Genomic DNA, 57671 nt, shown 5'->3' on the forward strand with positions numbered 1-57671 from the left:
TACAGTTCCTTGATATTAGCCACCTTAAGGTCTATACTTAAATAATCTCCTACTTCAATATCTCTATCATCAGCTTTTAAATATACTACCGGATGTAGTTTAGGTACAGTTAAGAACCTAAGTTTTGATTCTGATTCAGTATTAATTGAATTTAATTCTACTGCATAAGGTAATTCTCCATTAATGCCAACAACATCTATTTGCCAAGGAATCTCTACCTCTTCTTTTGCTTCTAAATACCCCAAGTACTTAATCCTTTTTTCTCCCTTAGCCAACTCTAACCCTGGTGGTAATACTATAGAAACTGTTGGATCATAAGCGGTAGATGCCCCTACATTCTTTACAGTTGCAACTATTTTAAACGGATTCGGATTTAATACCTTTTCTTTTACTTTTAATTTTTTAGGAGCCGTAATCGACAAATCTAATTTAGGAGCTCCAATAATTGTCACTGACCTACTAACTGAATTATCATCAGTATTATCAGCTGTTACATTTACATTATATTCTAACTTCTGGCCCGTTCCTTCTTTAGGAATAACTTGCCAAACTACTTGACCAGTAGATCCAGACTTTAAGTTACCTAATTTTTTCTTTAATGACTCATCTGATGCCAAGGTTAATTCCGGTGGTAGTTCAATATCTGCCACCACTTCTTTAGCAGTAATCTCAGCAGTATTCTGAATATAAGCAACTACTGGGAATGAATTAGTCTGCTCATCTAAAACAACTTTAGCCGGTGAGCTAACTCCTAAAGAAAGTAAACCCGGAACAATAGTAATTCCTCCTAATCCATAATTAGTAAGATAAGTTTTACTCCCACCAGGCGGTATAGAATTAGATTCCCAAAATAGAGCTAAAGCACTATCTAACTGAAATTCTCCTTTACGCATAAAATCCTCGTCAGGATTATAATCAAAGCTCCATACACCATCAGCTAAACTACCCCAATCAGCAAAATAAAGTTTATCTGGAGCAGTCACTTGATTCCCTTTGACTGTCCCTTGAGCAGTTACGTGTGGATTACTTAATTGATCAAATGCTTGCCAAAAAACCGGCAATTCTTGCTGAGTATACATTTTATCTGTTGTTACTGAATTAGCTCCTATTCTAAAAGGAGCACCATCATTACTACCTAACATAGTATCTAACATAATTCGCAAACCGACTTTATGACTTTTTTGATCATTATTTATTATCTTATACTTAATTTGAGCTGTATCTGGCAACCCTGTAGTATTACTCTTTACAAAAGTTAAACTTTGGATTACTTTTATCTTTCCATATCTATAAACCGTCTCAATTCCATTTTGATCAGTTATGTACGGTGCCTTTACTTTAGTTCCATACTTTCCAAATTGACCAGCTCTTTTATTTGTTTTACCACCAAAAACATAATTTTTACCATCAATTTGAATGGTGGTATATGAAGTCCATGGCTTAGGTCTTCCATAAATTAAAGGTTTACCATTATCACTAGTAAGAATTGGATTCCCACCGGTCACATCTACTGCAAACCTACCATTATTCTCTTTGTCTTGATTGACAATAATAGATATGTATTCATTTTTAATCTGTAAATTTCCATGCTCATCTACTGCTGCCCAGGCAATGGTACTTATAGACAAAACTAATAAAGCTATTATTATCATTACCAAAAAATTAGATTTCATACCTTAGTCACCTCTTAACTCACTTAATTATTATAAATCAAGCTTATCAAATTCTATTTTTACATCTCCAGATTTAAATTTAATGGTTAAGAAGACAGAGTAATCCGTAATAGCCGTATGAAAATTCCAGCCTCTCTCTACAGTTAATTTAGCAACTCCATCTAAATTACCATTCTTTGAAGATTTAAGAATTACTACATCTTCAATGCTGCCAGTAGAAGAAACATCCACTTTCAATTTAACCGTTCCTTCTATATTCTGATTCGCTGCATTCTTAGGATAAACAGGCATTACCTTTCTAGCAACCATCATCTGTGGTGTCTTTTTCTTAGGTTCTGCTTCTTTTTCATCCTTACCATTTTCACCTGTTGTCTGATCACCTTGACCCTTAGATTCAGTCTCTCCTTGACTTCCTTTGTCATTATCTTTTACTGAAGTTGATTCTTTTTGGTCCTGAGATGTCTTTTTATCTATCTGTTTCTTATTCTCTTCAAATTTCTTTAAGTCTTTTTGTTTTTCTTCTGTTTCTTGTTTTGGCTTTTCTTGTAATTTTTCTTGTGGCTTTGTTTCTTTCTCTTCCTTCTTAATTTTATTATTTTCTTTTTCAACTTCTATAACTTCTTTACCTTGTTTACTATCCATCACTTTTGATTTAAATTTTGGCTCATTCTTTTCTTTAATTTCAGTATTGTCTTGTTGTTTTGGTTTAGAACTATTTATATTTTGTTTTGTATCTGTTACATTGTTATCTTCAGTTTTAGGTGTTGATTCTTTTTCTTGATTAATATTTTTCTTTGGCTTATTTTGTGGGTTTGGATTATTCTTTTGTAATTTTTCTTGTGCTTCCTTTTGAACATTTTTTTCGACTTTCGTTTTATCTTTTGTCACTTTTTTACTTGTCTTTTCCTCTTCAGATTTATGATCTGTTTCCGCTTTCTCACGTTTAGATTTTTTATTTTTATTTTTAATTTTATCTTTTCTCTTCTGTTCATTTTTCTTTTGATCTTTTTTCTTTTTAGCTCCTTGCTGTTCTTTCTTCTCGTCCTCTTTACTCTTCTTAACCCCTTCTACTGTATTGATTACTTCAGAATCTCCTTCTTCAAATTCAACAAATTTGATCACTCCCTGCTGTTCTAAAGGATAGACTTTAAAAGCAGGTTTAGCTTGATACAAATTAGGAAACAAAATAAAGAGCAAAATGTGAAATAATATAGAAAGCAGAATATATTTTTTCATTAAATCAACCACCTTAAGTCTTAGGCATTATTATTTAATATTCTTTTCAGCATTCTCAGCTGCTAAAGCAATTTTATAAGCACCTACTTGCCGAACCGTATCCATAACCTCTACAATCTTATTATAAACTACTTTTTTATCAGCTTTAATGATAACTACTGTTTTAGGATTATTCTTTATTTTAGCAGCAACCTTATCCTTTAAATCTGGTTTAGTTAATAACTCATTATTTAAATAAATATGACCTTTTGATGATAAATTAACAATTAATTGTTGCTGCTGTTGTTTAGTCACAGTCTTAGCCTTTGGTAAGTTTATATTTAAGCCAGTTGGAGTAGTCTTAAAAGTAGTAAATAACATAAAGAAGACTAATAAAAAGAAGATGACATCTATCATAGGTAATATTTGAATATTAATCTTCTTTTTAGTACCTCGTTGAAACATATTTGTCACCTCTAATTTTACTTGTCGAGTCTCTTTTATTATCTCCAGATATAATTTCTACTAATTCTGTAGACCATTGATTCATTTCACTAATCTTGGCTTCTATTTTACTGTCTAGATATGTATAAAATAACATAGTTGGGATTGCTACCATCAAACCTGTAGCAGTACTGACTAATGCTTCTGCAATACCTACACTTAATGCACTAGGAGCAGCAATGCCCTGTGCTCCAGCTAATACATTGAAACTGTTTATGATTCCAAAGACTGTTCCTAATAACCCTAATAACGGAGATACAGTAGCAATAAACTCTAAAATCCTCAATCTTTTTTCCATATCCTTTATTTGCTTTTGACCAGTAGACTGAATAAATTCTTTTACAATCTGTCTCTTCTCACCATACTTCTCTAACCCTGCCAAAAACATAGCTGATACTGGCCCTTTAGCCTCTTTAGCCTCCTGTTTCGCTTTAGACACCTTTCCATTAGAGAGTAATAATCTTATTTTCTTTACTAATCTAAAATCATTATTCTTTAAACTTCTAAGGTAAAAATATCTTTCAAGCATAATAGCCAAACTTAGGATAGAAAAAATCAATAAGGGTAGCATTGTTGGTCCGCCTTTAAGTAAATACTTCAGCATCTAAAATTCCTCCTTGGGTTTAAATTAAATTAAATTTTGATTACATAAACATAATATAATTCTATTACCATTCACTACTAATAAAATTCGACATTACAATCCCTAATTCCTGCAATAAAAATAAAAATACCTCTAAGCTATATATATAGCTTAGAGGTATCAATTAAACTAATCATTTTTATTTTTATTATTCAGTTGACTTATTTGATTCAGTCTTGGCTTTATCTGACTTTTTAGCTTCACTTTTAGGAGCTTTAAAATCAACTAACTTCTTAATCTCACTTTTCTTATAAGCTTTATCCAAGTAAGTTTTTAGCTTACCCTGTTTCTTTTGTTTAACAAGGTAACTTTTAATCTGCCCTTTAATTTCTGCAAATTTCATCTTCTTACTTTTCTTTTGATCTGTTACCTTTATAATATGATATCCAAATTTAGTCTTTACTGGGTTACTGATTTTACCTACTTCAAGATTAAAAGCAGCTTTTTCAAATGCAGGTACCATCTGTCCTTTACCAAAATATCCTAGGCTACCTCCATTCTTGCCACTAGGTCCTGTAGAATACTTCTTAGCTAACTTAGCAAAATTTGCACCAGCTTCTAACTCAGACTTAACCTTTTCAGCTTTTTCTTTAGTCTTAACTAAAATATGACTAGCTTTAATCTGAGCCGGCTGTACAAATTTATCTTTATTCTTATTGAAATAATCCTTTAAATCTTTTTGAGTAACTTCAATGTCTTCTGTCATTTTATTACTAAATTTATCTAATAATAATTTATTCTTGATATTTAATTTAATATCATCAATAGTTACTCCTGCTTCTTTTAATCGTTTTTTAAATTCATCAGCAGATTTATATTTCTTCTTAACTTTATCGAACTCTGCTTGAATTTCTTTGTCAGTGACTTCTATACCCTCTTTAACAGCTTGTTGTATTAAGACCTCTTCTCGGATCATTTGTTCTAATACCTGCTCTTTAAGACGAGTTAACATTGCTGCTACCTTTGCATTAGAGAAATCTACTCCATACTGCTGTTGATATTGAGCTTTTACTTGTTCAACATTCTTATTAAATCTTGCTTTAGAGATTAACTTATCATTCACTTTAGCTACTGCTTGACTCTCATCAATCGCTTGACTATTACTTTTACTAGAACTATTACAACCTACTACTGCAATTGCTAATAATCCTAACACAAGTAGTGTGACCATCAATTTCTTATTCTTTCTTATTAACATATTATCTCTCCTTTATTATGTTATTCATTTCACTATACTACATAATTTCTAGATAAAAATATCTTCTCCTCCATTAAAACTCACCTTAAATAAATTTAACTTCAAACTAAAGCTAAACCATGTTTTCTCTGTAACTCTTTGATAGCTTTTTTTGGAACTTCAACAGTTCCTATTAAGGTTCTAACTTTATTTAGTCCATGACAATCAGAACCACCAGTCTTAATTAATTCATATTCTTCTGCTAAAGCAGAATAATATTGTTCATTATACTTGTCATGCTCAGAATGGTACACTTCTATCCCCTCTAGACCAAATTCAACTAACTTTGGAATTAAAGAATCTTTTTTAGCCAAAGCAGGATGAGCTAAAACTGGAATTCCACCAACTGATTTAATTAATTTTATAGCTTCTATTGGGGTTAATTTATAACGTTTTTTATAAGCAGGACAGCCCTTTCCTATATACTCTTCAAAAGCCTGACTTACCTTTTGTACATAACCAGATTCAATCATAGCTTTAGCTAGATGGACTCTACCTAAAGCACCTTTTCCAGCTATCTCACATACTCGATTAAAATTAATTAATATTCCAACGTTTCTTAATCGCTTTATCATTATTTTGATTCTATTATACCTAGCATTTCGTAATTCCTTTAATACATTTTTAAACTTTATATCCTTATAATCAATATAATAACCTAATATATGAACTTCAGCGTCAGGCAAATCAGTATTTAATTCAATACCAGAAATGATTTCCAAATCCTTATCTAATGCAGCTAATTTCGCCTCTTCTATTCCATTAATAGTGTCATGATCCGTAATTGCAATTACTTGTAAACCTAGTTCACTTGCCTTGTTAACGACTTCTTCAGGAGTAAAGCTACCATCAGAAGCAGTAGTATGCAAATGCAAATCAACTGTCATCGTACTTTGCCTCCATACTTAATATTTTATCTTTTACCAAATTAAGTTAAATTATTACTACTAATCATCCTACGTTAACTTGTCCATTTATCATTATATAATACTATCTTAGAAAATATCAAATTTATTTATTAATTCTTCAATAAATATTATTGAAGATTTGTTCTAAAATACCAATTTTGTAATGTAAATAGCAGCTAAAAAGCCAACAATATCCGCTATTAACCCTGCAATAATTGCATATCTTGTATTGCGAATTCCAACTGCTCCAAAGTAAACCGCTACTATGTAGAAAGTAGTCTCAGTACTACCTTGAACTGTAGAAGCAAGTCGACCTATAAACGAATCAGGACCGTACTGTTGTATTAATTCAGTAACTAATCCTAATGAACCTGTTCCAGAAAGCGGTCTAACTAATCCTAGGGGTACAATTTCTCTAGGAATGCCTAATGCCTCTAAGATGGGTTGAAGAAAGTTCAATAGTACTTCTAAAGCCCCAGAAGCTCTAAAAATACTAATAGCCATTAACATTGCTATTAAGTATGGAATAATCTTTATAACTGTAGTAAAACCTTCTACAGCACCATCAGTAAAAACTTCATAAACATTAACTTTTTTAAAATAAGCATAACCAATAATAGTCAAAACGATAACTGGAATTGCCCATTCAGAGATGTATTTTAAAAAGTTTATCATCATATTCCTACTTTCTTAAACCCAAATTCTTCTTAAAACTCTATCTGCTATTATTCCTGCTATAGTAGAACAGCTAGTAGCAAATAGGGTAGTTCCTACAATTTCCATAGGAGCCTGTGAACCTGCAGCTGCTCTTAAGCTAATTATTGTTGCCGGAATTAAAGTTACACTTGAAGTATTTATTACTAAAAAAGTACACATAGAGTTAGTTGCTGTCTTAGGGTTAGAATTTAGAGTCTGTAATTTCTGCATAGCATTAATTCCTAATGGTGTAGCAGAATTACCCAACCCTAATATATTTGCACTTATATTTAACATAATAGCCCCTAAAGCCGGATGATCTGATGGCACTTCCGGAAATAAACGCTTAGTTATTGGTTTAATAATTCGTGATAATAAATCAACAAAATTAGACTCTTCTGCTAATTTCATAATTCCTAACCACAATGACATGGGACCAATTAATTTAATTAAAATCATAGCACCATCTTCGGCAGATTTTAAAATAGCCTCTGAAATCTCTGCCATATTCCCATTAATCATTCCAGTAATTATTCCAATAACAATTAATGCAAACCAAATATGATTTATCACTTTAAATTCTCCTCCTTCTAATTAATCATATGCTTAATCAGAAAGAAGATATGCAAAAAAACACCTACCTATTTAAATAGGTAGGTGTTTAATAACTTATCGTGGTTCTACAATTAATTTAATGGCTGTTCTTTCTTCGCCATCAATCTCAATATCAATAAAAGCTGGAATACAAATCAAATCAAGACCACTTGGCGCTACAAAACCTCTAGCGATTGCTACTGCTTTAACTCCTTGATTAATTGCTCCGGCTCCTATGGCTTGGAGTTCTGCTCCACCTCTTTCTCTTAAAACTCCAGCTAACGCACCAGCTACTGAATTTGGACTGGATGTGGATGATACTTTTAGTACTTCCATGTTAAATACCTCCTCTTTTAGTTAAAATTACCTCTGCTTTATTATATATTATTTAGCGATTTAGAAAAAAATTCCTTCTTTTTTTAGAAAATTTAAAACTTTTCTAAAAATAGAAGGACGAGGAGAACAAAAGTGTTATATTAAGAGTAATAACGACTAATTCTGATATACTTCTCTTACTTTGATAATCGAATTAGCTAATCCATTTTCTAAATCTAAATCAACTACTGCTCCACAAAATTGAGTATCACCAGTAGCCACTGAAAACCTTTGAGGTAATTGAGTAGTCAATTTTTTTAAGACCCCTTCTTTTTTCATACCTAAAATCGAATCTACTGCTCCAGTCAGACCTAAATCAGTCATATAAGCCGTACCATTAGGTAAAACTTTTTCATCTGCAGTCTGTACATGAGTATGTGTTCCAAATACAGTTGCAACTTGACCATCAAAATATCTGCCTAAACCCACTTTTTCGGATGTTGCCTCAGCATGAAAATCAACAAAAACAAAATCAGCTTCTATTTCATTTAACAATTCTTCTAATTTTTCAAAAGGACAAGCAACATTATCCAAAAATATTCGTCCTAATAAATTAACTACAGCTACTTTAACTCCGGAATCAAGTTCATAAATTCCATATCCTCGACCAGGAGTTCCCGAAGGATAATTATAAGGCCTAATCAAATTTTGGTCATCCTCAATAAATTTAAATATACCTTTATTATCCCATGTATGATTTCCCATAGTCAATACATCAATTCCATAATTATAAAGTTCTTGTGCAACTTTTTTAGTAATACCAAATCCTCCAGCAGCATTCTCTCCATTGGCAATTACGAAATCTATCTCTTCTTCATCAATTATATCAGGTAATAACTCTCTAACTGCTCTTCTTCCAGCTCTACCTACTATATCCCCTATCAACAAGACCTTCATATTTCAATCCCCTTCCTACCATTACATCAATTTTAACTTATAAATTATTTGTAATTTTAATTAGCTAGTTGATCTATCAAAGACTAATACTTTATCTTCTTCTCTAAAACCAACTAATGCTCGTTTAGTTCCTTTCTGTTTCAAACTTGATAAAATATCATCAATAACTTCTTCGTGATAAGTTGGCTCCTGTGAAGAAACTACTTCAAATACATCACTTAACAAACTTTCTTTAAATTCGTTATAAATGAACTTAATAACGAACGATATTTTATCTTTAGTCAAAGATAATATCCCTGTAGTAACTTTAATTTTAGTCAAACCACCGTAATCTTTAAAGTTAATCTTAAAACTATCAGAGGACACATTCGCTAATCGACTAAATAGTTCTAAACTCTGTTTTAATTTATGATTGATTTTTTCTATTTCATCTTCTCTTAATTCCTTTTCTATTAAAAAGGTAAAAGATAATTCTTTTGAATTTGGTTCAATATCTACTTTATTAATTTGTGGATATCTAATTAAAATAGAAATAATTAATTCCATACTATCTGACATTTCACTATAATTGTCTATTGCAGCTTCCAATTTAGTTTCACCATCCTCAATAATTTTATAACTTAAATTCCATCTAGTTACTTACCTGAATATCTTCTAGATTAAATTATTAAAATCCTGCTTTATCATTAAAGTTAAATATAAACTATATTATATATACCAACCTAAATAAAGAAAATATACCATATTTATTCTATAATTCTTTTACACAATAATTCTTTATTGACAATTTTAATAAAATCAAAACAAATATAAGTAATTTCTAAAACTGAAAAAGCCCTAGTTCTATGCATAGAACTAGGGCTTTTAATTATATGATTATTAATTTATTTAGCATAATTTACTGCTCTAGTTTCTCGGATAATAGTTACTTTAATCTGACCTGGATATTCTAATTTCTTTTCAATCTGTTTAGAAACATCATGAGCTAATTTCGCTGCTTTATCATCAGACACTTGATCTGGGTGTACCATAATTCTTGCTTCTCGACCAGCCTGAATCGCATATGCTTTTTCTACTCCATTAAAGGAGCCAGCAATCTCTTCTAAATTCTCTAAACGTTTAATATAAGATTCTAATGTTTCACGCCTAGCTCCAGGTCTAGCAGCAGAAACCGCATCGGCTGCCGCCACTAATACTGCTTCTACAGATTTAGCCTCTATATCACCATGGTGTGCTGCAATAGCATGAGTTATTTTTTCTGATTCACCATATTTCTTAGCCAAATCAGCACCTATCTTAACATGTGGCCCTTCTACATCATGATCAACAGCTTTTCCTAAATCATGTAGTAACCCTGCTCTTTTAGCCAAAGTAACATCAACTTCTAATTCAGCAGCCATTACTCCTGCTAAATGAGCAACTTCAATTGAATGTTGAAGTACATTTTGACCATAGCTTGTACGATATTTAAGTCTACCTAATAACTTAATAACTTTATTATCTAATCCATGTACTCCTGTGTCAAAAGTAGCCTGTTCTCCTTCATCATAAATACGAGAGTCAATCTCATCTTTTGCTTTTTCTACCATTTCTTCTATTCGAGCTGGATGAATTCTCCCATCAGCAATTAACTTTTCTAAAGCAATACGAGCAATTTCTCTTCTAATTGGATCAAATCCAGATAAAATAACAGCTTCCGGAGTATCATCAATAATCAAATCAATACCCGTTAAATTTTCTAAAGCCCTAATATTTCGCCCTTCTCTTCCTATAATCCTACCTTTCATATCATCACTAGGTAAGGATACAACTGAAACCGTCGTCTCAGCTACATGATCAGCTGCGCATCTTTGAATTGCTGTAGAAACAATCTCTCTAGCTCGTTTATCAGCCTCTTCTCGAGCTTGAGTTTCTATTTCCTTAATCATACGTGCAGACTCATGTTCAACTTCATCTTCAATTCGCTTTAATAAGATATCTTTCGCTTCATCAGTAGTTAAACCTGACAATCTTTCTAATTCTTTTACATGTTTTTCATGTAATTCATCAATCTCATCTTTCTTTTCTTTAACTTCTTTTGCTTTTTCTTTTAAAAATCTTTCTTTATCTTCTGCTTTTTCCATCTTAGATTCTAAATTCTCTTCTTTCTTAACTAACCTTGCTTCTAAACGCTGTAATTCATTACGTCTTTCTCGACATTCACGTTCTACTTCTTCTTTTGTTTTATGCGCTTCTTCTTTAGCTTCTAGAAGAATTTCACGCTTTTCAGAATCAGCTTCACGATTTGCATCTTTTATAATCTGTTCTGCCCGTTTTTCAGCAGACTCAATCTTACTCTCTGCAATATGACGTCTAATCAAATAACCTACTCCAACGCCAATCGCTAAAGCAATTAAACTAAAAATAAATATTTGCATTATATTTCACCTCCATATTAAATTGTGCCTTTCTCTATTAATAAACTGATTATTACCTTTTTATGCTGAGAAGACGCTCTCCATTCATTGTATACTTTTCCTAAAGTTATGTCAAGGTTGAAAATCTGTTACTAAATTACTAATTCCCTTTTCTAACTCAATTCTAAATGCTTCATCTCCAATTTCACTAAGATGATTCTTATGAGTAACAATAATTACTTGCCTAGAAAACAACTGATTAACATGTTTCAAAAACTGTGCCACATTGACAAGATATTCATCACTAACATGCTTAGCCGGCTCATCAAGTACAATTGGACCTGCTACCTTAGGGTGATATGATTCTAAAATAGCTATCCGTAAAGCTAGAGAAACTACATCTACTATACCTCCCCCTCTAGCAGTCTGGGGATTATTCTTTAATCTTCTATCTTCATAACTAGAAACCACATAGAAATCTATATGTGGTCTACCTCGCTTTTCTTCAATCTCTATTTCAAAACTAAATTTAGGACCAAAAATATATTGTAATGCTTTAGTAACCAAACTCTCTATCTGTTGTCTAGCCTGTTCTCTTGCATACTTAGATGTTTTTTGTAATAAAATTCTAGTCTGCTCAAAAGTATCTATGCTTTCTGTTAAACTCTCTACCTTTATTTTTCGATCTTTCTTATCAGCTAATAATTGGTCTCTTTTACCCTTACGAGTATGATATTCTTTTTTTATTTTGGCTAAATTTTCCTCCAACTTATTTAATGTTTTTTTAACCTCCATATAATCCCTCCTTAGTCATTGAGAATATCCTGAGGGAGTAATTCCTTAGCTTGACTAATTGCTTTTTGTAATTTGGATTCTAGGCTATTAATTTCGTCATCCAACTCTTCTGGTTTTACTCCATTTTCCTCTAATTTATTTAATATTTTTTTGCGTTGTTTCTTTAACTCTTCCATTCTAGCTTCATAACGATATCTTTTACTTTTGGCTTTATCTAAATCATCTTTTAATTGTTTGATCTCTTCAGCAAAATCTGTCATTCTTTTATTCCTCCTAATCGATAATTATCTATTATCCTATCCAAAATATTATCTTCTATCTGACTCAGACAGACTGGACATCTATTTAATTCCTTTAATTTATTTTTATACTTCTTTAATTTTATTTCTAATTCCTCTTCTATATCTTTAATAAATACATTTCCTTTTTGTAGTTTCTCTTTATTTTCCTTCCAAGACATATTAAGCTTTTTTAAACTAACTAATTCTTCTTTAATCTGTTTGATTTTAGTAACTTTACTCTGTATTTGCTCTTCTTTAGGCAATTTGTTCATTATCTTTTGTTTTAAATTTAGTTCTTGATTAACTTTTTGAAATTCTTGATTAATCCTCTTCAAATTATAATAATCTTCTTTCGTGTCTGTAATATCCTCTATTAATTTCTTAACTTCAGGTAGCTTTTTTGTCTTATTTAAACCGGATTGATTAACCTTAAACCTTTTATTCACTTTTTTCAATTCATTATCCAGATTAGTTAAATCTTTTATTTGGTTATATAACTGTTGCATTTGTCGATAATGATCTTCTACTTTATTTAAGTTTTGTAATTCTTTTAATAGTTGGTTCAAATTCTTAATCTCTTGATTTACTTGTTTCCACTCTTTGTATAATTCTTTTAATTTAAATAACTCTTCTTGTTGATTATTAATCTCTGTATAAAGTGACTCTATTTTTTCCAATTGATTTAATTTATCTAAAATCTTCTGTATCTTCACTTTTTCTTTATTTAATTCTTCCCACTCTTTCTTTAATTGTTGATAAGTATTTAACTTTTCATTAACCATTTTAATTTCTTTGAATAATCTTTCTTTTCTTTCTATCTCTTCTTTTAATTGAGGTAAATCTTCATAATCAGTTATCTTTTCATCAATTTTATCTATTTCAGCCAATTCATTCTTCTTTTTACCTCGAGCTCTTCTCAAATCAATAGCTACATCCTTAATAGCAGAATCGATGATATGTACACCGGTTAATTGGCCTATAGCCTTCGCCTTAGTAAAACCACTATCATTTAATAAGAATGGGCCAGCTAATTGATAATCTAAGTTTAAAGTAGTTTCAGTATCATTATCTAATGCTACTTTTAACATCTGATGGGCTTCTATTACCTCTTGGGGCACATTAGTTCCAAACCCAGTATAAATCTCTTTCTCACCATTATTATCTATAACTATATATCTATTAACTTTATTAGAACGTTCTCTAATTACTCGATAACCATTATCTAATAAGATACCTACTCGACACTGATTAGTACCTACCTGAATAAAGTCATCACCTAACGGTTCATTATACAGAACCCATCTTAATGCTCGAATAATAGAAGACTTCCCACTATCCGATGGCCCTGTAATTACATTTAAACCTGGGGATAGATTTAAAGTTGTACTATTATGTGATTGAAAATTTTCTATCTGAATTTCTTTAATTAGTTGCAATTAATTCACCTCAACTTTCACAATTAAGACAATTTTTCTCTGGCTTTAGCAATTCGTTCCCTCGCTTGCTCTTTTATCTCTTTACCTAAATTCTGATTTTCAGCTAATTCTTCTAAAATTTTATCTATCTCCATAAAATTAAATTCACCAGCTGACTCTATATCCTGCACAAATCCTGCCAGTTTCTTTTGCCGATATTCATTTAGCTCTATTTGACTACGGTCTAATACTTCGTTACCATCTCGAGCTGAAGTCAACTTATACAACTGAATATCTATCTCTTCTGGAGTTAATTCAATAATTGCTACTTGTGGACATCTTTCTAATTCACTACTATATGCACCTATCCTTACCAAACTACCAGGATTTAAACAATATTTATCATCAGTTAGCTCTTTAATCCCAAAACCAGTATGGTAATGACCAGTAATTGTAATATCAGCTTCAGTTTCTTTAATATTATCAATTAATGTATAATCTAAATCTATTGGAAAAGGTCTAGGTAATAACATACCATGAACTATATTAATAGCATAATCCACTTCTTCTTGCTTCTTTATTAAATATTCATCTAACCTATTAGGACCATCTAAATCATAATGATAGGCTGAACCGCTTAATTGTAACTTAATCTCGTTTAATTCAATTAACTCATCTTGTTCTATTGATAATAGATTAACGATTCCTGAAGCATTTAAAAGTCCCAACATAGTTCGCGATATAGTATTAGGATTATGTCCATAAAGATCATGATTACCAGCAACTATATAAATTGGTACTTTAAATTCTCTCAATATCTGTATAAAATCACTTACCACTGAAGGAGCAGTATCTGGACGATCAAATAAGTCCCCTCCATGTAAAACTAAATCTATTTTCTGTTTTTGAATTATTTGTTTAACCTCTAACAACTTTTCTTTTAATGTGCTAGGAAAATCATCTAAACGATTTCGAGGTGTAGTACCACGAATATGAGTATCAGTTAAAACTAAAATTTTCAACTATAATCCCTCCTTGATACTATTTATCTAATTCTTGAAAAGAAGAGTCAATCCCTGCTTTTAAACCTTTATTAGAGACTAGCTTCTTTAGATTTTATTTTTTAATAATTTAGGTGCAAAATAATCTATACCGATGGCACCTAAAGGGGCAGTCAACATAATAGACATTACTGCTAAAGCTAAAATTAATTCTCCATTTGGGACTCCTGCCGCTAAAGGAACAGCCCCAATAGCTGCCTGTACCGTAGCTTTTGGCAAATAAGCTATAGCACAAAATATTCTTTCTGAGAAGTTAAGATTACTTTTAATAGTAGAAATTAACACACCAAAAATGCGAGCAATCAATCCTATAATAATAATTAATATACCAACCTTACTGACTTGGTAAGCAACATCTATTTGAACTGCTGCTCCAATTAAAACAAAAAGAAAAACTTTTGCTGGAATCCATAATTTATTTAACACTCCTGAAAATTCATTTGCTAATTTTTTATTTTCCTCTAATAATAAATAACCAATTGTCATGACTGCTAATAGACTAGCTACTTTTAAATAATCTCCTAAAACTGTTGTAAAAATGGCAATAGCGAATAGAATAACTGTTTGATATGTTAAATCTAAATTAGAATATCGATTATAAAATTTAATAAGTAAATAGCCTATAATTAATCCCAAAACTATTCCACCAATAACTTTAATAGGAATTTGAGCTATTGCTGAAACAACTGATAAACTCCCCCCTTCAAATACTCCTAAAAAGATACTAAAAAAAGTAATAGCTAAAACATCATCAATTGAAGCACTAGCTAAAATTAAAGTGGGAATCTCTTTTTCCTCACCTAATCTTTCTTCTTTTAATTTTAACATAGAAGGGACTACAACCGCTGGAGAAACTGCTGCTATAATAAAAGCTAACAATCCAGCTTCTACCCACGAAAATTCCAAAATATAAATTGCTAAAAATAAAATAGTAACACCTTCAAACATAACAGGAATCAAACTTAATTTAAAGGCAGTATTTCCTATTTTCTTTAAAATCTCTTTACTAATTCCTAAACCAGCTCTGAGCAATATAATAATTAAAGCCAATTTTCTAATTTCTTCAGAAATACTTAATAAATTTTTATCCAATAGATTAAAACCGGATCTTCCTAATAAAACCCCTGCTAATAACATCCCTAATAGACTAGGTAAATTTAACTGTTCAAAAAGAAAGCCTAAAATTAATCCAACAATTAAAATTGATGCTATACTGAATAACAAAATAATCAACTCCTGAAATTTTAAATTAAATTTAATATAAAAAAAGCTTCTACTCTCATTAGAAAGTAGAAGCCATTAGCCTATATAGACAGTTTCTTAACTGATTTTAAAATATAAACTTAATAATTTATATTTGTTTTTCAGTTATAGAGGTGAGCTTCATCACCTATTTTTTTAATTTTATTATCTCTATTATACCATACTTTAATTAAAATACAACTTTAGTTATCTTCTTTTGCTTTTTCTTCATTTTCTTCTGTTTTTGTATCTTCATCAGCTTCTACTTCATCATCAATTAGTCCCAATTCTCTTTGTACCTGCTGTTCGATTTCAGCCAGCAATTCTGGATTATCTTCTAACTCTTCTTTTGAATTTTCACGTCCTTGACCTAAAGTCATATCATCTCCATAAGAATACCATGCTCCAGCCCGTTGGATAATATCATATTCAAGAGCTATATCTAATATGCAACCTATTTTAGAAATTCCTTCCCCATAAATGATATCAAATTCTGCTTTTTTAAATGGAGGAGCCACCTTATTTTTAACCACTTTTACTTTTGTCTTATTTCCTTTAAAATCATCGCCATCTTTAATAGCTTGTCTCCTTCGAATATCTAATCTAATAGAAGAATAGAATTTCAATGCTCTTCCTCCAGAAGTAGTTTCTGGATTCCCATACATAACTCCTACTTTTTCTCGAATCTGATTAATAAAAATACAAGAAGCATTCGTCTTACTAATAGTTCCTGATAATTTTCGCATAGCCTGTGACATTAAACGAGCTTGTAATCCAACATGAGTGTCACCCATCTCACCTTCAATTTCAGCCTGTGGTACTAAAGCAGCAACAGAGTCAACAACTATAATATCAACAGCCGCACTACGCACTAATGCTTCACAAATTTCTAATGCTTCTTCACCGGTATTTGGTTGGGAAATCAATAATTCATCAGTGTTAACACCTAAATTTTTAGAATACTTAGGATCAAGGGCATGTTCCGCATCAATAAAAGCGGCTACACCACCCAGTTTTTGTGCTTCAGCAATCATATGCAAGGCCACTGTTGTCTTACCCGAAGCTTCTGGTCCAAATATCTCAATTATTCTACCGCGTGGAATACCTCCTACTCCTAAAGCTACATCTAGAGATAAAGCCCCTGTAGGAATTACTTCAACATCTAAAGCCTTTGCTTCTCCTAAACGCATAATAGAACCTTTTCCGTAATCCTTTTCAATCTTTTTTATAGTTCTTTCTAAGGCCTTTTTCTTTTCACCTTTCATTTTATCAACTCCTTAATTATGAAAATCAACTCTATATTTTAATTCTCTAATATTTTTATAAACACAGTATGTATATTATAGAACAAATGTTCTTTAAACACAATTGCTAAAAACAGTTAAAAATAACACGTTTATTGATTTATAGTCGATCTATCCATTTTAAAACATTAAAACATAATAATACTACCATATACTCAATTATAAATTTAGCATATATTAAATTAGATTTGACATAATAGCATTACACCACCATCCTTATTGTTAATTATTTACTGTAATTTATTTCAATAAAAGAATTGAATCCCCTTTATATTTGTTGATTTTTAATAATTCTTTATCAAGTTTGCTGATTTCTTGACACTTTTTGCATTCAAACATATAATAATATTACATATTATTATAAATTATTTAAATACTTCTTAAAAATAAATTTAAAACTTAATCTGATTGGAGTGAAAATTGTGAAAAGAAAGATTATCGGTCTCGTTATTGTTAGTTCTTTAACTCTTTTTAGTGGATATAACCTTTACTTTAAGTCTAATACTACTAAATCAATAAAAAAATCTAATATTTCTAATGTAGCTACTTTAGATAAAATAAATACTCAGCAAAAAGGAATTAATTACTCATCCTATACCCTAGAATCTAATTCAAAAAGATTCAACTTACAAACCGACCAAAAATTGTTATCAAATAAATTTAGTAATCAAAATAATAATTTCTCCAATATACTTAAAAATAAAATAACTTTAAAAATAAATCAAGATATTAATAAATTCAAGAAAAAAGAGACTAAAACCTTTAAAACTAAAAAAGAACCAAAATTAATTAATCAAATCCAAGAACATACAGTTAAAAAAGGAGAAAATTTATCTATAATAGCTAATCAATATGGAATCAATATTGATACTTTGTTAGGTGCTAATGATATAACCAATATGAATAACATCAAACCAGGAATGAAACTGAAGGTTTTGCCTATTAATAGCCTTTTATATAAAGTGAATCCTGGGGAGAGTTTATGGGAGATTGCTCGCAAATTTGATATTCAATTAGACAAAATTATTGAAGCAAATAAGATTAGAAATCCTAACCGAGTTCAATTAAATAAATTACTAATTTTACCTGAAGCTAAACCGCAATTTGGTTACCAAGATCGTTTAAAGCAAAAATTCATTTCTCCAGTTACTGCCAGAATTTCTTCACCATTTGGTCGCAGATGGGGTCGAATGCATGAGGGATTAGATTATGGTGTTTCTCGCGGTACTACAATAAGAGCTGCTCGTAGTGGAAAAGTAGTCTATAGTGGTTGGGCAAGAGGTTATGGTAAAGTAGTTATCATCGAACATCGTGAAGGAGTAAGAACTCTATATGCCCATAATTCTAAATTATTAGTTAGTAGTGGAGAAAGAGTTTATCGAGGACAAACCATATCAAAATCTGGTAATACTGGACGAAGTACTGGACCTCATCTGCATTTTGAGATTCAAATTAATGGACGACCAGTTAATCCACTTAATTATTTAGAGTAAATAGTTTAGTAACATGGTGGCTAATCCTAATAGAAAGAAAAATCCGAGAATATCAGTTAAAGTAGTTAAGAATATTGAAGATGCTAAAGCAGGATCTACTTTTAAATATTTTAAAGTTAATGGGATTAAAACTCCTAAGAGATTAGCTACCATCATATTAAAGACTGTAGTTACTCCTACAATCATTCCTAAAGTCATATTCCCTTTCCAAATAAAAGCTATACTAGCAGTAACTAATCCTAAAATGGCACCATTAATTAACCCTAAGGCTACTTCCCTAATAACTACATCCTTAGCTGTTTCTAAATCTATCTCATTTAGCGCTATATTTCTAACCATAATCGTTAAAGCTTGGTTCCCTGAATTCCCTCCTAAACTAGCAACTATAGGTAAAAAACTCGTCAAAGCTACCACTTTAGAAATTATTCCTTCGAATTGAGAGATTACTGCTGCAGCCAAAAATGCTGCCCCTAGGTTAATAAATAACCAAGGTACCCGCTCTTTCATAGAAGTCAATATAGAACCTAATGGCTTCTCTACTTTATTAATTCCTGCTAGTTTATACATATCTTCTGTATTTTCAGCTTCAATAACATCTATAATATCATCGACAGTAATTACACCTATTAATTGCTGATGATCAGTAGTAACTGGAATCGCCGTTAAATCATATTTAGCAATTAACATTGCTACATCTTCTTGGTCTACTCTTGCTTGAGTACTAATTACATTTGGATAATATAGTTCATCTAAAGTTAAATCATTTTGGGAAGCCAATATTTCTCTTAATAAAGCATATCCTACTAATTCTTTAGCATCATTCACAATATAAATATATTTAATGACTTCTTGTTGCCCTGAGACCTTTCTAATCGTTCTAATAGCCTCTTTAACCGTTAAATTCTTTTTCAAAGCTATATATTCTGTAGTCATTAAACTTCCTGCTGTTTCTTCTGCATAACCTAAAAAACTTTTGACTAAATCAGCATATTCTCTTCTTAATAAAGCCAATAATTCTTTTGACTTGCCCACAGGTAGATTCCCTAAAAGATCTACTATTTCATCAGTGGACATATACTCTAAAATTAATTTTAATCTTTCTTTATCTAATTTTATTAATACCTTATACTTAACTTCAGGTGCTAAATTTTCAATTATTCGTGCTAGTTTCTCATCACTAATTATTTCTAATAAATCATCTTGTTTATCTGATGGTATCCCAACTAAAAATTCTGCTAAATCAACAGGATATATCTTTTCAACTTGAAAAGAGGCTTTTGTCAATTCATCCTTTTTTAACGCTTCTCTCAGCTTCCTTAACATCATTTCACTTCCTATTTAAAATTAAAATCAATTTGAAATAATCTTTTGTTGTTGATTATCTATTCCTCTTCTTTCTAAAATAAAACTACTTTCACGGCTATAAATCTTAATAATATCTACAGCCTTTAATTTAACCTTTCCTTTATCACTAAAGTGTAACAAGTTAACTGTATATGGAATTCCCTTTTCACTCTGTAACCCTCTAATCCCTGCTGCTCCACTAGTTCCAGCATCAATAATAGTAGTTCCTTTCTCTTGCCTAATCTTAAAATCATGATCATGACCATGTAATATCACTGGCACTTTTCCCACTATATTAGAAGCAATCAAGAAGTTATGAGTTACTACAATCTGCGGCGGATTTACTAGTTGACCTATTAACTTCTTTAACCCTGCTTGATACTCTTTAATCATCTCAGTTTGAGGTGGTTTTATATTCTTAGTTGTAGAAGCAGGATCAGCAATACCTGTAATAATTACACCTTTAACATTAATAGTATTAGCATTTAATAAAATTACATTATCAAAATTCTTCATCTTCTGGATGATAGTTGGTGAATCATGATTCCCAGGCACAAAAATATAAGGAATAGATAAATTATCAATTCTTTCTACTAACTTTGCTTCAATAGGAGTTCCATAATCACTAATATCCCCTGAATCTATAATTAAATCTACATTAAAACTCTTAACCGCTTTTTCAATAAAATCTAAAGCTACTGGATTGTTATGAATATCACTTACATGTAAAACTTTAATTTGACCACTTATCTCACCTAAAGGTCGTAAGGCTTCTACTTCAGCAAATAAATTAGAAACATTGGTAGCTATTTTTTCCATCTCTTTGCCTATTTGATCAATATTATTTAGTCCTTCTTCTATTAATCCGATCATCCACGGAGCAGCAGCTAACATCCCTTTATAATTAGGATCATCAAACCTATCAAAATCATAAGTATAGTAAGTACCAGCAAATAAAATAACTAATAATAATATACCTACTAAACCACCGATAAATAACTCCTTCCAATGCCTATTTCCTAAAATAAAGACTCCAAAGGCACCTCCGGTAAAAGCAAGAAATACGACGCGTAATATAAAGAATTGTAGAATATCTCTACCTCTTAATCTGATAGAAGAAATAAACTCTTCTTTATCCTCTATATTATTCACTACCCTTCTTAAACGGTCAGGATTTATATTTAAAACAGTTAATTCTAAATTCAAGGGAAAAGTATGAGTGTCAGCAATTAACTTTCCTACTGGAGGAAAGTTAATTTCAGTAAAATTATTACCTGAAATCTGGGCTGATAATCTAATTTCAAAAGCACTTAATCTATATATAGTCCCACTCATCAAATTCACAGCAACTACTGCACCTAAAATTGCAATAAATATTATAATCACTAATTCATTCTTCATTTTTATATCACCTAGAGTTATAATTTATTTTTATCTATTATAACTCTAAATTACCTTCTAAATACCTACGCAATTTATCTAATGCATATTGAGAAGTAAGATATTTAATTTGTTGCCGTCTACCATGGAATTTAAACCTAAAACTCTGAGTTTTATTTCCCACTGCTAATCCCATATAAACCAATCCTATTGGTTTTTCTTCACTACCCCCGCCTGGTCCAGCTATTCCGGTTACAGATATTCCTAAACCCGTTTTAGCTAATTCTTTAACACCTTTAGCCATCTCTTTAGCTGTTTCTCTACTAACAGCCCCATGTTCTTTTAAGGTTTGAGCACTAACTTGTAATAACTCTTGTTTAGCTTGATTACTATAGGAAACTACTCCCCGCTCAAAATAACTAGAGCTACCAGGAATATTAGTTAATCTATGTCCAATTAACCCACCGGTACATGATTCAGCTATAGCTATCTGTAAGCCTTTCTTATTTAGTCTTTTAGCTACTACTTCTTCCATACTTTCTTCATTCACTCCAAAAATATTATCTTGTAACCGCTCTCTTAATTCAACTTCTACTTGATTAATTAAATAGCTAGCTTCTTTTTCTACATCTGCTTTAGCTGTAATACGTAAATGAACTTCTGCTTTACTAGCTAAAAGAGCAATAGTAGGATTAGTCTGATTATCTAAAATATCTTTAATTTCTGTTTCTAAAGAAGATTCACCATAGCCACAGACTTTTAAAACTTTAGATTTTATTAATTGTTTGTTACCGATTTGTCCTTTTAAATATGGAATCACTTCCTTTCGCATCATCTGTTTCATCTCTGTTGGTACCCCAGGCATTGAAATAATAATTTTATCATCCTTCTCTAGAATTATCCCTGCTGCTGTTCCTTCTTCATTAATAATAGGTTCTGCTCCAACAGGTAAATAAGCCTGTGTAAGATTATTCTCTGTCATTTCTCTACCTAATTTCTCAAAGAAACTTTCTATCTGCTTAACTAGCTTTTCATCTTTAACTAAATCCACGCCCATTACTTCAGCAATTATTTCTCTAGTCAAGTCATCATCAGTTGGCCCTAAGCCACCAGTAGTGATTACTACATCTGCTCTTTCTAGACTTCTTTGTAATACTTGCAATAATCGCTCTTTATTATCACCTACTGTTGTTCTATGGTATAAATTAATTCCTAATTCAGCTAATCTTTCGGCTATATAAGCTGCATTAGTGTCTACAATCTGTCCTAATAACAGCTCAGTACCTATGGAAACTATTTCAGCATTCATTATTCTCCACCTCCATGTTATGCATAGACTGTTATTATTTATCATATCATAGATAATAAAGTTTTAACAAGTCTATATTTATAAGTTTAACAAACCTTTAATAACCACTCACTAATTGATGATATTTACCAAATCTGATATAATTAACTAAAGGGGTTGATTTCATATGTCATTATCAGAAAGTCAAGAACCTAAAGCTTATAAACCAGCAATGAATAAAGCACGTAACCGTTTAGCTAGAACTGAAGTAGAAGATATAATTAATCAAACAGACATATCATTTGAAAATAACCATTTTATTATACCAGGCTTGAATCAAGAATATTATGTAGAATATCCAAGTGGTGAAGTTAGTAATTCCCAGCAGGATATACCTGTAGCTATCGGTATGAAGATTGTTATTTTACATTTCTTAACTAGAGGTAATAACTGGTCACCTACTAACAAGCTAGTCTCTTATAAAGAGCTTCCTAACGGGAATGTTTATGAGGATGCTTTTCAACGTGAAGCAGTACAACCGATTATAGACAGCTTTAGTTATAATCTAACCCAATTACAAAAAGTAGCTCAAAAATTAGGAGCCAGCTTTATAAATAAAGGAGATTTAGGATTTAAGATTAATGCTTTACCTACTGTTCCTGTTACTTATATCCTCTGGTCTGGTGATGATGAACTTACTGGTGGGGCTAATATATTATTTGATTCTTCAGTAATAACTAAATTACATACTGAAGATTTAGCATTCCTAGGGGAGTATATAACAAGTTTATTATTAAAGTTTAAAGAATAAACTCATATTTCACAAATATAAAGTCCCATTCGCTTATTTAGTTTGATTATTTCATAAGTAGGGAAGACTTGATTTAGTTGCTTATCAATATCATTTACAAAATCATGATAGAAACTTCCTTCTAAAGCCTCAACTGCCCTGATAATCAAACTATTATTCTTGATAAATTCAAAAAAAATCACTCTATCTTCAGCAATTCGATGCATTTCTTGTAAGACTTTTAATCTATACTGGTTATCCATATCATGTAATGAGTAAGCAGCAGTTACTAAATTAAATTGATTATTAGAAAACCTCTCTAATTCATGAGCTGGCATTTCAATAAAATTAATTTGGTCTCCAAACTTCTTTTTTGCTTCTTTTATCATCTCGGGAGATAAGTCAATGCCTGTTATATGAGAAGTATAATCTAAAAATAAACTAGCTAATCCTCCGGTTCCAGTACCTACGTCTAATACCGTAGTCTTTTTACTAAGATTTACTTTCTTTTCAATAATCGGAAACCCCGACTGATAACCTTTTCTCATTCTTTTACTAATAAATTTAAATGCAGGCATAACTATTTTATAGAATTTTTTTAACCGTTCCATATATTCTCTTTCCATTATCATAATTCTCCTTATTGAGTCTTTAAATTAGTATTAATATTTATAGTATATAATATAATACCAGAAATAACCACACCTTGTAAAGAAAGTATTCTTAACTTTACCTAGTAATAATTTATATAAATAATCATTATTCAGCTAAAAACCCGCCATTGCAATGACGGGTTTAACTTTTAAAAATCTATTTTATTGTAATAATTTAGTTGAAGCTGAATCTTCAAAATCATCAAAGCTATACCAAGTATCTATTGACACATCACCTTCACCTGTATTAGTTCTAAACTCTAATGCCAATTCTCCATTTGAACTACAATATATAAAAGTGCAATCTCTCCAGCAACCATCACACTTTTTAAATATCTGTTCAGAACTAAATTTAAATCTTCTCTCTCTTCTATCATCCCCACTTTTACAGATAACTAAACTAATACCAGGATCGATATTTTCATGTAATAGAATCATTTAGTCCCCTCCTTTATAATATAACCCCCTACTACTTATATTACTCCACTTATCAACTACAGCCTTAATTTGAACTCCTATCAAAGCCCCTATTATATATTATTACTAGATTAATATATTTTATCTATTACTCTTACCATCTCCCTCTACTGTTTAGTTTAGATATTAAATAAGGTTTTAGTTATTCTTATATTTAAATGTCACACTATTCTTAATTTATATTTCTACATTTTCGTGCAATTTCCTGCATAATACAAAAATGATATTTGTCACATGCAAGTTCTTTTATGAACAAAATCAATTTATCTCTTTTACTTACACCACTAAATAAGTTATAAAATCTTAAATAATAAAAACAGGTAATAGATCTGATGTCAGACCTATTACCTGTTTAATATTCTATCCTCCAGCCACCTGTGGGAAGATAGTTACTTTATCATCCTTATTTAGTTTAGTCTTCAATTCATCTAAATATAAAATATTTCTACCATTGATTAAAATAGTAATTGTTTCATTTAATCTTCCATCTTCCAGTAATGCTTCTTCCATATCTCTACCATATAAATCAATTAATTTTTCTATAACTTCTTGTACGTTAGATACTTGAGGGAATAATAAAAAAAAGCAGGCTGTAAACTTTACAACCTACTCTAATCAGTTAAGCTACATCTTCAACTTTTATTCCTAATTTTTTTCTAAAATCTTCTCCTTCAATACTTTCTTCTGCTAATAATTCAGCTACTACTTCATCCATTAAATTTTGATTAGAAAGAATAATATCGTGTACTCTTTCTTCTTCTTCTTCTATAATCTTTCCTATCTCTTTATGGACCTTGCTTTTTGGTAAGTCATCTTTACTTACGATTCCTAATTCAGACATACCAGAATAAATGATTTTTTTAGCTAACTTAGTAGCCTTTTCAAAATCATTTGCAGCACCAGTACTTCTATTACCTAAAATAATTTCTTCAGTAATAGCCCCTGCAATACAGACTGCTATCTGACCTTTCAAATAATCTAATGTTTGTAGATAGAAATCATCTTCAGGATTATGACGTACATATCCTAATGCTTTCCCACGAGAAGTAATCGTAATTGTAGAAACAGAACCTGGTCTTGCTTTTTCAGCTATTAAAGCATGTCCTGTTTCATGATAAGCTACTCTTTTTAACTCTTCTTCTTTAGGACGACGATTTAATTTTTCACCCATCATCACTTTGTCAATAGCTTCTTTAAAGTGTTTCCCTTTAATCATATCTGAATCTTCTCGCATAGCCATAATCGCTGCCTCATTAGCTAGACTTTCTAAATGAGCACCAGAAAACCTAAAGGTCTCTCGAGCAATCTTTTCTAAATCTACATCTGAAGCTAAGGGCTTATTACGAGTATGAATATTTAATATCTTATTTCGTCCTTCTTTATCTGGTAAATCTACTTTTACTACCCGATCAAAACGACCTGGACGTAAAATTGCACTATCCAAGATATCAATCCGATTAGTAGCACCAATTACTAAAACATTAATATCATCATCAATAGACATACCGTCTAACTCTACTAATAATTGGTTTAATGTTTGATCATATTCTAAATGACCAGAATTTTGTCCACGTTTTCCACCTAAGATTTCAATTTCATCAATAAAGATAACTGCATTTGATTTATTAGCCTTTTTAGCTTGGTCTTTAGCTTTCTTAAATAGCTCTCTTACCCTCTTTGCTCCTACCCCAGCATACATTTCAATAAATTCACTTCCTGAAGTAGAAATAAAAACAGAATCTATATAACGAGCAGTAGCTTTAGCCATTAAAGTCTTTCCAGTTCCTGGAGGTCCACTAAGCATAATCCCTTTTAACGGTCTAATTCCTAAGCCTTTAACCATTTCTTTATCACGCACAAATCTCAATGCTTCTAATAGTTCATTCTTAGCTGAATCCTGTCCCCCAATATCATCAAAAGTTATACCTGGAATCTTACTGCCGTTTGCTCCTCCATAAGTGTTAAACTTCTGTTTGCTGCCTAATCCTTGTTTATTTAAAACTTGAAAAAGCACATAACCTAAAATACCAAAAAAGAAAAGAGGAGCTACATTAATTCCTTGAAAAGCCAAAAAGATAGACAAAGCCAAAACTAGTCCTAAACTAACTTCTTTAAGCATTAGCTCCACCTCCTTGGAAAGCAAATCTATTCATACCATGTTCACGACTAATTACTTTATAAAAATTAGCATTTTTATCTTCTAATTCTAAATAAATATTCTCTTCATCAACACTTACCTCTGCTTTATGAATATCTAAGTCTTCTTTTATTTTCTTTAATCTTGCATCCATCTTTGTAAATTCACCAGTTATAATAGACTCATAAACAGATAGATGTACTCTTTGATAAGCAGTCATTAGTTTTTGATTCGGTGAATTATTCAATTTAATTGTATAGTTCTTGCTTCCAAATTTATCTATTAATCTTCTATCTGCTTTCTGGTAAATTTCCTTTAACATCTTAACATTAGTTAAAGTCAATTTAACCTCTTTAATCTCATTAACATTCTTAATCTCTACTTTCTCTATACCCTCGATCTGCATTAGACTGTTAGTTAACGAATTCTCTAATCGATAATTGTTATAATAGTATTGGCCACCAAAGAAAAGTCCTAAAGCGATAATTAATACAATAGCTACTAATTCTATTCTAATTCCTTTAATCTTCATCTCTTTCCACTCCTTTCTTGCGAAATTATTTAGGATTTAGTTTGTTTTATAGTACTTTATCAACGACAATGACTATTATAACACACCATTCATTAGGTAACAACTGTTAAATTAATGTAAATATTGGTAGAAGATTTATATCTTAATAAAAAAAGAGACCCGGTAAAAACCGAATCTCCTTAATATCTAAACAAAAGCTAATATTAATCTAATTAACAAATTAGCCATAATTCCCGCTAATATATCATCTAACATAATTCCTATACCACCATGAAATTCTTGTAAATTTCTAATCGGTGACGGCTTAGTAATATCAAAAATTCTAAATAAAATGAAAGCAGGAATTAACATATTGATTCCTAATCCAAACATTGCTACAAAATAGCCAGCCCACTCATCGATTACAATCTTTTGGCAATCCTTTTCACCATATAGTTCTTCTGCCCAATGAGAAATAACTATTCCCACAAGTGTTAAAACTAATATTAATGGTAGATTTATAGTATATTTCTGCAACCAAACTCCTGCTAAAACTGCAGCAACTACTGTTCCCGCCGTCCCTGGAGCTATAGGACTTAAACCACTGTAAAATCCACTGGCTAAAAATTTAATTAAATTTTTATTATGCATCTGTCTTAATCACCTTCTTAGATTTCCATAAATAATCTACTCCTGAGATTATAGTCAATAGAACCGCTAGCCAAATTAATATTATGCTATAAGGCAAGTTAATAATCATAGCAATAATAGCAATAATCTGTAAAGTAGTCTTATACTTACCTAATTTACTAGCTGCTATTACAATTCCTTCTGAAGCAGCAACCACTCTTAAACCGGTAATAGCAAACTCCCGACCGATAATAATAATTGCCGGCCAAGCTGTAATCTCTCCCATATCTACTAAAGCAATTAACGCTGCAGAAATTAATAATTTATCTGCTAATGGGTCAATAAACTTACCTAGCTTAGTGATTAACCCCTGTTTGCGAGCAATATAACCATCTAAACCATCAGTAATTGCTGCCAAAATAAAAGTTCCCACAGCAAAATAACGAGTATAAACTGAATACTCTCCTCCTGGTGTAAATAACAAGAAAAACATAAAAATAGGTACTAATATAATTCTTAAAACTGTTAACTTATTAGGTAAATTCATTCTATTTCCTCTCCTATTAAGTCATATTCATAAGCATCTACCACTCGAACCTTAATAAAACTTGCCGGCTTTACTTTAGCCCCCTTAACATAAATTAAGCCATCTATCTCTGGGGCATCTCTTTCAGTCCTACCGATTACTAACCTTTCTCCAGCTTCTTCTTCCACCTCTTCTACTAACATATCAACCTCTTTACCAATCCACTCCTGATTTCTTTCTAAAGAAATTGTCTTCTGTAAATTCATAACTTCTTCATAACGTTCTTCTTTAATCTCACCTGGAATCTGTTCCGGCATATTAGCTGCTGGGGTACCTTCTTCTTGTGAATAAGTAAATACACCTAATCGATCAAATTTAGCTCTTTGAATAAAATCCAATAAATTATTAAATTCCTTTAAAGTTTCACCAGGAAATCCTACAATTAAAGATGTACGAATAGTCATATCAGGAATTCTATTTCTTAGCTTCTCAATTAAAGCTAATATATCCTCTTTACTACCTTGACGTCCCATCTTTTTTCTAATCTCTTCATCAGCATGTTGTATCGGAAGATCTATATAATTACAAATACGCTTATGCTTGGCAATCATCTCTATTAAATCATCACTAAAATCTGCAGGATAAGCATATAATAGTCTAAACCATTCAATCTCTTCTATTTTAATTAGCTCAGTCAGTAATTCAACTAATTTTGATTCATCATATAGATCCCTACCATACTTGGTAATATCTTGAGCAACTATATTTACCTCTTTAACACCCTGCTTTGCCAGTTCAGTAACTTCTTTAACTATATCTTCGATTTTCCTACTTCTTAGTTCTCCTCTTAAATCTGGAATAACACAATAACTACAACGATTATTACAGCCTTCAGCTATTTTAACATATGCAGTATATCCTATATCCGATTTTTTACGCGGTAACTCTTTTTGATAATCGAAATTAGGATCTGTAATTTCAAACCTTTTTTCTCCTTCTAGGCCTTTATTAATAACTTTTACTATCTCATCAAAATTACCTGTACCTAAAATAGCATCTATTTCTGGAATCTCTTCCTTTAATTCTTCAGGATAACGCTGTGATAGGCATCCAGTTACAATTAATACCTGACAATTATCTTTTTTATATTTTGCTAATCCCAAAATAGTGTCAATGGATTCCTCTTTAGCATCCCCTATAAATCCACAGGTGTTTACAATTAAAACCTCTGCTTGATTATAATCATCTATTATTTTTAGACCGGCTTCTTCTATTAAGCCTGTCATAATCTCTGAATCAACTTGGTTCTTAGGACAACCTAGACTAACTAAACCTATTTCTATCATTAAATACTTTCTCTCCTTTCACAAATCCTAAATAACTTAAACTATATTAATTCCTATGATAACTAGCTATTATCAATCTTATTATGCTCTAAATTTAGTAGTTTCATTCTTGTATAAGTACTTCAAGATTTTAATTAAAAAATCCTTTACTGAAAATAAAAAAGACTAATATATTTCTATCATCCACCACTTAAATTCTATTATGATTTATTCTAAAAATATAATACAGAGCAATAAATCTAAACTTATTCTCACCTAGCCTATAATTATCTTTAGATGAATCAACTTTCTATTTATGAATATTAACTTTAATTAGATATAAAAGAATAGCCAATATGTCAAATGACATATTGGCTATTCTAAATTAAAGTATTAAGTAATTTTATAATTAGTCAACCTTAATTAATTCATAATCCCTACTACCCAACCCAATAGTTTCTCCGTGAGCTAACTGTGCAGTCCAATCAACCTCCGGATGAATACCTTTGAATTTATCTTCACCTGCTCCATGATTATGCTTAAGAGCACTATCTTTTCTACCTGGTTGTTTATTGATTAAATCTGCAGATGCTTGATCAATAGCAACTGGATCTTTAGAAGCTAAAATCCCAATATCATCAACTATTGGTCTATCACTCCAACCAACACAATCACAAAGAGGGCTAACATCCATAACAAAGTTAATATATCCTGTTTTATCCTCTTTATCTTTAATGACTCCTAAAGCATATTCAGTCATTCTTTCCTGCATATCTTCCTGAGATTCACCAACTAACTCAATCCCGATAGCATCTGTTGGACAAGTAACCATACATTCACCACAACCAACACATTTTTCAGTATTTAACTCACTAACATCATCAATCTCAAAAGCGTCCTCTGGACACCATTCAGCACACTTTCCACAGGCTATACAATCTTCAACAGTTATCTCTGAAGTAACTACAGCATGCATCTGCTGTTTACCACTTCTACTACCTAATCCCATACCTACATTCTTGATCGAACCACCGAATCCAGTTAATTCATGTCCTTTGAAATGAGCCACACTTAATATTCCATCGGCATCACAGATTTCACTACCAATTCTAACTCTATCAAAATGCTTTTGATTAATCTCTACTTCTCTATAATTTTTCCCATTTAATCCATCGGCAATAACTAAAGGTGCTTGTACAGTAGAATACCCAAAACCATTAGCAATAGCAGTATTTAAATGGTCTATAGAATTAGCTCTTGTTCCAACATAAAGAGTATTAGCATCAGTCAAAAACGGCTTACCCTGAGATTTCTTGATTTCTTCTACTAACCGCCTAATAAAAACCGGTCTAATAAACCCTGTATTTCCTTCCTCTCCAAAATGAAGCTTAATTCCAAATAAATCATCTTTTTCAATTAATTCATCAAAACCTGCTTTGTAGAAAAGTTGAGATAACTTATTAATTAAGTTATTATTCTTATCCTTTGCTTTCATATCCACATAATAAACTTTACTTTTAGCCATTACCAATTCCTCCCTAATTAATTAGTTATTTTAAATTCCTAAAACTAATTAATCATCACTACTTCATAATGTTAAGTTAATCAACTTACACTTTCATCCCTTTAAAACCTAACCCTTAATTAACTTTAATGCTTCAGCTCTAACAGCTTGATCTTGATATAATACCCCTCGAACAGCCGAAGTAGTGGTAAATGAACCTGGCTTTCTAACTCCTCGCATAGTCATACACATATGTTCCGCCTCAATAACTACAATCACTCCACGAGCATCTATGTTTTCCATAATAAGATCAGCTATTTGACTTGTTAATCGTTCTTGTAACTGAGGTCGTTTAGCAAAAGAATCGACTACCCTTGCTAGCTTACTCAATCCAGTTACCTTCCCACTCTTTGGAATATAACCTACGTGAGCCTTCCCATAAAAAGGTAATAGATGATGTTCGCACATAGAATAAAAAGAAATATCTTTGACTAAAACTAATTCCTCATGCTCTTCAGAAAAATATATTTGTAAATCATCAGAAGGATCTTTATGCAATCCGCTAAAGATATCCTCATACATTCTAGCTACTCTATCCGGAGTTTCTAATAATCCTTCACGATCCGGGTCCTCACCAATTGCTTCTAGAATCATTTCCACTGCTTCTCTTATCTTCTCTTTATCTACCATTGCTGTCCCCCCAAAATATACTCCTAATTTATTTATTATATTACAATTTGATACTCTTAATATTATATTTCCCTATAAACGCAAAATTTCCTGCTAAAAAAATCATAATTATTATTAAATTTTTAAAATATTCTGTTTCTTTCTTGCAGAATCTTCTTCCTTTTCATTTTGATTATAAACTTTATTTATAATTATTGCAAATATAATTATTATAATTAGGCCTTTTGAAGCAAATATCCTAAAAAGATTCCAACTTATATACTTCCCTCTTTTTACAATCTCCTAACTTATGATACATAAATATTCTATGTAGTATGATGAAATTTCCAGAACTTATTAAATATTTCACAAATTAACCGAGCTTTAAAATAGATTTTAATAAAGGATATTTTACATTAATGGTTAAATATAAGAATATAAATAGTTATTGGAATCTAAATAAATTTAAGGAGTGGTTTCAATGCGAAAAATGAAAGAATTTAAAACTGACTATGAACAAGATAATGATATTATCTCTTATCAAAAAGCACAAAAAAAGTTAAGTGCTTTAGATCCTCAAGTAATAGTAAACAACACCGATGCTCTCTTTGATCCAGATAATAATAGATTCAAATTAAAAATTTTAGGTAAAGAACATTTTGTAAGTTATCCTGAAGGCAAAGTAACGACAGTTGAAGGAAAAAAAATCCATTTTCCATTAAATGTATTAATACTTCATTATCTTACTCAAGCTAGTGGTAGACCTTTAAAAGGTAAATTGATTTCTTATCGAGAAGTCCCCGAAGGAGGCGAAGTCTATTACGGAGCTTTTAAGCGAGCTGCCATTGATCCTTTAGTACAAAACTTTGGACATAAACCTGAACTCCTACTTAAAGCAAGTAAACATTTGAATGGAAAGCAGGTTAGTATTGGTGACTATAGTATTACTCTACCATTCTTCCCTAAAATTCCGATTACTTTTGTTATTTGGCAAGGAGATGACGAATTTGCTCCATCAGGCAATATTCTTTTTGATGGATCAGCAATTTCATACTTATCAGTTAAAGATTTGGCTTTTGTTGGTAATATCTCAATTAGAAAATTAATTAATATTACTGAAAATATTAAAGACTAATTATATTAAAATGTATTAATTTTATAAACTATAAAATAATAGATACTATAAAGAATAAACTTATACAGGGAGGCAATAAATATTGAATAAACACCGCAAACTTTATCTTACCGAAGCCACTAATCTATTACAAAAAATAAAAGAAAGCCATGTTAAAAATCTAGATACAACAGACTGCGGATTAGATAATATCGTTGCTGGATTTTACTTATTAATTGGTAGAATGAAAAAAGCAGAATAAGCCCGTAATATTACGGGCTTATTAAATTTCTATTTCTATATTTTAAATCTTTTTTAGGGGAATTAAATAGTTGTTCCTTACCCAAACCATTGAAACTCCTCAAAGACTTAATAATCACTTCAACCTCAGGTAATTTTCTAACATAAATTAAAGGAAACGAAATATAATCATTAGGCTGAATTGTAACGGGAATTACTACCTGAATCTGATGTTTCTTAGATATTGATTCATCTAGAGGATCAATAATATTGACATGATATGTAAGTTGAATATGAGAAATTAATCTCCTACCAGAATTAAAAAGATTAATATATATATAAGAATTATCTGGAGCAGTAATTAAAGAATCGTCATCTACGTTACCTACCAATAGTTTATCATTAATTACAAACTCTTCATCTAATTTATCTTCCTGTTCTTTAACAAACATGAATTTTATATCTTCCTCATATTCTTTTTCAAATGATTCTTTCATAAATTCTAATGTCTTTTCTCCCATCTTTACATACTGCCATGTAGCATAAGCCAATATTAAGCTAGTCCAAATTGATAATAAACCAGCATACTGATTTCCAACCTTCATAGCAGTAATTAAACCTGCCTTAAGATTACTTATTTCAGAAATACCTATTATTAATATGCCTAAAAGCAGAATAACTACTTCTATAATTCTTATTCACCTCTTTAAAAGTTTCTCTAAATAATAATATTTACAATTAAAATTATGATTATACCAAAATCTTAATAAAGAATTTATATACATGATAAGATTTGAACCCGGAAAGAATAAGTTCAAATAAATTTGATATCTATACCTCTAAAGGAGGGACAATATGGAATATAAGGATGAACTAAAGACTAGAATTCATAAGGTTAAAAACAGACTATCAAATGACGAAATTAGTGAACATACCAAAAAAAAGTTAAAAGAGGAATTACAGACTCTAATGATTGACTATAATGAATTAAAAACACCACAAAAAGTTACTATTGAAGACACTAACCAAGCTCCATATGCAGTTTTTGATGTTGAAGATGTTAATAAACATTATGATTAAACTTAAATTTAACACATTATTTGCACAAGATTGGGTATATTATTTATAAAATCTAAACTAAAGAGGTGAATAATTATGTCCGTATTAGATTCTTTTAGTCATTTTCGAAAAATTCTCTCTAAGCAAGTTAATATGGCAGAAAGTGTCGGTATGTCTGATGATTCTTTAACTAAAATTACTAATCGACTTGCTGATTTTTTAGCTGATAATGTTGAACCTAGAAATAAAGAAGAAGAGCTTTTAGGAGAAATGTGGCAGGTAGCTTCTGAAGATGAGCAGATGGTTTTATCTAAACTTATTTTAAGATTAATAGAAAAGAGTGATAAAAAACATTAAAACTAAAGGGTGAATATTAGCTAATATTCACCCTTTAGTTTTAATATCCTATTATATTTTCATCTAATTTTTTGCTTAAATTAATTATCTTTTTCTACAGGTTCTATATGCTTATCTCTTTCATAAAATAACATACTATATTATATAAGTAATTATATGGCAAAAAATTAAAATAAAACTGTGATATTTATCACAATAGATTCAATAATTCAAAATAAAATAAACTAAAATCACTTTTAAGCAGGGGTTTGTAAACTCAATCTTTAATTTTATTATTAGGATAAAATTAAATTAAAGAATTGGAGTGAAGAAAGAAATGAACTTACTAACATTAATATTAATAACTTTTTTAATCAATCTACCTTTTGGTGCTTACAGAACTACAACAAAAAAATTCTCATTAGCGTGGTTTTTATCAATTCACTTACCCATCCCTTTAATCTATTGGTTAAGAATCTCGTCTGGATATACTATCAAAATAATCCCTATAATGGTATTGATTGCTATTGGAAGTCAGTTATCCGGAGGAAAAATTAAAGAACATATGAATCAATAAAGATTGTCCTCATATCTCTTATTGGTTAACTGCACACTTAAAATATCTTCTAAATTAAAAATCTGTGGTTGATTCTTCACATGACAATATCCATACAGTTTTTTATCATTCATTTTATAGGGATCAACTTGGCGATAGCGAATATCTCCTTGTGGGTTCTTATAGACTATCTTTACCATTCGCTTCTCCTGAATGCCAGTTTGCAAGGTCTGTATCATAATACCCCTCCTATTTTACACTACAAGTGCATATTGTCATCTAAACTGAATCTATCTTACTAATTTTTCCTCCTTTAACAATTCTATAGTCTTATCAGGATAATCAGTTACCACAAATATTTCTTGAATAGATGAACTAGTTTTAGCCAAAATTTTTATACCTGTTTGAGTATTATATTTTAATTGCAGATAAGGTTGCATACCACTACCACTCCGTCGATTAATACGCCCAGGGATAATACTTTTAACCGTCTTTAAATCTGCTAAATTTTCTAATAAAGGTAATATATCTTCAATTATAGTATGCTCTTGTTTTATCTTATTAATACGATACTTACCTCCCATATTTCTCACTCCTCTCTATTATATAGTCTTTCTTCATTTTCACCAAATTAATACATGAATAAATGGACATATTAACTACCTTTCTAGAAAAAATTAATAATCCCCTCCTCAAGTCTAATTAAAATTTCCAGTATTATTATCATCTTTACTTCAAATACTACTATTACTACTAAAAAAGGAGTTGTATATTATATGTTTAATCATGATAAGCAATTACTACATGAAGTAAAAGTAGATCAACCAAATCCAGCTTATGCTGCTATGTTACAGGAACAACTAGGTGGGGCAAATGGTGAATTAAAAGCTGGGCTTCAGTATTTTAGTCAAAGTTTTCGTATCCAAGATCAAGAAATTAAAGACCTCTTCTTAGACATTGCAGCCGAGGAATTTGGGCACGCAGAAATGGTAGCTCAAATGATCACTATGTTAAATGGACATGATGTGGCTAATACTAATGATACTATTGGTTCAATTGAACCTCAAGTTCTCGGAGGTCTTTCTCCAATGTTAGCTAACGCTTCTGGATCTCCTTTCACTGGGAACTTTATTAATGTTACTGGTGATGTTGCTGCAGATATTCTATCTGATATCGCAGCAGAACAACGGGCTAAAGTAGTCTATGAATATCTCTACCGCCAAATAGATGATCAAGGTGTTAAAGAAACTATTGATTTTTTATTAAATAGAGAGGAAGCTCACAATGCTTTATTTAGAGAAGCATTAAATAAAGTACAAAAGAATGATAAATCCTCTAATTATGACTTTGGAGTTACTGAAGACTCTCGATTATACTTTGATTTATCTACTCCTGGTCGATATTTTGATAATCCTAACCCTACTCCTCCATCTTTTGATGACCCTCGAGGTGATGCCCAAACCCATACTTTTAATGACCCTAACACTCATTAAAAAATTATAAAAAAAGATTGATATGAAATATTTCATATCAATCTTTTTTTAATTCTTCTTTTTCAGTTTTAATTACTCTTAAAACCTCTTTTTTAGCTGGACCTCCAATTATATTCCTAGTGTCTACTGCTGTTTTTATATCTATCTTTTTATAGATATCATCTTCAAATTTATTAGAAAATTCCTTCCATTCTTTTAACTTTAAATCTGATAATTTCTTTTCTTCTTTAACACAATGTAAGACTGTCTTACCGACTACCTCATGTGCTTCTCTAAATGGAACTCCTTTTTCTACTAAATAATCAGCCACCTCTGTAGCATTAGTAAATCCATCTTCAGCCGTTTCTTCTAATTTCTGTTGTTTAAAGGTAGTCTTAGCTAACATACGAGCAAATAGTTCTATAGCACCTTTTAAAGTGCTTACAGTGTCAAATAAACCTTCCTTATCCTCTTGCATATCCTTATTATAAGCTAGAGGTAGGCCTTTCATTACTGTCAATATCTGCATTAAATGACCATAAACTCGTCCAGTCTTTCCTCGAATTAATTCTGGAACATCAGGATTTTTCTTTTGAGGCATAATACTGCTTCCAGTACAGAATGCATCATCTATATTAATAAAATCAAACTCTTGAGAAGTCCATAAAACTAATTCTTCACTAAATCTACTTAAATGCATCATTAAAGTAGAAGCTGCTGCTAAAAACTCTATTACAAAGTCCCGGTCACTAACTGTATCTAAACTATTTTGACTCACTTTATTAAAACCAAGTTCATCAGCCACAAACTCTCTATCAATATTAAACGTAGTTCCTGCTAAAGCTCCTGCACCTAATGGTAAAACATTGGTGCGTTTATAGCAGTCAATCAATCGGTCATAATCTCGTTTCAATTTAGCATAATAGGCTAATAAATGGTGGGATACTCTCACTGGTTGGGCTCTTTGTAAATGAGTATATCCTGGCATAATAATATCAATATTCTCTTCAGCTGATTCTAATAATACTTTTTGTAACTTCTGAATTAATGCTTTGATATCATTAATCTGATCTTTAAGATAAAGTCGCATATCTAAAGCTACTTGATCATTCCTACTACGTGCAGTATGAAGTTTACCACCAACACTCCCTATTTTGTCGATTAATTTTTTTTCTATATTCATATGAATATCTTCTAAACCAATTTCAAATTCAAATTCATCATTTTCAATCTCTTCTAATATTTCTTCTAAACCACTAATAATCTTATCTCTTTCATCTAAAGTTAAAATTTCACTATGGGCTAACATCTTAACGTGAGCAATACTACCTTCTATATCATATTTATATAACCGCTGATCAAATCCGATAGATGCAGTATATTCTTCAACTAACTGATCTGTTTCAGCTTCAAATCTACCTCCCCATAACTTCATAATTGTCTTCCTCCCTATCATCTTTATTACTTTCGTTATCTAAATTCTTACTAATAATAGCTCTAGTATAATCAGAGTCATCTTTAGTACCTATAATCTCATAACCTAAACTTTGATAGAAAGCTAGTAACTCTTTTAGTCTATATGCTGAATAAAGAGTAATCCTTTCTCCCCCTTGATCTTTCACCCTAGCTTCTACTTCAGAGATTAATTTCTTCCCAACTCCTTGGCTTTGGTATTTATTTAATACTCCTAACCTAAACAAGTAAAATTCTTTTCCGTTATCTGAATAAAAACGAACAGACCCTACAGGCTTATCATTCACATAAGCGATTAGAACTTCTTTATTCTTAATATCACTTATAACCTCTTCTTTACTTTCTAATAAACCTGGAGTAGTTGGGAAGAGATTTGGATCATTATAATCTTGAAAAGCACGCTTAGTTAGATTAAATACTAACCCACAATCCACTATCTTTGCTCTTCTAACCTTAACTTCCATTCTCTCTTCCCCCTTTATATAATCCTAATCGTTATGTACCTTCCCGTGAACTTTTAACGGCAAACCAAATAACTCAATAAATCCTATAGCGGATTCATGATTAAATATATCAGACTTTTCATAAGTAGCTAAATTCTCTTGGTACAATGAATCATCAGACTTTCTAGCAACCACTGTAGAATTTCCTTTATATAATTTCACTTTCACAGTACCATTGACATATTGTTGAGTACTTTCAATAAATGCATCTAATGCCTCTCTTAATGGAGAAAACCATTGACCATAATATACTAATTCAGAATATTTTTCTGAAATTAATTCTTTATAATGATAAGTTTCTCTATCTAATACTAGATCCTCTAAATGTCTATGAGCATCTAAAAGTAAAGTCGCTGCTGGTGCTTCATAGATTTCTCTTGACTTAATTCCTACTAATCTATTCTCAACCATATCTACTCTACCAATGCCATGCTTGCCAGCAACCTCATTTAACTTTTCTACTAGTTCTACTGGTTCATACTCTTCACCATTAATAGCTACTGGTTCACCACCTACAAAAGTAACTTCTAAATATTCTGGTTCATCAGGAGCCTCTTCTGGAGCTGTAGTTATCTGATAAACCTCTGCTGGTGGTTCTGCCCATGGGTCTTCTAAGATTCCACATTCAATACTGATTCCCCATAAATTTCGATCAATACTATAAGGGTTTTCTTTAGTAGCATCTACTGGAATATCATGTTTACTTGCATAATCTATCTCTTCTTCTCTAGAACCAAATTCCCATTCTCTTAATGGAGCAACAATCTCAATCCCTGGTGCTAAAGCCTGGAAAGAAACATCAAATCTTACTTGGTCATTACCTTTTCCAGTACATCCATGAGCTACAGCGTCTGCCCCTTCCTTTTTAGCAACCTCAATCATCTTCTTCGCAATTAAAGGTCTAGAATAAGCAGTAGCTAAAGGATATTTAGCTTCATATTTAGCACCTGCCTTTAAACCTTTAAATACATATTCTTTCATAAATTCATCTTGTAAATCTTCAATATATATATTACTAGCACCTGTCTCTATTGCTTTTTCCTCTAAAGGAGATAAATCTTCATTCTGCCCTACATCAGCAGCAAAAGCAATAACCTCCGCATCATATTCATCTTTAAGCCATTTTATAGCAACTGAAGTGTCTAATCCTCCTGAATAAGCTAAAACTATTTTATTAATATCTTTTTTACTCATTACTATTCCTCCTTGAATATTTTTTCTACCATATCCTAACTTATATTCTGTTTATATTCATTACTCTCCTGCATGTTTTGTGAATTCTCTTCCATTAACTTAACCATTATGGCCTTTTGGATATGCATTCTATTTTCAGCTTCATCAAATACTACAGATTGTGGCCCATCGATTACTTCGGCAGTCATCTCTTGACCTCTATATGCTGGTAAACAATGTAAGAAGATAACATCATCTTTAGCTTTATTCATTAATTCTGTAGTCACTTGAAAACCTTCAAAAGCTTTTAATCTTTCTGCTTTTTCTGCTTCATCCCCCATACTAGCCCAAGTATCAGTATAAATTGCATCAGCACCTTCTACAGCAACCACTGGATCATCAAGAATTTCAACCTGACTACCACTCATTTCTGCTTGAGTTTTAGCTTCTTTGATTATCTCAGAATCTGGTTCATAACCTGCAGGTGTACATATAGTAATATCCATACCTACTTTAGTCGTACCCAATAATAATGAATTAGCAATATTATTTCCATCACCGATATAAGTGAGTTTCTTTCCTTTTAAATTGCCCTTCTTTTCTTGAATAGTATATAAATCAGCTAAGATCTGACAAGGATGCAATAAATCAGTCAGCCCATTAATTACCGGAATAGAACCTGCTTCTGCTAATTCCTCTACATCACTATGGTCATAAGTTCTAATCATTATTCCATCTACATACCTAGACAATGTCTTAGCAGTATCACTAACAGTTTCCCCTCGACCTAACTGAATATCATTAGAACTTAAAAATAACGCGTGTCCACCTAATTGAAACGTTCCAGTTTCAAACGAAACTCTAGTTCTTGTTGATGATTTCTGAAAAATCATCCCTAAAGTCTTCCCAGCTAATATTGGATGTTTAATACCATCTTCTACTTCTCTTTTTAATTTGTCCGTCAAATCAAATAGTCCCTCAATCTCCTCTACCCCTAAATCAGCAACCGTTAATAAATGTCTCATAATTATTTTCACCCCTCGCTTCTAACTTCTTTTTATAATTATACAACTTATAGCATAAATATGCAAGGGGTTATCAGGAATTTTTCGTAAAAATATACGATTTTATTTGTATATATTCATAAAATACCGCTTTTATCTGGTCATAACGGTATAAATATTACTTAAAATTAAAAAATATAATATTTATCTATTTACTTGGGTTTACTAATATTTTAATATTTTCATCTTTATTAACTACTAATTCATTAAAGCCTTCTTCTACTGCTTCCTCTAATCCTATTTGTTTAGTAATCATTTTTTCTGGCTTTATACTTCCTTCTGCAATTAAAGTCATGGTAACTGGAAAGACATCTCTATAAGCTATACTGCCTATCACTTCTTTTTCAGTTAAAACTAAGTCATTCAAATTTATTTCAATTTCTTTGCCCCAAAGGCTGACTACTACTATCTTTCCAGAATTAATTGTTGCTGTAACTGCATTATTATAACTTACTTCTACACCTGTGGTTTCAAAAGCAATATCTACTCCTTGACCATCAGTTAACTTAGTTATTTCTGCTATAACATCTTCCTCATTGGAATTTAATACAATATCAGCTCCAAACTCTTTAGCAATTTTTCTTCTTTTTTCCGCAATTTCAACTGCAATTATTTTCTTAGCACCAGCTACTTTAACAGCTGAAATAAGAGCTAACCCAATTGGACCTGTACCAAATATTGCTGCTGTTTGTCCTTGTGCAAAACGTCCTCTTCTAATTGCATGTATAGCTGCTGCCAGAGGTTCAACTAGGGCCGCCTGTTCCATAGACATCTTTTTAGGTAATTTATGAACCATATCAGCATTACAAGTAGTATATTCAGCTAAGCCTCCACCTCCACCATCAAAACCATGAAATCCTCTATTTGAACAAAGGTTATAATATCCCTCATTACACTGAACACAAGTTCCACAGCTCCTAATTGGTTCAACTGTTACTCTATCTCCAACTTGAATCTCTTTCACATCATGAGCTACTTCTACTACTTCTCCTGCAATTTCATGTCCTAAAATTACTGGTGCTTTTCTTCCGGTCAATGGATGTGACTTGCTTTCTGGAATAAAAAGTGGTCCTGATTTATATTCATATAAATCTGACCCACAGATCCCACACCATTCTATTTTAATCTTTACCTCTCCTGAGTTTACTTTTGGTATAGCAACTTCATCAATTCTAATATCATTTCTCCCATGCCATCTTAATGCATTCATTTTATCTATCACTTCTATCTCCTCCCTATAATCTTTCTATAAAATATAAATTACAGCATTATGATAGTAAGCTGAGTCACATGCTGAAGATGATACTAGTTTATCTATTTACTCATATAAGTTACTATAATGTTAGTGATAAATATCACATACTCATGTAAAGATATTAAACATTCCTACTTAAATTATAACAATTTTCAACAATCTTATCAACTATTCTATGTTTTAACCCCCTCTTCAAATTAAAAGTTAAAATCCTACAATTTATTACAAATTATCTAATTAAGTTGAAAAAATTATTAAATTAATGTAAAATAAATATGAGTGCCTTATTAATGAATATAAATAATATAATATCACATAATTTATGTGAATTTTATATAAAGCAGTAATCTAAACAAAAAGGGGGACTATATTATTGCAGTATAAAAAATTACAATTAATCTCAATACTAGTTATACTCATCACTTCTCTATTAGTAAGTCAAGTTCATGCAGAATCAAGGGTTTTACAACAAGGTATGAAAGGAAATGATGTACGAGAATTACAAGAAAGTTTAGTAATGTTAGGTGAAAAATTAATTATTGATGGGATTTTTGGACCTAGTACTAAAGAAGCAATAATTAATTTTCAAAGAGATGCAGAGCTTCCTGCTGATGGAATAGTCGGTGCAACAACCCGAAAACATTTAAAGGAAGCTAATAGTTTTAATAAACATACAGTAAAATCCGGTGATACACTATCAGAGTTAGCTTCTACATATGATGTATCAGTTGAAGTCATTAAAAAAGCTAATGATTTAAATTCTAATGTTATTCGTATTGGACAAGAATTAGTCATCCCTAAAACAGCTTTAGGTGGGGGAATCAATACTGACTTTTATGAAATTGTCTCCTATAAAGTTGAAAGAGGGGACACATTAGAAAGAATATCCAAAAAATTCAATACTACAGTTGGAACTATTAAGAAATTAAATGATTTTCAAGGCGATAGTATTACATCTGGACAGACAATTAAAGTTTCTAAATTAACACTTGACCTATCAAATACTTCTAAAAATGTTACTAAAGTTAAACCTGATTTCGTATGGCCAACTAAAAGTGGTAGAATTAGTTCTGATTACGGATGGAGAGTTCATCCTATTTTAAATAAAAAACAATTCCATAAAGGAATAGATATAGCACTTAGAACGGGAACCCCAATTAAAGCAACTAAGGCTGGTAAAGTAATAAGTAGCGGTTGGATTTCAGGCTTTGGCAAAACCATAACTATTGATCACGGCAATGGAGTAATCTCACTTTATGGCCATAACTCTAGACTATTGGTGCGTAAAGGGCAACGAGTCAAACAAGGACAAATTATTGCTAAATCAGGGAATACAGGTAGAAGCACTGGACCTCATTTAGAATTTAGAATAATGATTGATGGTAATCATGTGAATCCTCATAAATATATAAATTAATTTACTTTAAATTTAAAAAAGACCTTCTATATTTTAATAGAAGGTCTTGATTATCTATTTTATGCAATTATAATTACCATCTACCTTTACCTCTTCTTCTACCATGACCCATACCACCATGACCCATGCCAGGTCCATTACCATTTGACATGCCAGAGTTATTCCTCATCATGTTCTGTCCATATCTATTCATCATACCTGGTCCATACATCATAGAACCAAAACCAGGATTGTAATTATTACCATTTTGTTCATAATGACTTTTCATTGCATTCAATCTATCTAGCATATAATCCGCTTGCTGTTCAGTAATTAATCCTTCTTCTAACTGTTCTTTAATATAATTCTTTCTAAGTTCATAATTCTTTTTAAATAAGCTGTCCTGTGATTTAGTTGTCACTTCGGACACATTTTTATTATTACTTACTCTCTCTTGACTTACTTGGGATTGTTGCATTCTATTTTGACTATTATTATGCATCGTTCCTTGTTGACTTCCAGTATCCCTCATCATCCCTTGGTTATTTCTATTACCTGTCATCTTACTATAACCATTTCCATTACCTCTCATCATGCCTTGACCATACATCATTGGACCAAAACCATAACCATAATTATTAATATTATTCTCTTTATAGTAATCTCTCTTTACATCTAATTGCTTTGACATATAATTTGCCTGTTCTTTAGTAATTAATCCTCTATTTAACTGCTGCTTTATATAATCTTGTTGAAACTTATACCAATCATTAGTTCCGTAATTATTCGTATTATTTTGATAATAATCTTTCATAGTCTCTAGTCGATTTAACATGTAATCGGCTTGTTGTTGAGTGATTAAACCTTGATTTAATTGTTCTTTAATATTATTTTTTTGTAAGTTATAATTAGTTTCAAATCCATAATCATTACCATTTTGTTCATAGTACTCTCGCATGGTCTCTAGTCTATTTAACCTATAATCAGCTTCTTGTTTGCTAATTAATCCTCGTTCTAATTGTTCTTTAACATAATTTTTTCTAAGTTCATAATTCTTTTTAAATAAGTTATCCTGTGAATCATTTGCCAAAGCTAATAAACTCAATGACAGCAATAATGCTATTACTGTTATACTTGCTACTACTTTCTTCATCAAATCCCTCCTATTATTTTTAAAGTTATATAGACTAAATTTGTCTTATCTGCAATTTAATATAAAATTCAACTTATAACTGATTTATTCCCTCCTCATTATCCCCTAAAAAATAATAATTTAATATTTATTCTAATTTAATTTTAAAAGTCAAATGTGAAGATTCAATGAACTAAACTAAGAAACCACTTGGTAATTGTATACTTCTTTATAATATATAACTAATTTTCACAAGCAAAAAACCCCTATAATAATTATAGGGGCTAAACAATAATATCAATCACAATATTGCTAATATTAATAACCTAAATCTTTCTTCTTTTCTTCAAACTCTTGTTTATTTATCTCACCTCGTGCATACCTTTCCTTTAATATTTCTAATGAACTAGAAGTATTAGAACTACTCTGTAAAACCTTTTGATTACCATTAGACTTTATTGCTTTTACAATCAAAACTATAGCAACTATTATTAATCCCCAAAATAGAATATTTGTAAATCCCATACCAAAACCACCAAATCCATAACGACCAAAGCCTCTCCATCCAAAACCACATCCAAACATATCTTATTGCCTCCTTTATTCTTAATTAAGTAGATTATTTTTTCTTTCAATGAATTCTTCCTTATCAATTTCACCACGTGCATATCTTTCTTCTAAAATTTCTAAGGAAGTCTTAGATTTTGTTACATTTCTAGAACTACAATTTTTACCTCGAAAATTATTATTGTTGAACATGAAGAAAGCACCAATAATAATTATAATCCAAATTAATCCTCCGCCTCCCATCATCATAATTATCCCTCCTTAAATTTCTCAGTAATTATTTTAATTAATAAATTTCATTCATTGCTTTTCTCTTAACTTAATTTAATTATAAAAGATAAATATGAAAATATAATGAATTGAATTAATTTAATTATGAAAAATTTATAGATTAATAAAAATCATAATTTAAAAATAAAAAAGCACCAACTAAATAGCTGGTACTTTCCAAATATTTTAAGATAAATATTTATCTAACGATAACACTTGAAAGTCTTCTAAATTTTCCTTTAAAACTGCAAGTAAAGCTTCTGTAGTTCCAATAGAAGTTAAGCAAAGCACGTTATATTCAACAGCGGTTCTCCTAATTTGAAAACCGATTCTAGTAGCAATCTTTCCTCTAGTAGGGGTATTTACTACTAAATCAACTTCATTCTTCTTAATTAAATCAAATACATCTTGCTCTTTACTTTCTTTTGGTATTGATTTTATTTCAATCCCAACTTCATTTAGCTTCTCAGCTGTATTTGTAGTTCCTACTAAATCAAACCCTAAATCTATAAATTGCTCTGCAATCTCAATAGCAGCTTCTTTATCTCGATCTGCTATAGATAATAAAACTTTACCACCTTGCGGTAGATTAAATCCTGCAGATAAAACTGATTTATATAACGCCTTAGAGAAAGTAGTGTCCGTACCCATTACCTCTCCTGTAGACTTCATCTCTGGTCCTAAAAAGATATCTACATCTGATAGTTTTTCAAAAGAAAATACCGGTGATTTAACTGTAATTAATTCTGATTCTGGTACTAAGCCGTAATCATATCCTAATTCTGGTAAAGACTTACCCAATATTGTCTTTGTAGCCAATTTAACCATTGGCACTCCAGTTACTTTACTTAAAATTGGAATTGTTCTACTGGCTCTAGGATTTACTTCTAATACATATGGATGACCTAATTCATCAATTACAAATTGAATATTTACTAGTCCTATTATCTTTAATTCCTTTACTATTTTAACTGTATACTCTATTATCTCATTAACTTGGTGTTCATTTAAGGTTTGTGGAGGATAAACCGCCATACTATCACCAGAATGGATTCCAGCTTTTTCAATATGCTCCATAATTCCTGGAATGACTACATCAGTTCCATCCGCTATGGCATCAACTTCTACTTCTTTACCAGCAATATATTTATCAATTAAGACAGGATGATCTGGTGAAACCTTAACCGCTTTCTTCATATATTCTAATAACTCTTCCTTCTTATAAACAACCTCCATAGCACGACCTCCTAATACATAAGAAGGTCTAACTAATAAAGGATAACTTAACTTACTAGCAATATCTAATGCTTCTTTTATAGAGATAGCCGTATCTCCATCTGGATATCTAATCCCCAACTTTTGTAGCACCTTTACAAATTTATCTCTATCCTCTGCTAAATCTATACTTTCTACTGAAGTACCTAAGACCTTAACCCCTCTTTTAGCAAGATCTTGAGCTAAATTAATTGAAGTCTGTCCACCAAATTGTAAAATTACTCCTTGTGGCTCCTCTTTATCTATAATATTCATTACATGTTCTGGAGTTATCGGCTCAAAGAACAATTTATCTGAAGTATCATAATCAGTACTCACTGTTTCTGGATTATTATTAATAATTAAAGAATCGACCCTTTCCTCTGACAGTGCTTTTACTGAATGAACACTACAGTAATCAAACTCTATTCCCTGTCCAATCCTAATAGGACCAGACCCAACAACTAGAACACTATCCTTATCTGACTTAAAAATCTCATCCTCTAATTCATAAGTCGAATAATAATATGGAGTTGCCGCCTCAAATTCAGCCGCACAAGTGTCTACCATCTTAAATATTGCTTCTAATCCTAACTCTTTTCGCTTAGACTTTACCTTTACTTCATCCGATTCTATTAATTTAGCTATATATGGATCAGAGAAACCATGCTTCTTTAACTCTTTAAACTTCACTGTGTCAATATCATCTAAAGCATAACTCTTTAACTTTTCTGATTCCTCAACTAAATAAGCTAATTTAAATATAAAGAATTTATCTATTTCTGTTAAATCAATTATCTTTAATAAATCCCAGCCTCGTTTCAAAGCTTCAATTATAATAAATAACCTCTCATCAGTAGGTGTAATTAACTTTTCTTCTAATTCAGTGTCAGATAGATGACTAAAATCAGCAGAAATTAAATCAATATCACTATCTAAAGAATCTATAGCTTTCATGATTGATTCTTCAAAATTTCTTCCTACAGCCATAACTTCTCCAGTAGCCTTCATCTGAGTAGTCAAATTTCTATCAGCAAAATCAAACTTATCAAAAGGCCATCTTGGAATTTTAGAAACTACATAATCTAAAGCCGGTTCAAAACAGGCAGTAGTTTCTTTAGTTATTGAATTTTCAATCTCATCTAATCTAAGTCCAATCGCTATTTTTGCTGCTACCCTGGCAATAGGGTAACCTGTTGCCTTTGAAGCTAAAGCACTAGACCTACTTACCCTTGGATTCACCTCAATTACAGAATAATTTAGACTGTCTGGATTTAGAGCAAATTGAATATTACAACCGCCTTCAATTTTTAGCTCTCTAATAATTCGTAACGAAGCTGTTCTTAACATCTGATACTCTAAATCTGATAATGTTTGACTAGGTGCTACAACTATACTATCTCCAGTATGAATTCCCACCGGATCGAAATTCTCCATATTACAAACAGTAATACAATTATTAGCCCCATCTCGTAGCACCTCATACTCAATTTCTTTCCAACCTGCAATACTTTTCTCGATTAAAACCTGACTAATAGGACTATTATTTAAACCACGACTGACTATATCTACTAACTCCTGTTGGTCATTAGCAATACCACCACCAGTCCCCCCCATAGTATAAGCTGGTCTAATTATCACTGGAAATCCAACTTCAGTTACAAATTCTTTAGCAGCTCCCAGACTATCGATAATTTCGCTTTCTGCTACTGGCTCTCCTAATTCTTTCATAGTATTTCTAAATTTATCTCTATCTTCAGCTTGTTGAATAGCATCTAAAGAGGTTCCTAAAAGCTTTACTCCTGTCTCCTCTAATACTCCATGCTTTGCTAAATCAACCGCTAAATTAAGTCCAGTCTGCCCACCTAAAGTCGGTAAGATACCATCTGGATCTTCTATCTCCATAACTTTCTTTATAAATTCAACAGTAATCGGTTCAACATATACCTTATCAGCTATATCAGTGTCAGTCATGATGGTAGCAGGATTACTATTAACTAGAACAACTTCAATCCCTTCCTCTTGTAAAGCCTTACATGCTTGTGTCCCAGAATAATCAAACTCTGCTGCTTGCCCAATAACAATTGGACCAGAACCAATAACCAATACTTTATCTAAATCTGCCTTTTTTGGCAACTAAATCCCCTCCTACGCTGCTGAGTCTACTAATAATTTAATAAATTCACCAAATAAATACTCTGAATCATTAGGTCCAGGTGCTGCTTCTGGATGATACTGTACTGAAAAAATCGGTAACTTCTTATGTCTCATCCCCTCAATAGTATCATCATTTAAATTCTTATGAGTAATAACCATATCTTGAGGCAATGAATCTTCTTTAATTGCATATCCATGATTTTGTGAAGTAATATATACTTGACCGGTTTTTAAATCTTGCACAGGATGATTTGCTCCCCGGTGACCAAACTTTAATTTATACGTATCAGCTCCTAAAGCTAACCCTAAAATTTGATGTCCAAAACAGATTCCGAATAAAGGTAACTTCCCAACTAGCTTCTTAACTTCTTGCACAACCTCTTGAACATCCTTGGGATCACCTGGCCCATTAGAAATGAATACGCCATCTGGATTTAAATCTAAAATTTCATTAGCTGAAGTATCTGCTGATAATATTGTTAATTGTGCATTAGATTTTTTGAATGATTCTAAGATATCTTGTTTAACTCCTAAGTCTAAAACTGCAATATGATATTTTGCTTGATAATTAATAGGTTCTATTGAATAATTCTCATTAGTAGTCACCTCATAAACTAAATCTTTACTTAAACTACTTAATTTAGCTTTCTGTATCAAACTATCTAGATTTAAATCTTCTGTTGAAATTACACCTTGCATCATTCCATGTTTTCGAATATGCTTTGTTAACGCTCGAGTGTCTATCCCTTTAACTCCTATTACATTATTATGCTGTAAGAACTCTTCATCAGTCTGTTGACATCTCCAATTACTCGGATAATTACAGCTTTCTCTAACAACAAATCCTCTCACCTGAATCTCTTCTGATTCATTATCTTCATCATTAATCCCATAATTCCCAATCAATGGATAAGTCATATTTACAATCTGTCCGCGATAAGACGGATCCGTCATTATCTCCTGATACCCAGTCATACTGGTATTAAATACTATTTCACCATCAATTTCACCTGTAGCTCCAAAAGATTCCCCTTCAAAATATGTTCCATCTTCTAACGCTAGAATCGCCTTCATATATCTCTCCCCCCAAAAATCATATACAAAATTACCACTTTGTACTTTATCTTATTAATAATTATACATTATAGTGAATAAAAATGCAAGAATAATCAGGTATTTATTTCCAATAAAATAAAAAGAAGCCATTTGCATGGCTTCTTTTTATAAAAAATCAATTATGAAATTAATCTACTTTCGAATATATCTCTTCTCCGTTTTCTAGAATCTCTTTATAAGTCATCGAACCAACTTTTGTGTCAAGTGTTATCTCATTAGGAGTATAAACGAAAGGATTAAATGGCAGCTTTCGGTTAGAAATCAACCCTGAAACTACTGTTCCTCTTTCATAACTTTTCATATCTGTTTCTTTGATAATCAGCATATTGATTATCACTTCGTTTCTACCAAATAGAATAATCTTGTCTGGTTCATACTCGCTTTTAATTATTGTAGCAATTCGTTTAACTTCTTTCCTATATAAATCAGTTGTAGACATTTTACCTCTCCTTTGCTTTTAAGTTAATATTATACTAAATTTAATTAATTTTCTATGGATAATATCACAAAATTAGCTTAAATTAGAATTAATATAAATTATTTAATTAATCCATTACAAATTAAAATAAAGAATTAAGAAAGGAGAGTAAAATGAAAATAAACTACTATTTTGGATTCTTAATAGCATCATTGCTTCAAGCAGGAATAGTCTTTATAGGAGAAAGTCTTAATATATCAGCATTAAATCCTAAATTTTCAATCACACAGCTTCTCATACATATTCTTGTTGGACAAGTTGCCGGCTGGATTCTTTTCTATCTAGTTAATAACAGCGAATCCATAGCTGCCATAAACACATGGTTAATAGGCATAATATATGGTACTTTAGTATGGGCTGTTATTTTACCAATCGCTGCTAGTCAAGGAACAATAACCGCATCCTGGATGCAAGGAACAAATCTATTAATTTCTTTAACTGCATTCTTAGCATTCGGATTAATTACTAGCTATACAGTCTATTTAACAAAAGAAAAAATCACTTAATTATTATTAAAGAACAAAGTCAATATACCTCTTTCACTTGCCATTCATTCCGCATCCTGCTCCATTCATTCTCAAAAACAGCCTTACCGCCGTCCATGGCCCCAGGCTGTTTTAAGAGTCGCTACAGAGGTATATTGACTAGAAAGTTATCCACAATTTGAAATTAAGTATAATTTCCTATACGATAAAAAAAGATGGAGGAATTCCTCCATCTTTTAACTATATCAAATAAATATTAAATCAAAATATTATTATTTAGAATACACTTGAATATCATTAATCATTAAGCTATAGTATCAGTTACCTCAATTACTTCATCAAAATCATTTAAAATATCTTCATCTGTCTGCTTTACCATAGTGTTAACAATAAGAATAGTTGCTACATTAGCAATAAAACCTGGAACAATTTCATACATAATTTTACCTAATCCTACCTGCTTCCAAATAAGTAATACAACTGTTCCAACAACCATACCGGCTAAAGCAGACTGCCAACTTGTATTCTTTGAAAACAAAGCAAATAATACTACTGGTCCAAAAGCTGCTCCAAATCCAGCCCAAGCATAAGCAACTAAACCTAATACTGTATTATTTGGATTTAAAGCTAAAAATAAAGCTATAATTGAAATAAGTAATACACAGATTCTACCAGTATGCATTAATTCTTTATCTGAAGCTTCTTTATTAATAACTCGCTTATAAAAGTCCTCTGTTAAAGTTGAAGATGAAACTAATAATTGAGAATCTATTGTAGACATAATAGCTGATAATATAGCAGCTAATAAAATTCCTCCAATCCAAGGGTTAAATAATCGACTAATCATGTAAATAAATACTTTCTCATGATTCCCACTAGCTAAACTATCAAACATTGGGATTGAAATAACTCCTACTATAACAGCTCCTCCTAATGAAATAAAAACCCAAGTAACGGCTATTTTCATAGCTTCTGGAACTTTTTTTACGGATTTAATACTCATAAATCTAGCCAAAATATGAGGTTGACCAAAATAGCCTAATCCCCAAGCCATAGTAGAAATAGTAGCCATAATAGAAAAATCTTTTGAGATCAAACTAGTGGAGACTTCTTTAGCAAGCATCGCTTCTTTAATAGCCTCTGCCCCACCTACATAATTATAAGCTAAAATAGGAACCACAATTATTGCTACAAACATAAGTAATCCCTGAAATAAATCTGTCCAACAAACTGCTAAAAAACCTCCCAAAAAAGTATATAATACAATCACAAATGAACCGATTATTACTGCTAATGTATAATCAATATTAAACATAGATTCAAAAAGTTTACCCGCAGCAACTAATCCAGATGAAGAATAAATAGTAAAGAATAATAAAGTTATAAGAGCAGATATAACTCTTAACAAGCCTGTCGGATCTTTAAACCTATCTTCAAAAAATGATGCCAATGTCATTGATTCTGTCCGTTTAGTATAAACTCTCAATCTCGGTGCTACAAACTTCCAATTTAAGCAAGTTCCTATAAACAAACCGATTGCAATCCAAGCCTGATTCATACCACCTATGTAAACCGCTCCAGGCAATCCCATCAACAACCAGCCACTCATATCACTAGCTTGAGCAGATAAGGCTGTTACCCAACTTCCCATTCCTCTACCACCTAATAAATAATCCTCCACATCTACTGTCTTTCTGTAAAAATAAATCCCAACTCCCATTAAGAAAATAAAATAAATTATAAAAGTTAATAAAGTCTGCATTTGAATCATACTTCTCTACTCCTCTCAGCTAAAATATAATCACCTTCTAATATTACCATAAATTTCGATCTTATTCAAATTTAGTTATTTTAATTGTTTAACTTATACTAATAAAAATTAAGGTAGTCAATTGACCACCTTAATTAAACTTCATATACCTTATTTCCATTTTTATAAGTTGCTATTATATCTAAGCTATCATTTACTACTATAAAATCTGCCTCACACCCTACTTCTAACCTTCCTTTTCTCTCTAATCCTAATTTAACTGCTGGATTAATTGTTGCCATCTTTAAAGCTTGAACAAAATTTAAATGAGTAAACTGCACCATATTACTTATAGCATCTATTAGCCTTAAAGTGCTACCTGCTAAAGTTCCATCTGATAAATAAGCTTTGCCAGTTTCATCTACAGTTACTTTATCATCACCTAATGCATAACTCCCTGCAGATAAACCTGCTGCTTGCATACTATCACTAATTAGAATTATCTTTTTTTCACCTTTAATTTTAATTAATAAATCTATAACTTCTGGATGAACATGAATTCCATCTGCTATTAATTCACAATAACATTCTTCATTATTTAATACAGCTCCGACTACTCCAGGGTAACGATGATGTAGCCCTCTCATTCCATTAAAAAAATGAGTAGCCTGGTCTAAACCTTTAGCAAATGCCTTTTGCATTATCTCAAATGTAGCATCAGAATGAGCCACTGAAACTGTTATACCTTTCCTTGCAAAATAATCAACTACATCTAAACCTTTCTCTATTTCTGGCGCTATAGAAACAACCTTAATTAAATCTTGATAACTATCAATTAATTCTTGAAGATATTTATGCTTTGGTGTGCAGATGAAATTTTGATTTTGAGCTCCAGCCTGTTTTTCATTAATAAATGGGCCTTCTAAATGCACTCCTTCGATATTAGAAGAATATTTCTGACCTTTAGCATACTGAATAATTGCTAAGACATTCATTAATTTAACCTTCGATGTTGTTAATGTGGTAGGAAGAAATGAAGTAACTCCGCTTTTAAAAGCATATTCCGATAACTTTTTAATACATTCTAACCTACCATCCATTACTCCTACTCCTGCTCCACCATGAATATGTATATCTATTAATCCTGGCAATACTCTATATTCTGAGTAATTAATTAACTTATACTCTTGTAAATTATAGTCTTTAATATTATTACTAATACTTTCTACCTTATTACCCTCTATAATTAGATGTTTTTTTCTTGATATCTCCGGAGTATAAATCTCACTTGCCTTAATAATCTGTTTCATCTTCATAGCCTCTCTTAATTAATTTACTCATAATTATCTTTGAAATTTAACTTTTATCCTACTTCTTCAATAACAAAATTAAGTTTTTTCTCTAAATCGATCTCAAATGATTCATCCAGTTCTTTACCATCTTTTTTTAAGACCTTAACTACTGGACGCATATTAAAATTCTCTTTAATTTGAGTTACTACTCCTTCATAATTATCATTTAATTTAACTTTAGTTCCAATTGAATAAGGCACTAAACATTCTAAAAACTTTTCTATTAATTGATTATCTAATTTATTCCAAGTTATCATAGTATATAAATATTCAATTACCTCTTTAATTTTAAATGCAGACCTATATACTCTATCATTTCTCATAGCATCAAATACATCTGCTATAGCCACTATTCTACTAAACTCATGTATATCTCGTTTTAGTAATCCTTGAGGGTAGCCTGATCCATCGCAACGCTCATGGTGTTGATAAGCTATTAATGCAGATAATTCATTAATATTTTCTTGTTGTTCCAAAAATTCATATCCATACAAAGTATGCTTTTGTTCTTCTGCAAACTCAGCTGGAGATAATTTACTAGGTTTATTTAGAATTTTTGCTGGAACCTTTGTCTCCCCAATATCATGTAAAAATGCTCCTATACCTAAAATTCTTAGCCATTCTTTATTATACTTTAAACTACTTCCTAACATCAATGAAAGAACAGTTACATTAATTAAATGAAAGAACTTATCATCTTTAAAATTCATTATACTCTCTAAATTATGTAATATATCTTCATTATCAATGATTCCTTCAACAATCTCTTCTATAATTCCTAATATAGCTTCAAATTTAATCATATCGCTTACTTGCTTACTTATACTAACATTTTGCACATACTCTTTGGTTATTATTTTTATCTCTTTTTCTATTTGTTCTGAAATTATCTCAGTTTTTTCATCTTTTAAGTTCTGTTCCTCTTCACTTCCTTCCACATGAATAGATTCAACTCCCCAATTATTTAATTTATATATAACTATCTCTTATTTGAATACCTTTCTTTAGTAAAATTTCTCCATTGGGAGAGTATATATTTTCAGCCAAAACCATTCCTGACTCTAATTTCGAAACTTCTACTAAATCCATAATAACCCCCTTATTCTAATCAGCAAAATTACATTTTATCAATTTATTTCTATTTTTTACATATTTCTATACCTCTCCCCCATTCCCCTGCATATTATGTGAAAAAAATAACTTAAACCAATTAAAAAAAGCAGACCTATATAGGCCTACTTTTTAATCTTTTATTCATATTTTGCAAACATATCATTTAATATCTCTACCACTTGATCAATATCCTTTTCCTCCACAATTAATGGCGGTAAAAATCGTAAAGTTGTTCCACTAACTGCATTTATTAATAAACCTTTTTCTAAAGCTTCACCAACTAATACTTTAGCATTAAGGTCAACTTCTAAACCAATCATTAAACCTTTCCCTCTAACACTCTTAACAAAATCATACTCTTCGATTAATTCATTTAACTTATTCTTAAAGTATTTTCCCATCTTAAGAGTATGTCCCACTAAACCTTCTTCTAAAATGGTATTAAGCGTTGTATAAGCTGCCGCACAAGCTAAAGGGTTACCACCAAACGTAGAACCGTGATCACCAGGTTTAAAAGCATCTGCTACTTCTTCCTTAGCTAATAAGGCACTAACCGGTATTCCATTGCCCAATGCCTTAGCTAATGTAAAAATATCTGGTTCAATTCCATAATGTTCATATCCAAATAACTTACCCGTTCTTCCTAGTCCGGTTTGAATCTCATCTAGGAGCAGTAATATTCCTTCTTCATCGCAGAGTTCCCTAACTCCTTTTAAATACTCCTTATCTGCTACATTAATTCCGCCTTCACCTTGAATAGGTTCTAACATAATTGCACAAGTTTTATCAGAAACAGCTCCTTTTAAAGCATCTAAATCATTAAAAGGTACTGATTTAAAGCCTTCTGGTAAAGGAGTAAACGGTTTTTGATACTTCTCTTGTCCTGTTGCTGCAATAGTGGCTAAAGTTCGTCCATGAAATGACTTAGTAGTAGTAATAACCTCATATCTATCTTCATCTCTTACCTTAAAATACTTACGAGCTAATTTAATTGCCCCCTCATTAGCCTCTGCTCCACTATTCCCATAAAAAATCCTATCTCCTACTGAATTCTCTACTAATAACTTATTTAACTTTGCTTGAGGCTCAATGTAATAAATATTAGTACAATGAATTATTTTATCAATTTGATTCTTTAATGTTTTATTAAATTCTGGATGACTATGACCTAAAGCATTAACTGCAATACCTGCCAAAAAATCTAAATATTCATTCCCCTCTTTATCATAAACCTTAATACCTTCTCCTTTATCCACTACGATCGGCATTCTGTCACCAAAGACATTCATAAAATAATCATTATCTGCTTTAACAATTTCTCTTTTCTTCATATTCTCCTCTCCTTCTACTTAGTTACCATAGTGCCAATTCCTCTATCTGTAAATATTTCTAATAATAATGCATGAGGTACTCTTCCATCCAGAATATGAGTTCTCCGCACTCCATTCTCTAAAGCATTAATGCAAGAATTAACTTTAGGAATCATACCACCTGCTATTCGCTTATCATTCATCATTATTTTTGCCTCGTCAATAGTTAATGAAGAAATTAAAGAACTATTATTATTCTTATCTCCTAAAATCCCTTCCACATTAGTTAATAAAATTAATTTATCTGCATTTAAGGCTGCTGCTAAATGACCAGCAACTAAATCAGCATTAATATTATAACTTTCTCCATTTTCACCTGCTCCAATTGGAGCTACAATTGGTAAAAAGTTATCAACTATTAATTTATCCAAAATTTCAGAATTAATCTCTTTAACCTGCCCTACATACCCTAAATCAACTTCATTTTTAGAATTTAATTCATAATCATCTGCCTCAATTAAGTTACCATCTTTACCACATACTCCTATAGCCTTACTACCAAATTTATTAGCTAAAGAAACTATTTCTTTATTAATTTTTCCTACTAGTACCATTTCTACAATTTCCATAATCTCTTTAGTAGTAATTCTTAATCCCTGATAAAACTCACTTTCAATTTCAAACTTATCCAAGGTTTCACTAATCACAGGTCCCCCACCATGAACTATTACTGGATTAACTCCTACATACTTTAAAAGTGTAATATCTTCTAATACCGATTCTTTAATTTTATTATTAACCATAGCATTTCCACCATACTTAATTACTATAGTCTTACCTTGGAATTTTCGCATATATGGTAAGGCTTCTACTAGTACATCTGCTTTCTTAATTACATCATTCATCATTATCACTCCTAGTTAACTAGTTCTCAGTGTCAGTTATCAGTGTCAGTTCTTAATACCAGATAAAAATTTCAACATTGATAACTGACACAGACACTGACAACTCATTACTCATAAATTAAGTATGATATTCAGCATTAATCTTCACATATTCATATGATAAATCACACGTCCATAC

59 protein-coding genes, 1 pseudogene and 1 riboswitch (2 of these 61 only partly in view) are annotated in these 57671 nt (G+C 31.1%); of the genes and pseudogenes, 9 read left to right on the forward strand and 51 right to left on the reverse strand.

Annotated elements, in window-relative coordinates; translation table 11 throughout:
• The 18 genes from B5D41_RS00815 to recA all read right to left on the reverse strand — a co-directional run.
• A protein-coding gene (locus B5D41_RS00815) for a cohesin domain-containing protein (protein ID WP_078808697.1) crosses the window boundary here: on the reverse strand, positions 1-1673 show its 5' portion. It extends 331 nt beyond the left edge of the window; 1673 of the gene's 2004 nt are visible here — the first part of the coding sequence; it begins with the start codon at positions 1671-1673; the stop codon falls past the left edge of the window.
• Positions 1674-1703: 30 nt separating this feature from the next.
• Positions 1704-2909 (reverse strand): energy transducer TonB, encoded by a 1206-nt coding sequence (locus B5D41_RS00820; protein WP_078808698.1) that lies wholly within the window; start codon positions 2907-2909, stop codon positions 1704-1706.
• Positions 2910-2939: 30 nt separating this feature from the next.
• On the reverse strand, positions 2940-3353 hold the full coding sequence (locus B5D41_RS00825) for an ExbD/TolR family protein (protein WP_078808699.1): 414 nt from the start codon (positions 3351-3353) through the stop codon (positions 2940-2942).
• Complete coding sequence (locus B5D41_RS00830; protein ID WP_078808700.1) at positions 3334-3996, reverse strand: MotA/TolQ/ExbB proton channel family protein; 663 nt, start codon at positions 3994-3996, stop codon at positions 3334-3336. Before B5D41_RS00830 ends, B5D41_RS00825 begins: the two co-directional genes overlap by 20 nt.
• Before the next feature lie 187 nt (positions 3997-4183).
• The gene (locus B5D41_RS14505; RefSeq protein WP_078808701.1) at positions 4184-5233 is read right to left on the reverse strand and encodes a peptidylprolyl isomerase; all 1050 of its coding nucleotides are present in this window, start codon (positions 5231-5233) and stop codon (positions 4184-4186) included.
• A gap of 101 nt (positions 5234-5334) precedes the next feature.
• On the reverse strand, positions 5335-6159 hold the full coding sequence (locus B5D41_RS00840) for a PHP domain-containing protein (RefSeq protein WP_078808702.1): 825 nt from the start codon (positions 6157-6159) through the stop codon (positions 5335-5337).
• A 165-nt stretch (positions 6160-6324) separates the two neighbouring features.
• A complete protein-coding gene (locus tag B5D41_RS00845) occupies positions 6325-6855 on the reverse strand; it encodes a spore maturation protein (RefSeq protein WP_078808703.1) in 531 nt (176 codons plus the stop codon).
• A 15-nt stretch (positions 6856-6870) separates the two neighbouring features.
• Entirely contained in the window at positions 6871-7449 is a 579-nt protein-coding gene (locus tag B5D41_RS00850) for a nucleoside recognition domain-containing protein (RefSeq protein WP_078808704.1), read from the reverse strand.
• 96 nt (positions 7450-7545) lie between these two features.
• Positions 7546-7806, reverse strand: a complete 261-nt coding sequence (locus B5D41_RS00855) for a stage V sporulation protein S (protein ID WP_078808705.1) — start codon at positions 7804-7806, stop codon at positions 7546-7548.
• A 156-nt stretch (positions 7807-7962) separates the two neighbouring features.
• Positions 7963-8742 (reverse strand): TIGR00282 family metallophosphoesterase, encoded by a 780-nt coding sequence (locus tag B5D41_RS00860; RefSeq protein WP_078808706.1) that lies wholly within the window; start codon positions 8740-8742, stop codon positions 7963-7965.
• Between the two features lie 60 nt (positions 8743-8802).
• Positions 8803-9330, reverse strand: coding sequence for a hypothetical protein (locus B5D41_RS00865; protein ID WP_078808707.1), 528 nt, complete (start codon positions 9328-9330; stop codon positions 8803-8805).
• A gap of 296 nt (positions 9331-9626) precedes the next feature.
• Complete coding sequence (gene rny / locus B5D41_RS00870) at positions 9627-11159, reverse strand: ribonuclease Y (protein ID WP_078808708.1); 1533 nt, start codon at positions 11157-11159, stop codon at positions 9627-9629.
• A 111-nt stretch (positions 11160-11270) separates the two neighbouring features.
• Positions 11271-11933 carry an AAA family ATPase gene (locus tag B5D41_RS00875; RefSeq protein ID WP_078808709.1) on the reverse strand — a complete coding sequence of 221 codons (663 nt, stop codon included), beginning with the start codon at positions 11931-11933 and terminating at the stop codon, positions 11271-11273.
• Positions 11934-11944: 11 nt separating this feature from the next.
• The gene (locus B5D41_RS00880) at positions 11945-12193 is read right to left on the reverse strand and encodes a hypothetical protein (protein WP_078808710.1); all 249 of its coding nucleotides are present in this window, start codon (positions 12191-12193) and stop codon (positions 11945-11947) included.
• Positions 12190-13650, reverse strand: coding sequence for an AAA family ATPase (locus B5D41_RS00885; protein WP_078808711.1), 1461 nt, complete (start codon positions 13648-13650; stop codon positions 12190-12192). The genes B5D41_RS00880 and B5D41_RS00885 overlap by 4 nt, the downstream gene beginning before the upstream one ends.
• Before the next feature lie 23 nt (positions 13651-13673).
• Positions 13674-14651, reverse strand: coding sequence for a metallophosphoesterase family protein (locus B5D41_RS00890; RefSeq protein ID WP_078808712.1), 978 nt, complete (start codon positions 14649-14651; stop codon positions 13674-13676).
• An 87-nt stretch (positions 14652-14738) separates the two neighbouring features.
• The gene (locus B5D41_RS00895) at positions 14739-15914 is read right to left on the reverse strand and encodes a cation:proton antiporter (RefSeq protein WP_078808713.1); all 1176 of its coding nucleotides are present in this window, start codon (positions 15912-15914) and stop codon (positions 14739-14741) included.
• 59 nt (positions 15915-15973) lie between these two features.
• Positions 15974-16090, reverse strand: a riboswitch (Fluoride riboswitch).
• A 45-nt stretch (positions 16091-16135) separates the two neighbouring features.
• The gene (gene recA, locus B5D41_RS00900; protein ID WP_078808714.1) at positions 16136-17197 is read right to left on the reverse strand and encodes a recombinase RecA; all 1062 of its coding nucleotides are present in this window, start codon (positions 17195-17197) and stop codon (positions 16136-16138) included.
• 461 nt (positions 17198-17658) lie between these two features.
• Between recA and B5D41_RS00905 the strand changes: the two genes are divergently transcribed.
• Positions 17659-18729 carry a LysM peptidoglycan-binding domain-containing M23 family metallopeptidase gene (locus B5D41_RS00905; protein WP_143555626.1) on the forward strand — a complete coding sequence of 357 codons (1071 nt, stop codon included), beginning with the start codon at positions 17659-17661 and terminating at the stop codon, positions 18727-18729.
• Here the strand turns inward: B5D41_RS00905 and mgtE are convergent.
• From mgtE to B5D41_RS00920, 3 genes are read right to left on the reverse strand one after another with little or no spacing between them, the layout of a single operon-like run.
• Positions 18721-20052 (reverse strand): magnesium transporter, encoded by a 1332-nt coding sequence (mgtE, locus tag B5D41_RS00910; protein WP_159442861.1) that lies wholly within the window; start codon positions 20050-20052, stop codon positions 18721-18723. The two genes, B5D41_RS00905 and mgtE, sit on opposite strands and share 9 nt — an antisense overlap.
• A 27-nt stretch (positions 20053-20079) precedes the next feature.
• Entirely contained in the window at positions 20080-21474 is a 1395-nt protein-coding gene (locus tag B5D41_RS00915) for a metallophosphoesterase family protein (protein ID WP_078808716.1), read from the reverse strand.
• A gap of 37 nt (positions 21475-21511) precedes the next feature.
• Positions 21512-22762, reverse strand: a complete 1251-nt coding sequence (locus B5D41_RS00920) for a competence/damage-inducible protein A (RefSeq protein WP_078808717.1) — start codon at positions 22760-22762, stop codon at positions 21512-21514.
• A 166-nt stretch (positions 22763-22928) separates the two neighbouring features.
• Here B5D41_RS00920 and B5D41_RS00925 point away from each other — a divergent pair, with 166 nt between their 5' ends.
• Positions 22929-23552 carry a DUF3786 domain-containing protein gene (locus tag B5D41_RS00925; RefSeq protein WP_078808718.1) on the forward strand — a complete coding sequence of 208 codons (624 nt, stop codon included), beginning with the start codon at positions 22929-22931 and terminating at the stop codon, positions 23550-23552.
• A gap of 2 nt (positions 23553-23554) precedes the next feature.
• Here B5D41_RS00925 and B5D41_RS00930 read toward each other — a convergent pair whose 3' ends face one another.
• The 10 genes and pseudogenes from B5D41_RS00930 to folE form a co-directional block, all read right to left on the reverse strand.
• Positions 23555-24157, reverse strand: coding sequence for a class I SAM-dependent methyltransferase (locus B5D41_RS00930; RefSeq protein ID WP_159442862.1), 603 nt, complete (start codon positions 24155-24157; stop codon positions 23555-23557).
• Between the two features lie 189 nt (positions 24158-24346).
• On the reverse strand, positions 24347-24622 hold the full coding sequence (locus B5D41_RS00935; RefSeq protein WP_078808720.1) for a hypothetical protein: 276 nt from the start codon (positions 24620-24622) through the stop codon (positions 24347-24349).
• A gap of 399 nt (positions 24623-25021) precedes the next feature.
• A pseudogene (locus B5D41_RS00940) lies at positions 25022-25225 on the reverse strand (MoaD family protein); the annotation flags it as partial.
• 55 nt (positions 25226-25280) lie between these two features.
• Positions 25281-26780: an AAA family ATPase gene (locus tag B5D41_RS00945; protein WP_078808722.1), complete on the reverse strand. Its 1500-nt coding sequence runs from the start codon at positions 26778-26780 to the stop codon at positions 25281-25283.
• On the reverse strand, positions 26773-27330 hold the full coding sequence (locus B5D41_RS00950) for a hypothetical protein (protein ID WP_078808723.1): 558 nt from the start codon (positions 27328-27330) through the stop codon (positions 26773-26775). The genes B5D41_RS00945 and B5D41_RS00950 overlap by 8 nt, the downstream gene beginning before the upstream one ends.
• 186 nt (positions 27331-27516) lie before the next feature.
• On the reverse strand, positions 27517-27960 hold the full coding sequence (locus B5D41_RS00955; protein ID WP_078808724.1) for a phosphatidylglycerophosphatase A family protein: 444 nt from the start codon (positions 27958-27960) through the stop codon (positions 27517-27519).
• Entirely contained in the window at positions 27953-28486 is a 534-nt protein-coding gene (gene pgsA / locus B5D41_RS00960) for a CDP-diacylglycerol--glycerol-3-phosphate 3-phosphatidyltransferase (RefSeq protein ID WP_078808725.1), read from the reverse strand. Before pgsA ends, B5D41_RS00955 begins: the two co-directional genes overlap by 8 nt.
• A complete protein-coding gene (rimO, locus tag B5D41_RS00965) occupies positions 28483-29811 on the reverse strand; it encodes a 30S ribosomal protein S12 methylthiotransferase RimO (protein ID WP_078808726.1) in 1329 nt (442 codons plus the stop codon). Before rimO ends, pgsA begins: the two co-directional genes overlap by 4 nt.
• Positions 29812-30199: 388 nt before the next feature.
• Positions 30200-31315: a DUF362 domain-containing protein gene (locus tag B5D41_RS00970; protein WP_078808727.1), complete on the reverse strand. Its 1116-nt coding sequence runs from the start codon at positions 31313-31315 to the stop codon at positions 30200-30202.
• Between the two features lie 108 nt (positions 31316-31423).
• On the reverse strand, positions 31424-31984 hold the full coding sequence (folE, locus tag B5D41_RS00975) for a GTP cyclohydrolase I FolE (RefSeq protein WP_078808728.1): 561 nt from the start codon (positions 31982-31984) through the stop codon (positions 31424-31426).
• A 460-nt stretch (positions 31985-32444) separates the two neighbouring features.
• Here folE and B5D41_RS00980 point away from each other — a divergent pair, with 460 nt between their 5' ends.
• Both B5D41_RS00980 and B5D41_RS14055 read left to right on the forward strand, forming a co-directional pair.
• A complete protein-coding gene (locus tag B5D41_RS00980) occupies positions 32445-33098 on the forward strand; it encodes a DUF3786 domain-containing protein (protein WP_078808729.1) in 654 nt (217 codons plus the stop codon).
• Between the two features lie 82 nt (positions 33099-33180).
• Entirely contained in the window at positions 33181-33339 is a 159-nt protein-coding gene (locus B5D41_RS14055) for a hypothetical protein (protein WP_159442863.1), read from the forward strand.
• Between the two features lie 10 nt (positions 33340-33349).
• On the opposite strand, the gene B5D41_RS00985 is transcribed toward B5D41_RS14055, so the two are convergent.
• A complete protein-coding gene (locus B5D41_RS00985; RefSeq protein WP_078808730.1) occupies positions 33350-33922 on the reverse strand; it encodes a hypothetical protein in 573 nt (190 codons plus the stop codon).
• 250 nt (positions 33923-34172) lie between these two features.
• Between B5D41_RS00985 and B5D41_RS00990 the strand changes: the two genes are divergently transcribed.
• Together B5D41_RS00990 and B5D41_RS00995 are read left to right on the forward strand one after the other, a co-directional pair.
• Complete coding sequence (locus B5D41_RS00990; protein ID WP_078808731.1) at positions 34173-34397, forward strand: hypothetical protein; 225 nt, start codon at positions 34173-34175, stop codon at positions 34395-34397.
• A gap of 75 nt (positions 34398-34472) precedes the next feature.
• Entirely contained in the window at positions 34473-34733 is a 261-nt protein-coding gene (locus B5D41_RS00995) for a DUF3243 family protein (RefSeq protein WP_078808732.1), read from the forward strand.
• A gap of 549 nt (positions 34734-35282) precedes the next feature.
• On the opposite strand, the gene B5D41_RS01005 is transcribed toward B5D41_RS00995, so the two are convergent.
• Together B5D41_RS01005 and B5D41_RS01010 are read right to left on the reverse strand one after the other, a co-directional pair.
• Entirely contained in the window at positions 35283-35507 is a 225-nt protein-coding gene (locus tag B5D41_RS01005) for a WYL domain-containing protein (protein WP_078808734.1), read from the reverse strand.
• Between the two features lie 51 nt (positions 35508-35558).
• A complete protein-coding gene (locus B5D41_RS01010; RefSeq protein WP_078808735.1) occupies positions 35559-35852 on the reverse strand; it encodes a DUF2103 domain-containing protein in 294 nt (97 codons plus the stop codon).
• A gap of 192 nt (positions 35853-36044) precedes the next feature.
• Between B5D41_RS01010 and B5D41_RS01015 the strand changes: the two genes are divergently transcribed.
• Positions 36045-36761, forward strand: coding sequence for a manganese catalase family protein (locus B5D41_RS01015; RefSeq protein ID WP_078808736.1), 717 nt, complete (start codon positions 36045-36047; stop codon positions 36759-36761).
• Between the two features lie 37 nt (positions 36762-36798).
• On the opposite strand, the gene argH is transcribed toward B5D41_RS01015, so the two are convergent.
• The 5 genes from argH to B5D41_RS01040 all read right to left on the reverse strand — a co-directional run bounded on the left by argH (position 36799) and on the right by B5D41_RS01040 (position 42163).
• Positions 36799-38175, reverse strand: a complete 1377-nt coding sequence (gene argH, locus B5D41_RS01020) for an argininosuccinate lyase (protein ID WP_234983856.1) — start codon at positions 38173-38175, stop codon at positions 36799-36801.
• Entirely contained in the window at positions 38156-38677 is a 522-nt protein-coding gene (locus tag B5D41_RS01025; protein ID WP_078808737.1) for a GNAT family N-acetyltransferase, read from the reverse strand. The genes argH and B5D41_RS01025 overlap by 20 nt, the downstream gene beginning before the upstream one ends.
• 24 nt (positions 38678-38701) lie before the next feature.
• Positions 38702-39910, reverse strand: a complete 1209-nt coding sequence (locus B5D41_RS01030; protein ID WP_078808738.1) for an argininosuccinate synthase — start codon at positions 39908-39910, stop codon at positions 38702-38704.
• 35 nt (positions 39911-39945) lie between these two features.
• Entirely contained in the window at positions 39946-40914 is a 969-nt protein-coding gene (gene argF, locus B5D41_RS01035) for an ornithine carbamoyltransferase (RefSeq protein WP_078808739.1), read from the reverse strand.
• Positions 40915-41101: 187 nt separating this feature from the next.
• Positions 41102-42163: a 2,3-butanediol dehydrogenase gene (locus tag B5D41_RS01040; RefSeq protein WP_078808812.1), complete on the reverse strand. Its 1062-nt coding sequence runs from the start codon at positions 42161-42163 to the stop codon at positions 41102-41104.
• A 418-nt stretch (positions 42164-42581) separates the two neighbouring features.
• On the opposite strand from B5D41_RS01040, the gene B5D41_RS01045 reads away from it, so the two are divergent.
• The gene (locus B5D41_RS01045; protein WP_078808740.1) at positions 42582-43625 is read left to right on the forward strand and encodes a peptidoglycan DD-metalloendopeptidase family protein; all 1044 of its coding nucleotides are present in this window, start codon (positions 42582-42584) and stop codon (positions 43623-43625) included.
• A gap of 73 nt (positions 43626-43698) precedes the next feature.
• On the opposite strand, the gene B5D41_RS01050 is transcribed toward B5D41_RS01045, so the two are convergent.
• The 6 genes from B5D41_RS01050 to B5D41_RS01075 all read right to left on the reverse strand — a co-directional run bounded on the left by B5D41_RS01050 (position 43699) and on the right by B5D41_RS01075 (position 50539).
• Positions 43699-44757 carry a hypothetical protein gene (locus tag B5D41_RS01050; RefSeq protein ID WP_078808741.1) on the reverse strand — a complete coding sequence of 353 codons (1059 nt, stop codon included), beginning with the start codon at positions 44755-44757 and terminating at the stop codon, positions 43699-43701.
• Between the two features lie 297 nt (positions 44758-45054).
• On the reverse strand, positions 45055-45321 hold the full coding sequence (locus B5D41_RS01055) for an SHOCT domain-containing protein (protein ID WP_078808742.1): 267 nt from the start codon (positions 45319-45321) through the stop codon (positions 45055-45057).
• A gap of 21 nt (positions 45322-45342) precedes the next feature.
• The gene (locus tag B5D41_RS01060) at positions 45343-45552 is read right to left on the reverse strand and encodes an SHOCT domain-containing protein (protein ID WP_078808743.1); all 210 of its coding nucleotides are present in this window, start codon (positions 45550-45552) and stop codon (positions 45343-45345) included.
• Positions 45553-45759: 207 nt separating this feature from the next.
• A complete protein-coding gene (gene carB, locus B5D41_RS01065) occupies positions 45760-48963 on the reverse strand; it encodes a carbamoyl-phosphate synthase large subunit (RefSeq protein ID WP_078808744.1) in 3204 nt (1067 codons plus the stop codon).
• A 12-nt stretch (positions 48964-48975) separates the two neighbouring features.
• Positions 48976-50058 (reverse strand): glutamine-hydrolyzing carbamoyl-phosphate synthase small subunit, encoded by a 1083-nt coding sequence (carA, locus tag B5D41_RS01070; RefSeq protein ID WP_078808745.1) that lies wholly within the window; start codon positions 50056-50058, stop codon positions 48976-48978.
• A 169-nt stretch (positions 50059-50227) separates the two neighbouring features.
• Positions 50228-50539, reverse strand: a complete 312-nt coding sequence (locus B5D41_RS01075) for a hypothetical protein (RefSeq protein WP_078808746.1) — start codon at positions 50537-50539, stop codon at positions 50228-50230.
• Between the two features lie 152 nt (positions 50540-50691).
• On the opposite strand from B5D41_RS01075, the gene B5D41_RS01080 reads away from it, so the two are divergent.
• A complete protein-coding gene (locus B5D41_RS01080) occupies positions 50692-51084 on the forward strand; it encodes a hypothetical protein (RefSeq protein ID WP_078808747.1) in 393 nt (130 codons plus the stop codon).
• Positions 51085-51367: 283 nt separating this feature from the next.
• On the opposite strand, the gene putP is transcribed toward B5D41_RS01080, so the two are convergent.
• From putP to argJ, 6 genes are all read right to left on the reverse strand, one after another.
• On the reverse strand, positions 51368-52834 hold the full coding sequence (putP, locus tag B5D41_RS01085) for a sodium/proline symporter PutP (RefSeq protein ID WP_078808748.1): 1467 nt from the start codon (positions 52832-52834) through the stop codon (positions 51368-51370).
• 134 nt (positions 52835-52968) lie between these two features.
• Positions 52969-54123, reverse strand: coding sequence for an N-acetylglucosamine-6-phosphate deacetylase (nagA, locus tag B5D41_RS01090; protein WP_159442864.1), 1155 nt, complete (start codon positions 54121-54123; stop codon positions 52969-52971).
• A gap of 53 nt (positions 54124-54176) precedes the next feature.
• A complete protein-coding gene (locus B5D41_RS01095; RefSeq protein WP_078808750.1) occupies positions 54177-55103 on the reverse strand; it encodes an HD-GYP domain-containing protein in 927 nt (308 codons plus the stop codon).
• Positions 55104-55415: 312 nt separating this feature from the next.
• Positions 55416-56609, reverse strand: coding sequence for an aspartate aminotransferase family protein (locus B5D41_RS01100; RefSeq protein ID WP_078808751.1), 1194 nt, complete (start codon positions 56607-56609; stop codon positions 55416-55418).
• A gap of 14 nt (positions 56610-56623) precedes the next feature.
• On the reverse strand, positions 56624-57493 hold the full coding sequence (gene argB / locus B5D41_RS01105; protein WP_200806386.1) for an acetylglutamate kinase: 870 nt from the start codon (positions 57491-57493) through the stop codon (positions 56624-56626).
• Between the two features lie 118 nt (positions 57494-57611).
• Positions 57612-57671, reverse strand: the end of a protein-coding gene (gene argJ, locus B5D41_RS01110) for a bifunctional glutamate N-acetyltransferase/amino-acid acetyltransferase ArgJ (protein WP_078808753.1). The gene runs 1167 nt beyond the window's last position; 60 of the gene's 1227 nt are visible here — the last part of the coding sequence; its start codon lies off the right edge, out of view; its stop codon occupies positions 57612-57614.

The organism is Selenihalanaerobacter shriftii (genome assembly GCF_900167185.1).
Taxonomy (GTDB): domain Bacteria; phylum Bacillota; class Halanaerobiia; order Halobacteroidales; family Acetohalobiaceae; genus Selenihalanaerobacter; species Selenihalanaerobacter shriftii.

Coding starts and splice junctions, on each gene's coding strand:
- B5D41_RS00825 (WP_078808699.1), bottom strand. CDS start 3,353: ATGTTTCAACGAGGTACTAAAAAGAAGATTAATATTCAAATATTACCT.
- B5D41_RS01030 (WP_078808738.1), bottom strand. CDS start 39,910: ATGAGTAAAAAAGATATTAATAAAATAGTTTTAGCTTATTCAGGAGGA.
- B5D41_RS01060 (WP_078808743.1), bottom strand. CDS start 45,552: ATGATGATGGGAGGCGGAGGATTAATTTGGATTATAATTATTATTGGT.
- carA (WP_078808745.1), bottom strand. CDS start 50,058: ATGAAGGCGATTCTAGCGTTAGAAGATGGAACATATTTTGAAGGGGAA.
- mgtE (WP_159442861.1), bottom strand. CDS start 20,052: ATGTTAAGGAAGCTGAGAGAAGCGTTAAAAAAGGATGAATTGACAAAA.
- B5D41_RS00880 (WP_078808710.1), bottom strand. CDS start 12,193: ATGACAGATTTTGCTGAAGAGATCAAACAATTAAAAGATGATTTAGAT.
- pgsA (WP_078808725.1), bottom strand. CDS start 28,486: ATGAATTTACCTAATAAGTTAACAGTTTTAAGAATTATATTAGTACCT.
- B5D41_RS00980 (WP_078808729.1), top strand. CDS start 32,445: ATGCGAAAAATGAAAGAATTTAAAACTGACTATGAACAAGATAATGAT.
- recA (WP_078808714.1), bottom strand. CDS start 17,197: ATGAAAGGTGAAAAGAAAAAGGCCTTAGAAAGAACTATAAAAAAGATT.
- B5D41_RS00875 (WP_078808709.1), bottom strand. CDS start 11,933: ATGGAGGTTAAAAAAACATTAAATAAGTTGGAGGAAAATTTAGCCAAA.
- B5D41_RS00845 (WP_078808703.1), bottom strand. CDS start 6,855: ATGATAAACTTTTTAAAATACATCTCTGAATGGGCAATTCCAGTTATC.
- B5D41_RS00945 (WP_078808722.1), bottom strand. CDS start 26,780: ATGCTTAAAGAAGTTAGTTTAGGACTAGTTTTGGCTTTGTCTATCTTT.
- B5D41_RS01100 (WP_078808751.1), bottom strand. CDS start 56,609: ATGAAGAAAAGAGAAATTGTTAAAGCAGATAATGATTATTTTATGAAT.
- B5D41_RS00925 (WP_078808718.1), top strand. CDS start 22,929: ATGTCATTATCAGAAAGTCAAGAACCTAAAGCTTATAAACCAGCAATG.
- argF (WP_078808739.1), bottom strand. CDS start 40,914: ATGAGACATTTATTAACGGTTGCTGATTTAGGGGTAGAGGAGATTGAG.
- B5D41_RS00990 (WP_078808731.1), top strand. CDS start 34,173: ATGGAATATAAGGATGAACTAAAGACTAGAATTCATAAGGTTAAAAAC.
- B5D41_RS01040 (WP_078808812.1), bottom strand. CDS start 42,163: ATGAATGCATTAAGATGGCATGGGAGAAATGATATTAGAATTGATGAA.
- argH (WP_234983856.1), bottom strand. CDS start 38,175: ATGAAGTTATGGGGAGGTAGATTTGAAGCTGAAACAGATCAGTTAGTT.
- B5D41_RS01050 (WP_078808741.1), bottom strand. CDS start 44,757: ATGAAGAAAGTAGTAGCAAGTATAACAGTAATAGCATTATTGCTGTCA.
- B5D41_RS00855 (WP_078808705.1), bottom strand. CDS start 7,806: ATGGAAGTACTAAAAGTATCATCCACATCCAGTCCAAATTCAGTAGCT.
- B5D41_RS00955 (WP_078808724.1), bottom strand. CDS start 27,960: ATGCATAATAAAAATTTAATTAAATTTTTAGCCAGTGGATTTTACAGT.
- rimO (WP_078808726.1), bottom strand. CDS start 29,811: ATGATAGAAATAGGTTTAGTTAGTCTAGGTTGTCCTAAGAACCAAGTT.
- B5D41_RS01005 (WP_078808734.1), bottom strand. CDS start 35,507: ATGATACAGACCTTGCAAACTGGCATTCAGGAGAAGCGAATGGTAAAG.
- B5D41_RS01025 (WP_078808737.1), bottom strand. CDS start 38,677: ATGGAAGTTAAGGTTAGAAGAGCAAAGATAGTGGATTGTGGGTTAGTA.
- folE (WP_078808728.1), bottom strand. CDS start 31,984: ATGGTAGATAAAGAGAAGATAAGAGAAGCAGTGGAAATGATTCTAGAA.
- B5D41_RS00995 (WP_078808732.1), top strand. CDS start 34,473: ATGTCCGTATTAGATTCTTTTAGTCATTTTCGAAAAATTCTCTCTAAG.
- B5D41_RS00970 (WP_078808727.1), bottom strand. CDS start 31,315: ATGGCTAAAAGTAAAGTTTATTATGTGGATATGAAAGCAAAGGATAAG.
- B5D41_RS00820 (WP_078808698.1), bottom strand. CDS start 2,909: ATGAAAAAATATATTCTGCTTTCTATATTATTTCACATTTTGCTCTTT.
- B5D41_RS01080 (WP_078808747.1), top strand. CDS start 50,692: ATGAAAATAAACTACTATTTTGGATTCTTAATAGCATCATTGCTTCAA.
- B5D41_RS14505 (WP_078808701.1), bottom strand. CDS start 5,233: ATGTTAATAAGAAAGAATAAGAAATTGATGGTCACACTACTTGTGTTA.
- B5D41_RS00920 (WP_078808717.1), bottom strand. CDS start 22,762: ATGAATGCTGAAATAGTTTCCATAGGTACTGAGCTGTTATTAGGACAG.
- B5D41_RS00930 (WP_159442862.1), bottom strand. CDS start 24,157: ATGGAAAGAGAATATATGGAACGGTTAAAAAAATTCTATAAAATAGTT.
- nagA (WP_159442864.1), bottom strand. CDS start 54,123: ATGAAACAGATTATTAAGGCAAGTGAGATTTATACTCCGGAGATATCA.
- B5D41_RS01055 (WP_078808742.1), bottom strand. CDS start 45,321: ATGTTTGGATGTGGTTTTGGATGGAGAGGCTTTGGTCGTTATGGATTT.
- B5D41_RS00915 (WP_078808716.1), bottom strand. CDS start 21,474: ATGAAGAATGAATTAGTGATTATAATATTTATTGCAATTTTAGGTGCA.
- rny (WP_078808708.1), bottom strand. CDS start 11,159: ATGCAAATATTTATTTTTAGTTTAATTGCTTTAGCGATTGGCGTTGGA.
- B5D41_RS00935 (WP_078808720.1), bottom strand. CDS start 24,622: ATGATTCTATTACATGAAAATATCGATCCTGGTATTAGTTTAGTTATC.
- B5D41_RS00860 (WP_078808706.1), bottom strand. CDS start 8,742: ATGAAGGTCTTGTTGATAGGGGATATAGTAGGTAGAGCTGGAAGAAGA.
- putP (WP_078808748.1), bottom strand. CDS start 52,834: ATGATTCAAATGCAGACTTTATTAACTTTTATAATTTATTTTATTTTC.
- B5D41_RS01015 (WP_078808736.1), top strand. CDS start 36,045: ATGTTTAATCATGATAAGCAATTACTACATGAAGTAAAAGTAGATCAA.
- B5D41_RS00830 (WP_078808700.1), bottom strand. CDS start 3,996: ATGCTGAAGTATTTACTTAAAGGCGGACCAACAATGCTACCCTTATTG.
- B5D41_RS00840 (WP_078808702.1), bottom strand. CDS start 6,159: ATGACAGTTGATTTGCATTTGCATACTACTGCTTCTGATGGTAGCTTT.
- argB (WP_200806386.1), bottom strand. CDS start 57,493: ATGAATGATGTAATTAAGAAAGCAGATGTACTAGTAGAAGCCTTACCA.
- B5D41_RS00985 (WP_078808730.1), bottom strand. CDS start 33,922: ATGAAGGTTGGAAATCAGTATGCTGGTTTATTATCAATTTGGACTAGC.
- B5D41_RS01075 (WP_078808746.1), bottom strand. CDS start 50,539: ATGTCTACAACTGATTTATATAGGAAAGAAGTTAAACGAATTGCTACA.
- B5D41_RS01010 (WP_078808735.1), bottom strand. CDS start 35,852: ATGGGAGGTAAGTATCGTATTAATAAGATAAAACAAGAGCATACTATA.
- B5D41_RS00950 (WP_078808723.1), bottom strand. CDS start 27,330: ATGAAGATTAAAGGAATTAGAATAGAATTAGTAGCTATTGTATTAATT.